Consider the following 57,671-nt stretch of genomic DNA (forward strand, 5'->3'; position numbering starts at 1 on the left):
GATCCCTTACATCAAACCGGGTGTCAGCACCAAAGAGATTGATAAGATCGGAGAAGAAATGATCCGGTCTATGGGCTGTATTCCGAACTTTCTGAACTACGGAGGTTTTCCGGCTTCTTTCTGCATCAGCCTGAATGATGAGGTTGTGCATGGAATTCCATCCGAGGAGAAGATCATCCAGGACGGGGATCTGGTTAAGATCGACGCCGGCCTGATTTATAAGGGCTACCATTCTGACGCAGCACGTACCTATGCGGTAGGTGAAGTATCCAAAGAAGCACAGCAGCTCATTAAGGTTACAAGAGAGTGCTTTTTTGAAGGACTGAAAATGGCAAAAGCCGGAAATCATTTAAATGATATTTCCAAAGCCATCGGAGCCCACGCAGCGAAATACCGTTATGGTATTGTACGTGACCTTGTAGGACATGGAATCGGAACTCATCTTCATGAGGATCCGCAGATTCCAAACTTCCCGCAGAAGCGCAGGGGCATCAAGCTCCTTCCGGGAATGACCCTGGCCGTCGAGCCCATGATCAACCTTGGTCGTGCGGACGTGGCATGGCTGGACGATGAGTGGACAGTGGTAACCATGGATGGTTCACTTTCCGCCCATTATGAAAATACGATCCTCATCACCGATGGGGAACCAGAGATTCTGACGCTTACGAATCTGTAAGCAGCAATTGTTGTCATGACATAGGAGGTAAAAAATGTCAAAAGCAGATGTGATCGAAGTAGAAGGCACTGTTCTGGAGAAACTGCCTAATGCGATGTTTAAAGTGGAACTGGAAAACAAACATGTGGTACTTGCACATATCAGTGGCAAGCTCCGTATGAATTTTATCCGTATTCTCCCGGGAGATAAAGTAACGATCGAACTTTCTCCGTATGATCTTTCCAAAGGAAGAATCATCTGGAGAGATAAATAAGAAATATTGTAAAAGACGACCTGGTGGCGTTAAGCTGCCGGGTCTTTTTTTGCCTTTTCTGCAGAAAAAGAATCTGAAGTGGAATTTATCACTCACATTTTTTTACGTTTCTCAGGCAGCGATACAATTGCTTCCTGGTCTGATTACGAAGTGGAGAAACCGGATACACTCTAAGAATGTAGAATAATTGGAAATCAGTGTAAAACTTAAACTTGTTGACAAACTGTGAAGTGAGTGTATTCAGGATATGCAGCAAATCGAAAATCCTGGCTTTACGAATATTATAAGATAAAACATAAAAATCCCTCGGAAATGATTAAAAAATCATTTTTCGGGGGATTTGTTTATGCAGATAATTTTTTATTTTACTTATGTTATCACCTTATCATCCGATCCCGCCCAGCACAACACCAAGGATCAGCACCAGAAAGCACACCGGAATATAAAGATATTTACACACCGGGTAAAAATATTTCGTGAATGGTTTCTCACGGCCTTTGCTGATCTGGCTTTCCACATAGCTCCGGCCGAAAATCCAGAAGAACATGATCCCTGCAAGTCCTGCGCCGAGAGGACAGATATAGATGGAAAGCACATCCATCCAGTCAGAAACAATGCCCTGGATAAGAAGCGAAACCACAACGCCGATCACTGAGATCACCATGCAGGAAGGAATCCGGCCAAGACCTGTTTTTTCCTGAACTGTGGCAATAGGAGCTTCATAAAGGTTCATAAGCGAGGTCATGCCTGCAAGGAACACAGCTACGAAAAAGATGATGGCAATGATCCGTCCGCCAGGCATGGTTTTGATCAGGTGCGGCAGGTAGATGAACAGAAGTCCGGGACCGCCCTGGTCAAGCTTGGCACCTGTGGTAGCCATGGCCGGAATGATAACAAGTGCTGCCAGCATAGCAGCCAGAGTATCAAAAAGTGCTACCCTTGCAGCAGATGCAGGGATATCTTCGCTGTCCGGAAGATAAGATCCGTAGATCAGTGTACCGTTGCCTGCAACAGACAGGGAGAAAAATGCCTGTCCAAGTGCGAAGATCCAGGTGGAAGGCTTTGCCAGAACTTCCGGCTCCACGCGGAAGATATAGCGGTATCCGGCAGCAGCTCCCGGCTGAAAGGCAACATAGATGCCAAGGATCACAAACAGTATAAAGAAGATAGGCATCATCACTTTATTGGCCTTTTCGATGCCGCTTCCAACGCCGTACATCAGGATAAACATGCAGATCACAAGAGCAGCCAGCTGCCAGAGATTATTTCCCCAGGCAGAGGCCATGCCTCCGAATTTGGCGCCAAAGGACTCAATATCTGCCGGTGCCAGGGTGGAGCCTGTAAAGGCTCCGAGCATATATCGGAAGATCCATCCCATAACAACGGTATAACCGATAGCCATGGCCAGTGCACCGATCACCGGTATCCAGCCTAGTGTTTCACCCAGCCTTCGTCTGCATTTGGTTTCACAGGCCATGCCGAAGGCGTCAATGGGCCCGGAACGTGTCCCGCGGCCAAAGCTCATCTCGCCGATCACCCCGGTAAAGCCGATCAGTGCCACAAAAATAAAATACGGGATCAGGAACGATCCCCCGCCATACAGGGAAACTCTGGTGGGAAACATCCAGATATTTCCCATTCCAACCGCAGACCCGATGCAGGCCAGAATGAACCCCCAGCGGCTGTTAAAAGATTCTCGTTTTTTCATAAAAATAAAATTTCCTCTCTCCGTTGATCGTTTCAGTATAACATAATTTTGGAAAATAGGAAACTGCAGCATCTATACAGATCCAGGTATCTATACAGATCTAGGCGGATATTTGTGAGCCACATTTGTCACCTGCTCATAACCGTATAGCTGCGAAGCAGTTATGAGCCGGGCTCATCGGCGCAGGGCATTATCATAAAATCGAAAATGATCCGGTCTGTGCCGTGACTGGGTATACTCAAACATCACACCGTCACTGTTATAAGTCTGGCTGGACACCACAGCCACGCAGTTATAATCCTTTACATTCAGATGAAGATATTTTTCATCAATTTCTGTAACCTTTTCCACAGTCATGATACGTTTGCTGTTGACAATGGTCATATGAAGCACCTGTTCCAGATATTCATAGATAGAATGACTGGCAATCTCGGCAGTAAGGCCAGGAACGGATTCCTTCAGAAAATAATTATGGTTGATGATCAGCGGGATATCTTCAAGATAATGGATACGCTGAATATAATATACTTCTGCACCAGCGGGAAATCCTGTGTAAGCTGACTGATTTTTGCTGATACAAAGCTCTGTAAAAAGAGCCACCTCCGTATGGGCATTCTGACCGTTCCTTGCAGCAGATTCCTTGAAGGTTTCGATCTCTCCGATGGTGAAAGCAGTCTTCTCGTTTGGACGGTAGATATTGCGGACACCTTTTCCCTGCATGGTCTGTACATAGCCGTCACTGACAAGAAAACTGACCGCACGTCGCAGGGTATTGCGGGAGCAGCCGTAAGTCTGGATCAGAGTGTTTTCGGAAGGCAGAAGCTCCTGATAGGCAAAGGTGTTGTCCTCTATTTTCATTTTCAGATCTTTATAGATATCTTCGTAAATACTTTTGGGCATTTCAATTCTCCATTCATGTTCGGTCAAAAATATATAGCAGGATTTATGATTTCTGGAATAATTATAAAAGATTTTCCCGGTAAGCGCAATGTAAATACCGTGGAATGTTTAAACAAGTTACAGAGCATATTGATATGTTATGAGGATAGTATGAGAAATATAGATGAAATCGATTTGTGGCCATTCAAAATCATGATACTGGATTTCAAACGCATATAAGCTGTAAGCGTCAGAGGGGCTTACGCGTAAACAAAAAAGGAAATGTGACAGTGTAAAAACAGATCACATTTCCTCTTATTTTATCAAAGCTAAAATAAAGTCAGGCCTCTTTTTTCTTATAGGAAAGATTTCTGAAGCTGCTGCCGTCAGAAGCTGTGCTTCGGGTAACTGCCGGTGTATCGGCTGCGGTATTCCGGTCTGCACTGATCAGCCATACAGCATAGAAGGCAGGAACCAGACAGAGCCATACGCCTGAGAGACCGCAGGTCATATACAGGATCAGAGACAAAGCTGCACCTGTATGAAAAGAAAGCAGCGTCATTCCGTAGAATTTTGCTTTATCGCACTGTGCGCTGTCCTTTTTCATAAGGAACTGAGTGGTAGCTGTGGTGAACTGGCGAAGGTTGTTGGTGGAAAAGATCGTGGAGCTGTTATATCCGCCGGGAGCCTTGAAGGTACACCACTGGAAAGGCATTGCAAAGAACACGGGGTAAAGAGCCACAACCGGAGACATTCCGGAAGGAAAGAATCCCAGGAGCAGGATCGCAAAGATATCGATCCCGATACTGATAAAACGAAGATCTGCGGAAAAATGCTCTGGGATCCAGACCGTAAGGATAACAGCAGCCATATATATGAGAAGCGCACCCACACGCAGAAGCATATCCGAAAAATTCCTGCCTATGAGATCCCGCACAACACCAAGAAGATTGGCTGTCTGGGCATTGCCGAAAAGATCAGCTCTTGACACAATGGCATAAAGCCCCAGGTATCCACCGATAAAAGATAAGGTGTAATGTATCAGAAAACGATATTTCATTTCCGTATGCATATGTAAAAGATTCCTTTCATTAAAATAGGCAGATTCTATATGTCTGCCGGACTTTGCCACCCATTATAATACAGCCTGTAAAAAAAATCAAAAATTTTTTAAATTTTTTCTTGCATTTCAGGAAAACAGGTGTTAGTATATATTTCAAGCGCGCAAATACTGTGTATGAGTGCGCCTGTGAAACTGCAGATATGAGACTAATTTACGGAAGGAGGATTTCCAGTGAAAGTAAGATCATCTGTAAAGCCGATCTGCGAGAAGTGCAAGGTCATTAAGAGAAAGGGATCCATCAGAATCATCTGTGAGAACCCGAAGCACAAACAGCGTCAGGGTTGATTTCCATATCGGAACTTCTTTGGAATGTTTGTGAAACGTGCGGCTGCAGTATGAAACACCCGGCAGGGTTGTTCTACTGAACAGATAATAAGCATGTATTGCCTAATACCGAGAGGCAACAGCGGTTAAGATCCGCAATTTCGGAAAGGCTGTGATTCGCCAATTACAGCTGGGTGTTTTACCGAGGCACCCCAATTAGGAAACTAGAAAAGAAAGAGGCAGGTCGATATGTCCCATTTCACCTTGCGAGAGCAAGTGACATACGATATGCGGAACTTTCAGAAACAGAAAATGGAGGAAACAGTACATGGCTCGTATAGCTGGTGTAGACTTACCAAGAGAGAAACGTATTGAAATCGGTCTTACCTACATTTATGGAATTGGTAGACCAAGCGCAGACAAAATTCTTGCTAAAGCAGAGGTTAATCCTGACACACGTGTCAGAGATCTGACTGATGACGAGGTTAAGAGACTGAGTGCTGTTATTGATGAGACAATGACAGTAGAAGGTGATCTGAGAAGGGAAATCGCCCTTAACATCAAGAGACTGCAGGAGATTGGATGCTACAGAGGTATCCGTCATCGTAAAGGACTCCCGGTTCGTGGTCAGAAGACTAAGACAAATGCGAGAACTCGCAAGGGACCGAAGAGAACTGTTGCAAACAAGAAGAAATAATTTATAGATATAACTAATTAATTTCAATAAAAGGAAAGTGTAGGTTAGTTTTAAAATGGCAAAAGTTACAAAGAAAACGACAAAACGTCGTGTCAAGAAAAACGTTGAACACGGACAGGCACACATTCAGTCTTCCTTCAACAATACAATCGTCACACTGACAGATAACGAAGGAAACGCTCTTTCATGGGCAAGTGCCGGTGGTCTTGGATTTAAAGGTTCAAGGAAATCTACCCCTTATGCAGCACAGATGGCAGCAGAGACTGCAACAAAGGCTGCTTTAATTCATGGATTAAAAACAGTAGACGTTATGGTAAAAGGCCCGGGCTCAGGCCGTGAAGCTGCAATCCGTGCGCTTCAGGCATGCGGACTTGAAGTAACCAGCATTCGTGACGTAACTCCGGTTCCTCACAACGGATGCCGTCCACCAAAACGCAGAAGAGTCTAATTAGGAGGTAGTTGAAATGGCAGTAAATAGAGTACCTGTTCTGAAAAGATGCAGATCCCTTGGCCTGGATCCGATTTACTTAGGAATTGATAAGAAGTCCACAAGACAGTTAAAACGTGCAAACCGCAAGGTGTCTGAGTATGGTCTTCAGTTAAAAGAGAAACAGAAAGCAAAATTTATCTACGGAGTTCTTGAGAAACCTTTCCGTAACTACTACAAGAAAGCCGACAGAATGCAGGGCCAGACAGGTGAGAACCTTATGGTTATGCTTGAGAGCAGACTTGACAACATCGTTTTCCGTATGGGATTTGCCAGAACAAGAAGAGAGGCTCGTCAGATCGTAGATCACAAGCACGTACTTGTTAACGGAAAATGTGTAAACATTCCGTCCTACCTGTGCAAAGCAGGAGACACAATTGAGATCAGAGAGAAGAGCAAAGGCTCTGAGAGATATAAAGGAATCCTTGAGATCACTGGCGGAAGACTTGTTCCGGAGTGGATCGACGTTGATCAGGAGAACCTGAAGGGTGTAGTTAAAGAGCTTCCTACAAGAGAGCAGATCGATGTTCCTGTAAACGAGATGCTTATCGTCGAGCTGTATTCTAAATAATTAGTAACTGTTTACTGTGTCTACAGTTATAAAAATTGGTAATACCCTCGAATGTTGATTAACCCAGAAGGAGGGAACCTTATAGTGTTTGATTTCAATAAACCAAAAATCGAAATTACCGAAATATCCGAAGATAAGAAGTTTGGAAGATTCGTTGTAGAGCCTCTGGAAAGAGGTTATGGTACTACCCTTGGCAATTCTTTAAGAAGAATTATGCTGTCCTCCCTTCCGGGAGCTGCAGTAAGCCAGGTGAAGATCGATGGTGTACTTCATGAATTCAGCTCCATTCCGGGCGTGAAGGAAGATGTGACCGAAATCATCATGAATCTGAAATCTCTTGCCATTAAGAATCACAGCAGTGACAATGAGCCGAAGACCGCATACATTGAGTGTGAGGGCAAAGGTGTTGTTACAGCAGCTGATATCCAGGCAGATCAGGATATTGAGATCATGAACCCGGATCAGGTGATTGCAACCCTGAACGGTGGAAAAGACTGCAGACTGGCCATGGAGCTTACCATTACCAAGGGACGTGGCTATATCAGTGCAGACAAAGGCAAAACCGATGACATGCCGATCGGTATGATCGCAGTGGATGCGATCTACACACCGGTAGACAGAGTCAACATGATCGTAGAGAATACACGAGTTGGTCAGGTAACTGACTTCGACAAGCTTACACTGGATGTATATACCAATGGAACACTTGATCCGGATGAGGCAGTCAGCCTTGCAGCGAAGGTTCTCAGCGAGCATTTAAACCTGTTCATTGATCTTTCCGAGAATGCTAAGACCGCAGAGGTTATGATCGAGAAAGAAGACAATGAGAAGGAAAAGGTTCTGGAGATGAGCATTGATGAGCTTGAGCTCTCTGTTCGTTCCTACAACTGCCTTAAGAGAGCCGGTATCAATACGGTTGAAGAATTATGCAACAAGACTTCTGACGATATGATGAAGGTTCGTAATCTGGGCCGCAAATCCTTAGAGGAAGTACTTGCAAAACTCAAAGAGCTGGGACTTCAGCTCCAGCCTACAGAGGAATAATCCGGAAACAGAGTAATGAGTGGGGTGTCAGCAGCAGGGCAGTAAGACCGAACAAGCATGTCCTGGTGTCCCACAGATGGAGGATAATAAAATGGCAAAATATAGAAAATTAAGCAGAACATCTAACCAGAGAAAAGCACTTCTCAGAAATCAGGTTACAAACCTTCTTCATCACGGAAAGATCGTGACAACAGAAGCTAAGGCTAAAGAGATCCGTAAGATCGCTGAGGGACTTATTGCTATGGCTGTACGTGAGAAAGACAATTTCGAGACAGTTACAGTAACAGCTAAGGTTGCTCGTAAAGATGCTGACGGAAAACGTGTAAAAGAAGTCGTAGACGGCAAAAAGAAAACAGTTTACGATGAAGTTCAGAAAGAGATCAAGAAAGATGCTCCTTCCAGACTTCATGCACGTCGTGAGATGATGAAAGTTTTCTATCCTGTAACAGAGGTTCCTGCTAAGGGCGCTGGCAGAAAGAAAAATACAAAAGAAGTTGACATGGTTGACAAGATGTTCAGCGAGATCGCTCCGAAATACGCAGATCGTAACGGTGGTTACACAAGAATCGTTAAGATCGGACAGCGTAAAGGCGATGCAGCAATGGAAGTTCTTATCGAGCTTGTATAATTTACTTCTGACCGATTTAAAGGACATTTGCAGAAATGCAGATGTCCTTTTTTTATATTCTAAAAAACTCGAAAAAATGCATAAATGGTGGGTTTTCGACCATAAATTACATTAAGATATCATAATTTGAATAACAAATCATGGTATAATATATAGAACAAAAAGTAACAATGATGGAGTAAAAGGGGATACATAAATATGACGATGATGACCATTGCCATTTGTGATGATATGCAGGCGGATGCGAGAAGACTTCACAAACAGCTTGAGCGGATCGTTCCAGGGTCAGAAATTCGGATATTTAAAAGCGGCGAGCTTTTATTGGAAGAATTGGAAAAGAAAAGGAAACCTTATGATGCAATCTTTGTGAACATTGATTCAAAGAAAGTAGACGGACTGGAAACAATACGGAAGATACGTGAAAAAGAAATGTCAGTGGCAGTGCTTTTTATGAGTAGAAGCGATGAATATTACAGAAATGCTTTTGACCTGTTTGCATATAACTATTTACTGAAACCTGTAACCGAAGAAACTTTGGAATATGTAATGGAACCACTGAAGAAGCGACTTAGCGACGGGAATGATGAGCGGGTGATCCATTTTCAGTATCGTGCCCGTGTGTATACTTTACGCTACAGTCAGGTTAGCTATATTACCAGCAGTCTCCATATCGTGAATTTCCATAGGACAGACGGAAGTATACTCCAGTGCAGAGGTAAGCTGAAAGACTTCGAAAAACAGCTTGACGACGGTACATTTTTGCGGTGTCATCAGAGCTTTATAGTAAATATGGAACGGGTCACAGGAGCTGAAAATGACAGCTTCCATATCGGAGAGCATGTAATACCGATCTCCCGATCCTATAATCGGAATGCACACGAGAAATATGATGAATATCTGAGGCTTCAGCAGGAATATGACGAGGAAGAAGAGGATTAACTTGATTATTATCCTTTTTTAGCGTACAATCGGTAATGTATGAAATACGACTACACGTATGCGAAAGGATGATAAACATGGTCGGTGGGACTTTTGGTATTCCCGGACAGAAACAATATAGGAATGGTTTGGGACAGGTTCCCGGATATGATAAATTTGCAGAAGATAAAAAGGAAAGCAGCGAGGAAATGTTTTCCTTTACGTCTTGTGCATTTTTTTGTTGCCTGAGATGATGCGACGTTTTATACTGACATTGGAAATACTGTTTGTATCGCTTTTTCTTCTGGGAGGTAGTTTCCCGGAAACAGAAACTGCCCGGAATACATCAGGAGGATTTAGCTGGAAGGACTACAGGACCATTGCACATGCTCTGGGAGGTATGGACGGAAAGGATTACCTGAATTCCAGAGAGGGATTTCTGTTTATGTATGAACAGGGAGTTCGTCTTTTTGAATTGGATCTTTCCAGGACATCCGATGGAGTATGGGTCTGCAGGCATAACTGGAACGATTCCATGGGACAGTGGGATGGCAACGGAAAAAAAGTCCTTACAGAAAAGGAATTCAGACAAAGTAAAATATATGGGAAATACACCCCCATGACACTGGAGGATTTTTTCCTTCTTCTGAAAGATTATCCGGATGCATATGTGCTGATCGATTCCAAACAGTATTCTCTTCGCAATTATCAGAGAACACTGGAGGATTACAGTGATTATGTGGAAATCGCCAGGAATGCAGGTGCCGGTGAGACGCTGGATCGGATCATTCCGGAAATCTACAATGAAGCAATGTTTCCCGGAACGTCCATGCTCTATTCTTTTCCTTCCTACGTATATTCACTGTGGCAGGAGTATTCTGTGGAAGAGCTGGAGTATATTGCATCCTTCTGTAAAGAAAAGGGAATTCCGGCAGCAACAGTATACTGGGAGTATTGGTCAGAAGAAACGGAGAAGATCTTTGAAAAAAACGGGATCAGTCTGTATGTTTATACGGTTAATGACCGTGACCAGGCCAGAAGATACATTTCGCAGGGAGCAGAAGGAATCTGTACCGATTTCCTGACAGCGGAAGATCTGTGGTAAGAGAAATAAAAATAAAGGAATCAGAAGATTATGAAAATAAGAACAACCATTGCTGTGATGGCAGCAAAGATCACAGGACATGTCTGTAAGCTTATGGGCCGGCAGGGTGTGACCTGGGCCGGTAAGGTCGCGATGAAGATCTGTCCGGATATTCTGGAAGAGCTTTCTTCTCAGGTAAGAGAAAAAATATTTGTAGTATGCGGAACCAACGGAAAGACCACAACCAATAACATGCTGTGCGCAGGCCTTGAGGCAGAGGGAAAAAAGGTCATCTGCAATCATACCGGTTCCAACATGCTCAACGGAGTTGTGGCAGCCTTTGTATTGGGGGCAAAATTCAGCGGAAAACTGGATGCGGATTATGCCTGTATCGAGGTGGATGAGGCATCCACAAGACATGTGTTCACAAGGATCAGACCGGATTATATGGTTATGACCAATCTGTTCCGTGATCAGCTGGACCGTTATGGCGAGATCGATATCACTATGAACATCCTGGAAGAAATGATGAAAAAGGTTCCGGATATGAAGGTCATTGTCAATGGTGATGATGCACTGTCTGCATATCTTGCCATGGACTGCGGAAATCCTTTTGTAACCTACGGGATCAGCAAACCGGTGATCGAGAACAAAACAAACGAGATCCGTGAGGGCCGGTTCTGTAAGTGCTGTGGAGAAAGGCTGATCTACAGCTTCTATCATTACAGTCAGCTGGGAGACTACAGATGTCCGAAATGCGGCTTTAAACGTCCGGAGATCGACTTTGATGCCACAGATGTGAAGGTGGATGATCAGATTGCCTTTACAGTGGAGGATAAACGGATCGTGGCCAATTATAAGGGATTCTATAATGTATATAATATTCTGGCTGCCTATGCGGGAATTCGTACCGCAGGCTTTAAGGCGGAGCATTTTAATGAGATGCTCCGGAAGTTTAATCCGGAGAACGGACGCAATGAACAGTTTCGGATCAAGGGCACCAGTGTTGTTCTGAATCTTGCCAAGAATCCGGCCGGTTTTAACCAGAACATTTCAGCTGTGATGCAGGACGGATCACCAAAGGATATCATCATTGTGATCAATGATAATGCACAGGATGGAAAAGATATCTCCTGGCTCTGGGATGTGGATTTTGATCTTTTCGGAGGGGACAATATCAATTCCATCACAGTCAGTGGTATCCGGTGTCAGGATATGCGCCTCCGTCTGAAATATGTGGATATCCCGTCCATGCTGGAAAATGATGTGGAGACAGCCATCCGCAAACGAATCGGGGATGGATGCGGCAATCTTTATGTACTTGTAAATTATACGGCGCTGTTTGGCACCAGAAATATCCTGAAGAAACTGGAGGGTGAGAAATGAAGATAACGATAGGGCATTTATATCCGGATCTTCTGAACCTTTACGGTGACAGAGGAAATATCCAGTGTCTGATGAAGCGCTGTCTCTGGAGAGGAATCGAGGCAGAAACCATAGCTTATGAACTGGATGACCGAATCGATTTTTCCAAACTGGATATCGTACTTCTTGGCGGTGGCTCCGACAGAGAACAGATGCTGGTATGTGAAAAGCTGAAGGAAATCCAGAAGGATTTCAAGGCGTATGTGGAAGACAATGGAGTTGTGATCGCAATCTGTGGAGGGTATCAGCTCCTTGGAAATTATTATAAGACGGATCAGGGAATGATCGAGGGTTTGAAGCTTGTAGATATGAGCACTGAGCAGGGAAAAGGCCGCCTTATTGGAAACATTGTGATGCAGAGCGATCTTTTTGATATGCCCATCGTAGGTTTTGAAAATCATGGAGGGCGTACCACCATCGGAAACAACAGATCCCTGGGAAAGGTTCTGTCAGGATACGGAAATGACGGACAATCCGGTGAGGAAGGGGTTGTATACAAAAATGTGATCGGTACGTATCTTCACGGACCGCTTCTTCCCAAGAACCCGCAGCTTGCAGATCTTCTGATCAGCCGTGCACTGGAAAAGAAATACGGTAAAAAGATCGAACTTGAGAAACTGGACGACAGCGAGGAACAGGAGGCAAACTCCTATATTTTCCATCGCTTTGTAAAAAACGAAGGATAAGAGGGCAGTATGGCAAAATCAAACAATCAGAAGGCGAAGATCCTGTACCTTGAAAAAATGCTGCGGGAAACAGGGGAGCATCGGGTAATATCTATGCAGAAGATCCTGGAGAATCTTGAGAAACAGGGAATCCGTGCAGAGCGAAAGAGCATTTATGATGATGTGGAGGTATTACGTTCTTTTGGAATGGATATCCGTTATACAAGAGAACGGCCGGGTGGGTATTATCTTGCCGGTGAGAGTGCCGGAGAGGAACAGCCGTCTGAAGAACCCGGGCTGACTGCGGAAGCTAAGGAGATTCATGAAACTAAAGATATTCATGAGACCTCTGTGACAGGGTACCGGAAGCTTCTTGAGGCTTCAGCCGGAACCATAAAAAAAGAAATAAAACTTCTCTGTACCGGAGCTGTACAGGCGGAGGTGCGTGACTTTTTCGGTACAGATGCAGAATATAAGATGAAAGATAGCGGAGATCTGACGGTAACTGCAGAGCTTCCGGAAAATGGAAAATTCTACGGCTGGCTGACCGGGATGGGCGGCAGTGTACGTATCCTGAAACCCAAGAAATCTGCAGCCGCCTACAGAGACTATCTGAAATCACTGGCAAAGGACTATAAAGGCTTATAGGAGAGATTTGATCATGAAGAAAAAAACAGCAATCCTGCTTGTGGGAGCTTTTGTCTTTACAGCAGCCTTTTCCGGCTGTGGAAAAAACAAAGAGGCGACAGAGGCAGCCAATGAAAGTGTGGAGTCTGAAGACCCGGAAGGAAAAGCCAAAAACAGCAATGATGCAGAGGAAGAAGCAAAAGAAACTGCAAAAGAAACTGCGGCAGCAGATAAGAAAGTAGGTGTGTTTCTGCCTTCATCAGCAGATGATCCCCGTTGGTCTGCTGATGGAGAAACTCTTCAGAATACACTGGAAGATGATGGATATGATGCAGAGATATTTTGGGCAGATGAAGACAGTGATACGCAGGTATCACAGATCCAGTCCATTCTGGACGATGAAGAGCTTTCTGCACTTGTCATCGCACCTTCAGATGCTTACAGCCTGAACGATGTGCTGGAGCAGGTGTATGAGAAATCTATCCCTGTGATTTCTTACGATCAGCTGATCATGGATACAGATAAGGTCAACTATTATGTTACCTTTAATACAAGAAAAGCCGGAAAAATGGTGGGAGATTCCATCATAAAAAAAATGGATTTGGAGAAAGCCCGGGAAGAAAAGAAAACTCTGACCATTGAGTTCCTTATGGGCTCTCCGGATGATCGTGACGCACTGTTCTTTTATAATGGCGTGCTGGAGAAGCTTCAGGAATATTTCGACGATGGAACACTGGTATGTACTTCAGGAAAGCTGACCTTTGATGATACTGCAGTGATGCGTTCCGGAAGAAATACCGCAAAGAATGATATGGCGGAGATCCTTTCTCAGAATTATACAGAGGGTGCGCCGGATATTATCTGCACAGGTGCTGATGACCTTGCACTTGGGGCTGTGGATGCCCTGGAGGATGCAGGACATGTGTCTGGAGAGGATGGCTGGCCTATGATCACAGGAGGCGGCTGTGAGGCAGAAGCAGTGACCGCTGTGATCCAGGGAAAGATTGAGGATGATCTGCTGTTTGATAACCGTGTACTGGCAAATGACTGTGTGACGATGGTGGATGCTCTTCTGAAAGGGGAGAAGCCGGAGATCTCCGATTATGAGCAGTATGACAACGGGACCAAGATCGTGGGAACTGTGACCAGTGATATCCAGCTGATCGATGCAGAGAATTATCAGATGCTAGTGGATGACGGATATTATGAAGAAAAAGAGATCATGCCGGAGGCAACTGCCACACCAACGCCGACAGTGACATCGGAAGCTACGGTGACGGAAGAACCGGATATAGATGAAAATACACCGGAAGCTGCATCGGCTTCATCGGAAAAGGAAGAAACGGAAATTTCCGGAACACCGACACCGGAGGAAACAGTAACTCCGACACCTTCAGAGAAAGCGGAAAAGGGTGCAGATGCATAGATCAGAAATGATATCATGATCTGGCTGTGATAAAAATAAAAATACTCCCGGAAACAATGTATATAAGTTTCCAGGAGTATTTTTTATGATAAATCTTATTCACGGAAAGTAAGTTTGCCATCAGCAATGGAATCAATGATAGCAAGGGATTCCAGATGGATACCCATGTCACGGATGGTCTGTCCGCCGGACTGGAAGCCTTTTTCGATAACGATTCCGGCTCCTTCAAGAGTTGCGCCGGATTTCTTAACGATGTCGATTAGACCGAGAAGTGCACAGCCATTGGCAAGAAAATCATCGATCAGGAGTACGTGATCTTCCGGTCCGAGAAATTTCTTGGAAAGGATCACATCGTAAACTTTCTTGTGGGTGAAAGACTCTACCTTGGTGGTGTACATCTCGCCGTCAAGGTTCACACTCTGTGCTTTCTTGGCAAATACAACCGGTACATGGAAATACTGTGCCGCAATACAGGCAATACCGATACCGGAAGCCTCGATGGTAAGGATCTTGGTGATTGGACAGTGGTCAAAACGTTTCTTGAATTCTTTGCCGACCTCGTTGATCAGGTCAATATCCATCTGATGATTCAGGAAGCTGTCCACTTTTAAAATATTTCCTTCTTTTACTACGCCGTCTGTCAGAATTCTGTCTTTTAAAAGCTGCATGAAATTTATCTCCTTTGATTTATCACATTAATATATGTTTACTGCCCACGGACAGAGCAGTAATATTTTTAATATGTATCATACGACAATATTTGCGTGAGTGCAATTATTTTTGACAAAAAAACATAAAATTATTATAATGGATAGGATGACTAAGAAAGGAACAGGCACAGATGAAAGAGTACGAAGTAATCTGGGAAATTTTTAACAAATGTCCGAGAAATCAGATGCGTGATGTATTTGTGGAAGAAGTGGAGATTGCAGATCCGGAAGCGTATGTGAAACAGAAATTTCAGGGGAAGGATGTCTCCTACGAGAAGACAGTACTGGAAGACGGAACCATCATTTTTGACATTCAGACATCTATGATCCGGCAGCGCTGTTCTTTCACGGAGATCTGAAGGAGGAAATACACATGAAAGAAACACATGTGCACGTTCTCGAGGATGGAACCGTTCTTGAACATACCCATGGGGAACAGGAACATGTGCATACTCACGATGGCACACATCCTCATCATCACAGCCACGCACAGACCAAGGCCGTACTCAATAGACTTTCCAGGGCCATCGGGCATATGGAATCCATTAAACGTATGGTGGAGGAAGGACGTGACTGCAGCGAAGTGCTGATCCAGCTGTCAGCCGTAAAATCTGCGATCAATAATACAGGCAAGATCATCCTGCAGGATCATATAGAACACTGCATCGTGGATGCAGTGGAGCATGGAGACAGGGATGCTATCAAGGAACTGGAAAAAGCGATCGACAGATTTATGAAGTAAGGTAAGGAGTTCATGAGAGCTCATGAATGAGAAAAATGCACGGACAGAGAGCCAGTTCTGTCTGTGTAAATACAAAGAATGAGAGGAATCTATTATGGCAAAAGAGTGTAGCAATACATCCTGCAACAAATCAAGCTGTGAAGGCTGCGGACAGAAACAGCCCCAGAGCCTCATGGCAGAACCAAACGTTTTTTCTGACGTAAAACATGTGATCGGAGTTGTCAGCGGAAAGGGAGGCGTGGGTAAATCCTTCGTAACAGGCTCCCTGGCAAACCTGATGGCTTCCAAGGGATATAAAGTGGGCATTATGGATGCTGATATCACCGGTCCGTCCATCCCGAAGATGTATGGCATCAAGGGCAATGCACAGGGCAGTGACAATGGAATCTATCCGATGCCAACTGCAAACGGAATCGAGGTTATGTCTGTAAACCTTCTTCTCCCGGATGAGGAGACACCGGTGATTTGGAGAGGTCCGGTCCTTGCAAATATGGTAAAACAGTTCTGGAGTGATGTGATCTGGGGTGAATTGGATTATCTCTTTGTAGATATGCCGCCAGGAACCGGAGATGTTCCGCTGACAGTATTCCAGTCCCTGCCGATCGAGGGTGTCGTGATCGTTACTTCTCCGCAGGATCTGGTCCGCATGATCGTCAAGAAGGCCTATAACATGGCTGATATGATGAAGGTTCCGGTCCTTGGGATCGTGGAGAACTATAGCTATGTGAAATGTCCGGACTGCGGAAAAGAGATCAAGGTCTTTGGCGAGAGCCATATCGATGAGATCGCTGCAGAACTGAAGGTTCCGGTCCTGGGCAAGATGCCGATTGACGTGAAGCTTGCAGAGCTTGCAGACAGCGGTCTGTTCAGTAAGATCGAGAATGAGTATATCACTGCGGCAGCAGACGTGATGCCGAAGGCTGAAGCGTAAGTAATAAGAATAATATCTGACCGATATCAATAACAGAAAAGACCACCGGAATTGAGTACATAAGGATCGTAATAACCTTATGGCAGATTCCGGTGGCTTTTTTACTGAATCAGGGAAGTATCCTGCTTCGATCGCGAAAAGCAGTAAGCGGCAGGAACTTGATCGTATCAGATCTGGGAAAAATATTTAAGAAAGCACTGAGCAGCCTGGGAAAGCTGCAGTGCTTCATGATGAGCGATCACGGCACTTCTTGCGGGCAGAGGTGTTTTCAGATGGACAGGTTCCAGACCCGGACGGTTGCGGAGCATATAATCCGGGATACAGGCAATACCAAGTCCGATCTCTGCAAGATCGATCAGCAGATCGTTGCTGTTCAGTTCAACCTCAGGCAGCAGCTTCAGTCCCTGGGCTGCAAACACCTGATGAAGATATTCGCTGGTGGTACTCTTTGGAGCGAGCATCAGGATGGGATAATCCAGAAGATTTTCCATGGAAAGAGGCGATTTGCCCATGGTGAAATAGTCCGGATTTGCCACGAAGATATCCCGGAATTCCAGCACAGTCTGAAGCTTGGTGTGGGCTGAAAGCCGGGAATTCGGGTAGTTGGTGACGATCAGCTCAGCCTGGCCGTTTTCCAGAAGCTCCGCACATCCGATGGAGGTACTGTTGATGATCTTGATCCGTACCTCCGGATGATCCTTGTGGAAACGGCGGAGATAGGGGATGAGAAAATAGCGGCACAGAGTATCGCTGGCACCAATCCGCAGCTGACCGGTAAGATTTCCTTCTCCGGAAAGGACAGCCTCTCCTTCGTTGAGCATGGAAAGGGCCGGCTTTACATGCTGGAGGAGAAGCTCTCCCTCCGGAGTCAGGATGACCCGTTTGGTACTGCGCACAAACAAAGTATGGCCCAGCTTTTTTTCAAGGTTTTTGACGGCCTGGCTTACTGCAGACTGTGAGATAAAAAGCTGTCTGGAAGCCTCCGAAAAGCTCAGCGTTGTGGCCACGTAATAAAACACTTTGTAAAGTTCAAGATTGATATCCATATGTGAAAAATCCTCCGCTTATAAATGATATAAGATATATTAATTTTACTAATGATATTTCCTATGATACTATATTTTCAGCAGAAAAGAAAGACTGAAATGCTTTCTGCACGTTTACCATCCTTATTATCGGATATAGAGAAAGGAGCCTTCTATGAGCAACGTAAGACGTGTGTATGTAGAAAAGAAACCTGCCTTTGCAGTAAAAGCAAAGGAACTGAAACATGAGATCAAACATTATCTTGGTATCAGCACTGTGACAGCAGTCCGTGAGCTGATCCGTTATGACGTGGAGAATATCTCCGATGAAGTATTTGAGAAAGCCTGCAAGACCGTATTTGCAGAGCCGCCGGTAGATGATCTGTATCTTGAAAAATTTGATGTGGCAGAGGGCGCACGTGTATTTTCCGTAGAATTCCTTCCCGGACAGTTTGACCAGAGAGCCGATTCTGCAGTGCAGTGTGTACAGTTCCTGGATGAGAATGCAGCACCGATCATCCGTTCAGCAACTACTTATGTAATCGAAGGAAACGTTACAGATGCAGAGTTTGAGGCGATCAAACATCACTGCATCAACCCTGTGGATTCCCGTGAGACAGGTCTTGAGAAGCCGGAAACACTGGTAACAGTATTCCCGGATCCTGAGGATGTGAAGATTTTTGACGGATTCAAGGATATGGCTGAGGCTGATCTGAAGGAGCTGTACTCTTCTCTGAACCTCGCCATGACATTTAAGGACTTCCAGCATATCCAGAATTATTTCAGAAATGAAGAGAAACGCGATCCTTCCATGACAGAGATTCGTGTTCTGGATACCTATTGGTCTGATCATTGCCGTCATACTACTTTCTCCACAGAGCTTACCAGCGTGAAGTTTGACGAAGGTGATTATAAGACTCCTATTGAAAAAACATACAAAGAATATCTGGATGCCCATAAGGATATGTACAAGGGCCGTGATGATAAGTTTGTCTGCCTGATGGATCTTGCACTTATGGCAATGAAGAAACTGAAAGCAGAAGGCAAGCTTGCAGACCAGGAAGAGTCTGATGAGATCAATGCCTGCAGTATCGTGGTACCGGTGGACGTGGACGGGAAAGAAGAAGAGTGGCTGATCAACTTCAAGAACGAGACACACAACCATCCGACGGAGATCGAGCCTTTTGGTGGTGCGGCAACCTGCCTTGGCGGAGCCATCCGTGATCCGCTTTCCGGACGTACCTATGTATACCAGGCAATGCGTGTGACAGGTGCAGCAGATCCTACCGTATCCGTAAAGGAAACTCTGAAGGGTAAACTTCCGCAGAAGAAGCTTGTCCGCAGCGCAGCCCACGGCTACAGCTCCTACGGAAACCAGATCGGTCTTGCAACCGGTGCTGTAAAAGAAATCTATCATCCGGACTACGTTGCAAAACGTATGGAGATCGGTGCGGTTATGGGTGCGGCTCCGAGACGTGCGGTCATCCGTGAAAATTCCGATCCTGGAGATATCATCATCCTTCTTGGCGGACGTACCGGTCGTGACGGTATCGGCGGTGCAACCGGTTCCTCCAAGGTCCACACAGAGGCTTCCATCGAGGTCTGCGGCGCTGAGGTGCAGAAAGGTAACGCGCCTACCGAGCGTAAGATCCAGAGGATGTTCCGCAGAGAGGAAGTCAGCCATATCATCAAGAAATGTAACGACTTTGGTGCAGGCGGTGTTTCCGTTGCCATCGGCGAGCTGGCACCGGGACTTCAGATCGACCTCGACAAGGTTCCGAAAAAATACGCAGGTCTTGACGGCACTGAGATCGCCATCTCTGAGTCTCAGGAGCGTATGGCTGTTGTAGTTGACCCGAAAGATGTGGATACTTTCCTGAAATTTGCAAATGAAGAGAATCTCGAGGCAATTCCGGTTGCAGTTGTAACGGAGGAGCCACGCCTTGTCCTTAACTGGAGAGGAAAAGAAATCGTAAATATCTCCCGTGCATTCCTGGATACCAACGGTGCACATCAGGAGACCTCCGTTGAGGTTGAGATCCCGTCAAAGGACGGAAATCTTTTCGAGGAACGTCCGGATGTAACAGATGTAAAGAAAAAATGGATGGATACTCTTGCTGACCTGAATGTATGCTCACAGAAGGGTCTTGTGGAGATGTTTGACGGCTCCATCGGCGCAGGCAGTGTATTTATGCCTCACGGTGGCAAATATCAGCTGACAGAGACACAGTCCATGGTTGCAAAGGTTCCGGTACAGAACGGAAAAACAGAGACTGTTACCATGATGAGCTACGGCTTTGATCCATACCTTTCCTCATGGAGTCCGTATCATGGAGCTACCTACGCAGTAACCGAGTCTGTTGCCAAGATCGTTGCAACCGGTGGTGACTATAAGAAGATCCGTTTCACCTTCCAGGAATACTTCCGTCGTATGACAGAAGATCCTAAGAGATGGAGCCAGCCGTTCTCCGCACTGCTTGGTGCTTATGCGGCACAGATCGGATTCGGCCTTCCTTCCATCGGCGGTAAGGACAGTATGTCCGGAACCTTCAATGACATTGATGTTCCTCCGACACTGGTGTCCTTCGCAGTGGATGTTGCAAAGGTAAAAGATGTGATCACACCGGAGCTCAAAAAAGCAGGAAGCAAGCTGGTATGGCTCCGTGCACCGAAGGATTCCTATGATCTTCCGGATTACCCGGCTCTTATGGAGCAGTATGATAAATTACACCAGGATATCCAGGCAGGCCGTGTGATCTCCGCATATGCACTTGACCGTCATGGAATCGCTGCTGCAGTCAGCAAGATGGCCTTTGGTAACGGCATGGGTGTAAAGATCGAGCATAACCTTGATCCAAGAGATTTCTTTGCTCCGGCATTCGGCGATATCATCTGTGAGGTTCCGGATGGAAAAGTCGGTGAGCTTGCCATTACCTATACTGTGATCGGTGAGGTTACGGATAATGCGAAGTTCACCTACGGTGATACAGAGATCACTCTGAAAGAGGCGCTTTCCACATGGGAAGGAACTCTGGAGAATGTATTTAAAACAGCAGCAGGAACTGAGGACGTCAAGGCAGATGACGGTTCCCTTTACAAAGCAGACAGCATCTATGTATGCAAACATAAGGTTGCAAAACCGCGTGTATTTATTCCGGTATTCCCTGGAACAAACTGCGAGTATGACAGCACCCGTGCATTTGAGAGAGCAGGCGCTGAGGTAGACGTAAAGGTATTCAAGAACCTTACAGCAGAAGATATCCATGATTCTGTAGAGCTCTTTGAGAAAGCCATCGATCAGGCACAGATGATCATGTTCCCGGGCGGCTTCTCAGCCGGAGATGAGCCGGATGGATCCGCAAAATTCTTTGCTACCGCGTTCCAGAACGAGAAGATCAAGGAGGCAGTTATGAAGCTCCTCAATGAGCGTGACGGTCTTGCTCTTGGTATCTGCAACGGATTCCAGGCACTGATCAAACTGGGACTGGTACCGTACGGTGAGATCTGCGGACAGAAAGAGGATTCTCCGACACTGACCTACAACACCATCGGACGCCACGTATCCAAGATGGTTTACACCAAGGTTGTCAGCAACAAGTCTCCATGGCTTCAGAAAGCACAGCTTGGCGGTGTATACTGTAATCCGGCTTCTCATGGTGAGGGACGTTTTGTCGCAAACGATGAGTGGCTGAAGAAACTCAAGGAAAATGGACAGATCGCAACAGAGTATGTACCGGTAGATGAGACCGGATATGAGGGTGAGTTTAACGTAAACGGCTCTTATATGAACATCGAGGGAATTACAAGCCCGGATGGACGTGTTCTCGGAAAGATGGCACACAGTGAGCGTCGTGACGCAGGCGTGGCTGTCAATATTTACGGAGAGCAGGATATCAAGATTTTCGAATCTGGTGTTGAGTACTTCAGATAATACCAGGGGGAAAAGGTCAAAAAGTCGTTCGTGCTTGCACGATAAGACTTTTGAACTTGGACCCCGCCAAACATGAGGAAGTAGCAATTTACGTAGTAAATTAGCGGATTCCGAATGTTTGAGGATTGCGTGAGCTGCGTGCAGCGGAGCAATCCGGGAGTATCAAGTTATGGGCAATACTTTGCCCATAACATCCTTACAGTGGCAGGGGATTTCAGACCTCCCTGCCACTGTAAAAATACAAAAAAGCATATATTTTTTAAAAAATTAAAAAAAGTGAAAAAAACTGTTGACACAAGTCACAAACCATTATATAATAGCAAAGCGAGTTGCGGAACGGAAGAGTTCCTAAGACGAACAACTGTTATGGGATCTTAGCTCAGCTGGGAGAGCATCTGCCTTACAAGCAGAGGGTCATAGGTTCGAGCCCTATAGGTCCCATGTTACAAAAGAATATGGCGAGATAGCTCAGTTGGCTAGAGCACACGGTTCATACCCGTGGTGTCGAGGGTTCGAATCCCCCTCTCGCTATTTATATGGGATCTTAGCTCAGCTGGGAGAGCATCTGCCTTACAAGCAGAGGGTCATAGGTTCGAGCCCTATAGGTCCCATGTTACAAAAGAATATGGCGAGATAGCTCAGTTGGCTAGAGCACACGGTTCATACCCGTGGTGTCGAGGGTTCGAATCCCCCTCTCGCTATTTAACAAAAGGTCTGAAGATTCAATTTTATTGGGTTTTCGGACTTTTTTTGTTATAAAATTCCGGCTGCCTGTGGTAAGACCATATGTGAAAAGTTAAGATTGACATTTTACATCGTTTTTTTTATCATAGTAAAAGAATAGACATAACGAATCATTTCGGGAAATGAGGATTGTATAATGAAAAAAAGAATGCTTTTTGTTTTCAACCCCAAAGCAGGAAAAGGAAGAATCAAGATGCATCTGCTGGACATTGTGGATATCTTTAATAAAGGTGGGTACGAAGTGATCATCCGTGCCACGCAGGGACCGAAGGATGCTTATGAACAGGTGAAGGAATATGCAGATCAGGTAGATCTGATCGCCTGCAGTGGAGGTGACGGTACACTGGATGAGGTGGTTACCGGAATCGTGGAAGTGGGCAGCCAGACACCGATCGGGTATATCCCTGCAGGAAGCACCAATGATTTTGCCAACAGTCTGTTTATGCCGAAGAGTATGACTGCAGCTGCCTCCATGATCATGGAGGAGCAGATCTATCACTGTGACATCGGTAAATTTAATAACCAGACATTTGCCTATGTGGCTGCGTTTGGACTGTTTACTAATGTTTCCTATGAGACAGACCAGGATCTGAAAAATATCTTGGGACATGTTGCCTATGTGCTGGAAGGGATGAAGCAGCTTTTTGAGGTGAAATCCTATCATCTGAAGGTAACCTCCGATGAGCTGACTGTGGAGAATGATTTTATCTACGGTATGATCAGCAATTCCAGATCTGTAGGCGGATTTAAGAATCTTACCGGAAAAAACGTGGATATGAATGACGGACTGTTTGAGGTGACACTGATCACCAATCCGAAGAATCCGCTGGAGCTTCAGGAGATCATGACTGCGCTTCTTACTGCAGAGGATAATACAGATCTGATCTATTCTTTTAAGTCTGCGCATGTTGTGATAGAGTCAGAGGAGGCTGTTCCGTGGACGCTGGATGGAGAGTTCGGTGGAGATCAGACCCATGTGGAGATCGATAATCTTCATGAGGCCATGAACCTTTATCTTACCAGCAGTAAGAAACAGAAAAAAAGCCGGCTGAACCAGAAAATGCAGGAGATCAAGGAGATTACCCAGAAGAGCGAAGAATGATCCGAGTATCCGAAGACAAGGTGATCATACAGAGGTGAAAATGTCTTTCCTCATAAGAAAGACTGGATATACAGGAACGAAAAGGAGGAAGAAATGGGAGATTATATCAACGTAAAGGAAATCTTTGGCTGCGATGTATTTAACGATTCTGTTATGCAGGACCGTTTGCCGAAGAAGGTATACCGCGAACTGAAAAAGACAATAGAAGAGGGTAAGGAGCTGTCCATGGAGATCGCTGATGTGGTTGCACATGAGATGAAGGAATGGGCTATTGAGAAAGGTGCTACTCATTATTGTCACTGGTTTCAGCCGCTGACAGGTGTTACTGCCGAGAAACATGACGCATTTGTCACAGCGCCAAGAGAGGACGGAAAGGTACTCTTAAGCTTTTCTGGCAAGGAGCTGATCAAGGGTGAGCCGGATGCATCCTCATTTCCATCCGGAGGACTTCGTGCAACATTCGAGGCAAGAGGCTATACAACATGGGATTGTACATCACCTGCCTTTGTACGTCATGACGCAGCCGGCGGGATCTTATGTATCCCCACAGCATTCTGCTCCTACACAGGAGAGGCGCTTGACCAGAAAACACCGCTTCTTCGTTCCATGGAAGCGGTCAATACACAGGCGCTTCGACTTCTTCGCCTTTTCGGAAATACAACATCAAAAAAAGTAACTCCTTCCGTTGGAGCTGAGCAGGAGTATTTCCTGGTTGATAAGGAGAAATGGCTCCAGAGAAAAGACCTGATCTATACAGGAAGAACTCTTTTCGGTGCTATGCCGCCGAAGGGACAGGAGATGGATGACCATTATTTCGGAACCATCCGTCAGAGAATCTCCGCATACATGAAGGAAGTCAACGAGGAGTGCTGGAAGCTGGGCGTAACAGCAAAGACACAGCACAATGAGGTTGCACCTGCACAGCATGAGCTGGCACCGATCTACGCACCGGTAAATATTGCAGCAGATCACAACCAGATCATGATGCGTATCCTCAAAAAAGTTGCAAGCCGCCATGGTATGCGCTGCCTGCTTCATGAGAAACCGTTTGCAGGAGTTAACGGTTCCGGTAAGCACAACAACTGGTCCCTGACAACGGATGACGGGATCAACCTTCTTGAGCCGGGAAAAACTCCTCATGAGAATATCCAGTTCCTTCTTGTTCTCACTTGTATCCTGAAAGCCGTTGATGAGCATGCAGATCTTCTGAGAGAGTCTGCAGCAGACGTTGGAAACGATGAACGTCTCGGAGGAAACGAGGCACCGCCGGCAGTTATCTCCGTATTCCTTGGTGAGCAGCTTCAGGATGTTCTGGAGCAGCTGATCAGCACAGGTACCGCCACACACAGTAAGACCGGCGAGATCCTGGATACCGGTGTTAAGACACTTCCGGATTTCATGAAGGATGCTACAGACCGAAACAGAACATCACCGTTTGCGTTCACAGGAAACAAATTTGAGTTCCGTATGGTTGGTTCCCGTGATTCCATTTCCGAGTGCAACGTAGTTCTGAACACGATTGCAGCAGAAGTATTCCGCGATGCATGCGACCGTCTGGAAGCAGCAGACGATTTTGATACTGCAGTACATGACCTGATCAAGGAGTATGCGATCCAGCATCAGCGTATTGTATTCAACGGAAACGGATATGCACCGGAGTGGGAGGCAGAGGCAAAGAGACGTGGACTTCCGATCCTTCCGTCCATGGTAGATGCTATTCCTGCGCTGACTACAGATAAGGCTGTGAAGCTTTTTGAATCCTTTAATGTATTTACAAGAGCAGAGCTTGAGTCCAGAGCAGAGATCCAGTATGAAGGCTATGCAAAGGCTATCAACATTGAGGCCAAGACCATGGTGGATGTAGCTACCAAGCAGATCATCCCGGCAGTGATCCGTTATACAACGGTTCTTGCAGAGTCCATCAATTCTGTGAAGGCAGTGAGCGCAGCGCTTGATGTCAGTGTACAGACAAGTCTTCTGGAAAAAACCTCCGCACTTCTTGCTGAGACCAAGACAGCTATGGATAAGCTTTCCGGACTGATCGCTGAGTCGGAATCCCATGAAGAGGGACGTGACCGTGCTGTATTCTTCAGAGAGAGCGTGGTACCGGCAATGCAGGCTTTAAGAAAACCTGTAGACGAGCTTGAGATGATCGTAGATAAAGATATGTGGCCGATGCCATCCTACGGTGATCTGATCTTTGAGGTATGATCGGTTAAATAAAATACAGGAAATAAGAGATGTTCCCTGGGTGCAGCGGCATCTTTGAGATCAAATGACGGGACAGATGTAAGATCTGTCCCGTTTTTTACCTGGCGGAGAAAAAATCTGTAAGCGGTTATCCGTCAGAGGATCATATAATAACTGCGGATGAGGATATCTGCGGCATTCAATCAGATTCAGGAGTAAGTATATATGATAGAATTAGAATTTTTAAAAGAACAGAACGTTTCCGAAAGCCTGATCCACGGTATCGAGGAGTTTCGAAGAAATTATAACGTTGATGAGGGGGCTGCAGCCAGAGTTACCAGACCGTCCATACCGTTCTACGGAAAAGAAATCCTGGAAATGGCCATTGCAGGACTTCTGGAAGGAGAAAATCTTCTTCTTGCAGGCCCAAAGGCCACGGGAAAAAATATCCTGGCAGAAAATCTGGCATATGCTTTTGGCCGTCCGGTTTATAATGTATCTTTCCATGTCAATACAAACAGCGGAGACCTGATCGGAACGGATACCTTTGTAAACAATGAAGTCTGCCTCCGAAAGGGCAGCATCTATCAGTGTGCCGAGTATGGCGGCTTCGGTATTCTGGATGAGATCAATATGGCAAAGAACGATGCGGTCTCTGTCCTTCATGCGACTCTGGACTATCGCCGCTCCATTGATGTTCCGGGCTATGACCGGATCGACCTTCATCCTGCGGCACGTTTTATCGGAACCATGAACTACGGATATGCAGGAACAAAGGAGCTGAACGAAGCTCTGGTTTCCCGTTTCCTGGTGATCGATATGCCAGCACAGACAGAAGAAACCCTGGGATTTATTTTTCGCAAAATGTTCCCGGAGGCAAAGGAAAAGGCAGTGGAACAGTTTATCGGTGTATTTATGGATCTTCAGAAGAAATCCGTAAACAGTGAGATCTCCACAAAAGCGCTGGATCTTCGAGGACTTCTGGCTGCCATGAAGATTGTTCGTGCAGGACTTTCTCCTCTGGCAGCAGTGCAGATGGGAGTGGTGAACAAAACCTTCGATATTTTTGAAAGGGAGATCGTGGACGATGTAGTCCGTACAAGGATCCCGGAAGAGTGGACAAAGGATGATGTCTATGCATAAAGATCTGACAGAAGAACTTTCTATAGAAGATTACAAGATGGAGCTGGAAAACCGGATCCGTAATCTCCTCTGGACGGTAAGCGGCGACTATACACTGGATGTGAAGCCGGATGTATCGCTGTTTCTCCGCTCAAAAGAGATCGCTCTTTACGATGGAATCAAACAGGGGGCTTTTGCCAGATATTTTGACAAAAATCTGCTTGGCCTTTATCTTGTAAAAAAAATCTATCTGGATGCCTCTGAGACGGAGCTGACCGGGCTGACACAGCTCTGTATCGAAGCGGCAGTGGGAGAGCGGATCTGTGAAGAGCGCCCCGGGGTTCGCCGCATGAGAAAAAAAGCTCTGGAAGATATCCTGGATCAGGAATATGAAACCCTGCCTTTCTACGATAAGCTGTTAGACAGGCTGAAAATTGCAGTATTTCGTGATGTACTTACAGGAAGCGTACAGCCTCTGGAGAAAAAACTGTCTGCATTCCGGAATCAGATCTATGCCTGCGCAGAAAGCGGAGACACCATGGAACTGATTCGGATCATTGACAGCCTCTATAATGCGGTCATCGATCCGGACTTTGAGAAGAAAAACGGTTCCCTTGAACGGGTAATGGCGGTGACGCTGGAAGAATTGACGGAATTTGGCTGGGAAGACTACCTTAATGAAGAGATGTATGAGGAAGCTCTGGAAAATTACGTGGAAAAGCTCACAGACCGGATGACAGATATTGAAGATTCCTCGCTGACACAGGATATGGAAGAAAAACGTAAGGTGAAAAACAAGATCACGGTGATTTCAGAGGAAGCTCTTCAGAAAGCTCATACCTATGTGGAACTGAATTTTGGAAAAACCTATCTTACACCTGCGGAAGAAAAAAGAATGAACCATCTTATGTGCCGGGGAATACACGGAGACTGCAGCCTGTATTTTACAGAAGGAATCCTGAAAAATCCGGTTCGTGATAATTATCAGTACCAGTATGCAAAGCGTCTGCGTAATAAGAACATATGGATCTATCATGACAAGCACAGAATTGCAAAACGAAATATTGCCATATTGACTGAACTCCTGAAAAAAGCACTGGTGATCCGAAGTGAAAACCAGGAAGTCCTATCAGACCGGGGAACTATCGTTCCTTCCAGGCTGTGGCGTATAGGCAGAAGCGGTGAGGCAAATCTTTTTAAGAGGATTCTTCGTGGAGACAATACGGATTTTGTGGTGGATATACTGATCGATGCCAGTGGTTCACAGATGAGCCGACAGGGAGATGTGGCACTGCAGGCTTATATGATCAGCTCTGCCCTGAGCAATGTGGAAATCCCTCATCGGGTTATGAGCTACTGCACATTTTGGGATCATACGATCCTGCACAGGTTCCGGGAATATGATGATCCGGTTTCGGCGGATGAGGATATTTTCAATTATGTGACTTCCTCCAATAATCGGGACGGGCTTGCCATAAAAGCAGCGGGATACAGTCTTTTGCAGAGGGAAGAGGAAAAAAAGATCCTGATCATCTTAAGTGACGGACGCCCCTACGATGTGATCATAAACCGCCCCAATGCAAAAAATCCGGCCCCTTATCAGGGAAAATATGCCATTTCAGATACTGCAACAGAGGTGCGGCGTCTTCGGAGCCAGGGCGTCAGTGTTCTGGGGGTATTTGCAGGTGAAGAGAAGGATCTTCCGGCGGAAAAGAAGATTTTTGGAAAGGATTTTGCTTATATCCGGGATATCGGAAATTTCTCAAAGATCGTAGGGCGATATCTGACAAAACAGCTGGAAACGGACAACTGAAAAAAAAAAGTATTTTATTTTAGATGTATAATATTCAATTGTAAGGAATAAGGTCACTATGTTAGCATAAAAGCTGCATAGTGACCAATTATTTGCTTATAATTATACAGAAAATTGTAAATAATATATAATATCTCAGATATAATTTCTTGCAAAATACTGCGAAATTTGCTATACTATATAACGTTACTAATTTACTAGATAAAGGGAGAGGAAATATGAACAAAAACACAGAGTTCAAACCTTACATTCCTGCGGAGAAAATCACTCCGGAGCTCACAGTTACATCTGTGATCATGGGATGTATTCTTGCTGTCATCTTCGGCGCAGCCAATGCTTACCTTGGTCTTCGTGTTGGTATGACAGTATCTGCTTCCATTCCGGCGGCAGTTATCTCCATGGGTGTTATCCGCGTGATTCTTCGCAGAAACTCCATTCTGGAGAGCAATATGGTCCAGACTATCGGTTCAGCCGGTGAGTCTCTTGCAGCAGGTGCTATCTTCACCATGCCTGCACTGTTCCTCTGGGCAGAGGAAGGACTTACAAGCAAACCAGGCATCGTTGAGATCACTCTGATCGCACTTTGCGGTGGTATCCTTGGTGTACTTTTCATGGTACCCCTTCGTAATGCCCTCATTGTTAAAGAGCATGCAACTCTTCTCTATCCGGAAGGAACTGCCTGCGCAGACGTTCTTCTTGCCGGTGAGGAAGGCGGAGCAAATGCTTCCACAGTATTCTCCGGTATGGGACTTGCAGCTGTCTTCAAATTTGTTGTTGATGGACTGAAGCTTCTTCCGGCAGATGTTTCTGCAGCATTTAAATCCTTCAAGGGTGAGATCGGTATGGAGGTTTATCCGGCACTTCTCGGTGTTGGTTATATCGTAGGACCGAAGATCGCATCCTACATGTTTACCGGTTCTCTTATCGGCTGGATGGTCATCATTCCGCTGATCTGCCTGTTCGGACCTGATACATGGATGTATCCGGCAGCAGAGGGAACGACCATTGCCCAGCTTTACGCAAACGGCGGAGCAGCAGCAATCTGGTCTACTTATGTTAAATATATCGGCGCAGGTGCTATCGCAACAGGTGGTATCATTTCCCTGATCAAATCCCTGCCGCTGATCGTTACAACCTTCCGTGACTCCATGAAGAGCATGAAGGGAAGCAAGAACACAAGCACAGAGAGAACCGCACAGGATCTTCCGATGCAGTTCATCCTTCTCGGTGTTATAGCAATGGTATTTATCATCTGGATCGTTCCGGCAATCCCGGTAACTCTTCTTGGTGCATGTATCATCGTAGTTTTTGGATTCTTCTTTGCAACAGTATCTTCCCGTATGGTAGGTCTTGTAGGAAGCTCCAACAACCCGGTTTCCGGTATGGCTATCGCTACTCTTCTGATTGCTACATTTGCGATCAAGAGCTCCGGTAAAACAGGTATCGACGGAATGACAGCAGCGATCGCTGTTGGTTCTGTTATCTGTATCATCGCAGCGATCGCCGGTGATACCTCTCAGGACCTTAAGACAGGATACCTTCTCGGTGCTACACCTAAGAAGCAGCAGATGGGTGAGATGCTCGGTGTTGTTGTTTCCGGTCTTGCTATCGGCGGTGTTCTGTATCTTCTGGATGCAGCATGGGGCTACGGTACAGCAGAGATTCCTGCGCCACAGGCTCAGCTTATGAAGATGATCGTTGAGGGAATCATGGGCGGAAACCTTCCATGGGGACTTGTATTTGTAGGTGTATTCCTTGCAATCTGCCTTGAGATCCTCCGTATCCCGGTAATGCCTTTCGCAATCGGTCTTTACCTTCCAATCTACCTGAACGCAACCATCATGATCGGTGGTATTGTTCGTGGATTACTTGACCGCAGAAAAGGTGTTGACGAAAAAACCAAGACAGCTCAGGCCACAGATGGTACTCTCTACTGTGCTGGTATGATCGCCGGCGAGGGTCTTGTTGGAATTCTTCTTGCGATCTTTGCAGTTGTCGGTATCAGCCTTGATATGTCCGGCGTTGTAAACCTTGGAAATATCGGCGGTGTTGTGCTGATGATCATCATGATCCTGTCACTGCTTAAATTCTCTATCTGGAGAAAGAAGAAAGCCTGATGAGAAAAAACAAAAAGGATAAGAAACAGGATATCAACTATCTTGATCTGATCCCGGAAACAAACCAGTCGATCCGGTGGCACCGGGACCTGAAGCAGCGGATCATTCTTGAGATAGAGAATAAGGGTATGTTCAATACCATCGCGCAGAAGGTTTTTGGCAAGCCAAGGTTTTCCAAGGTTCATCTTGATGAAATGGGAACTTTTATCTGGCCTGAGATCGATGGAGCCAAAACCGTGCAGGAGCTTGCCCTGCTGGTGAAAGAGCATTTCGGAGATAAGGCAGAACCGCTTTATCCGAGAATCGTAAAATACTTTCAGATAATGGAAAGCTATGAATTTGTTCATTTTATAAATAAAAAGACAGAAAAATAGCATGGAGAACGGGAACGGACGCAGAATAGTGTACGGTCCCGTTCTTTTTATGACACGTCAGTGCGGGAAACTGATGCAGTTGTCATATGATACTATAGCATTTTCGGAATTTTCACAGCGGAATAGAAATATTGAGGACATTTCAAGACAGAAATTCCGGGAATTGCTGTAAAAAATGAAAGGAGCACTTTATGAGTCTTGTGAAAAAAAAGGACTGGTATCTGGATTATCTTCTGATCATAGTAGGAACCGGGCTGATGGCACTTGCCATCAATTCCGTTTTTGATGCAACCGGGCTGGTAACAGGCGGCTTTTCCGGTATAGCGATCCTGGTGAAGCACTGGACCGGTGAGATCATAGATGGCGGGGTTCCGCTGTGGCTTACCAATATCACGCTGAACATTCCGCTGTTTTTTCTGGGATGGCGGATCAAAGGCTTTTCCTTTGTAAAAAAAGCTCTGGTCGGTGAGATCTCCCTCTCAACCTGGCTTGCCATTCAGCCGGTGTGGAATATTGCGGGAGATGATCTCCTTCTGGCTGCTGTATACGGTGGTGTGATCCTAGGAATCGGCATTGGAATGGTTTTCCTTGGACAGGGAACCACAGGCGGAACGGATATGATGGCAGCACTGATCCAGAAGTATATGCGTCATTATTCCATCGCACAGATCATGCAGTTTATTGATGGGCTTATTGTGATCGTAGGAATGTATGTGTTCGGTATCCAGCGGGCCCTGTATGCCATCATTGCGGTTTATCTGGTAACAAAAGTATCCGACAGTCTGATCGAAGGTCTGAAGTTTTCCAAACAGACATTTATCGTCACGGAGAAGCCGGATGAGGTTGCCAGAGTCATTATGGAAGACCTGGATCGCGGAGCGACAGGGATCTGTGGCAAGGGGATGTATTCCGGTCAGGAGAAGACGATCATCTTCTGTGTGGTAAACAAAAAGGAAATTGTGAAGCTGAAAGAGCTGGTAGATGATATTGATCCCAACGCTTTTGTGATCGTTTCCGATGCAAGAGAAGTTCATGGAGAAGGTTTTATAGAGAAAAATTAGGCGGATTTCAACAAAAATTTGTAAATTTTTTCAGTTTTACTCTTTCATTTTTGGTGATTTTGTATTAAAATAGCCATAGATAGAGAGGGAAAGACAGAAGATAAGCATACACATAAGTGAGAAGGGATTGAACGGAATGATATCGAATCAGGTGTTACAGAATACGCTCGAGGGACTTAAAGAAATATCAAGGACGGAATTTTGTGTCATTGACACAGACGGCAAGGTACTTGCGTCTACCTTTTCTGATTTTGAAATCCAGCCGGCAGATATCCAGGCTTTTGTAGAATCCCAGGCGGACAGCCAGCTTGTCAAGGGATTTCAGTACTTTAAGGTCTGTGATGATTATCAGTTGGAATATGTCCTGGTAGCCCACGGAGATGATGAGGATACTTATATGGTAGGCAAGCTTGCAGCCTTCCAGATCCAGAATCTGATCGTTGCGTACAAGGAGCGTTTTGACAAAGACAGCTTTATCAAGAATCTTCTTCTTGATAATCTTCTTCTGGTGGATATTTACAACAGAGCGAAGAAGCTTCATATTGAAGCAGATGTCCGTCGTGTAGTTATGATCCTGGAACTGAACCAGGAGAAAGATCACAGCTCTGTAGAGAGCGTGAAAAGCCTTTTTGGCGGAAAGAGCAGAGATTTTATCACTGCTGTTGATGAGAAGAGCATCATTATAGTCAAGGAACTGGAAGAGGGAGAGGGCTATCCGGAGATGGATAAGCTGGCTCATACGATTATGGATACTCTGGATCTGAATAAAGATGGTGAGGATGTCCACATGGCATACGGTACCATTGTCAATGAGTTGAAAGAAGTTTCACGTTCCTACAAGGAAGCGCGTATGGCCCTTGATGTAGGCAAGATCTTCTTCGGAGACAGGGAAGTTATCGCATACAGCTCACTTGGAATCGGACGCCTGATCTATCAGCTGCCTATTCCTCTGTGTAAGATGTTTATCCGCGAGATCTTTGACAACAAATCTCCGGACGATTTCGATGAGGAGACACTTGTCACCATCGATAAATTCTTTGAGAACAGTCTGAACGTATCGGAAACTTCACGTCAGCTGTATATCCACAGAAATACGCTGGTATATCGTCTGGATAAACTCCAGAAGAGTACAGGCCTTGATTTGAGAGTGTTTGAGGATGCCATTACATTTAAGATCGCGCTGATGGTTGTTCGATATATGAAATATATGGAGACATTAGAGTATTAATAGCATTCGGAATGCAGGATGATAGTTTGATATATTAAGGCAACATATTAGAAATTTTAAACTGCCACTTATTCCTTCCCGGAATAGGCGGCAGTTTTTGTGTGAGCGTTTTTCATCATGGAATACTGTTGTAAATGTCCCACCTGTTTGGAAGCATTCACGAAGTGTGTTACTGAGAACAGAGTGAGCAGTAACGAATTCACATGAACTTCACAGATAACATCCATGACTCTATTGTAATTTTGGTATTTTTACGTTAAAATAAATAATTTGAAGAGGGCTGTTGATTACTGTTCACTGGTAATATTCCGCGGAGCGCATTACTGAGAATGGAGTGGCCAGTAACAGTTGTAGGGCCCGGGAAATTTATTCTTGCATTTAAACAGAAAATATATTACAATAATGTTACGAAAAAATTAAGAAAATTATGCTTTTATAATATAGAGGAGGATATATATGATCGATCTTGTAGATGTGAGCAAATCTTACGGCCCGGGTCTTCCGGCTGTGAATCATGCGAACTTACATGTTGATAAAGGGGAATTCGTATTTGTAGTAGGAAGCAGTGGCTCCGGTAAATCCACACTGATCAAGCTTCTGATGAAAGAACTGGATTCTACCAGCGGAACGATCACAGTCAGCGGGGAACGTCTGGAGAAGATGAAACACAGACGTGTTGCCAAGTATCGCAGAAAGCTTGGGGTAGTATTTCAGGATTTCCGTCTTTTAAAAGACCGTAATGTGTATGAGAATGTAGCATTTGCGCAGCGTGTCATAGGAAGACCTACCCGTGTGATACGCAAACGTGTGCCGGAGGTTCTCCAGGAGGTAGGACTTGCAGGAAAGTATAAGGCATACCCGGATGAGCTTTCCGGTGGTGAGCAGCAGAGAGTTGCTCTTGCCAGAGCACTGGTAAACCGCCCGGACATCCTTCTGGCAGATGAGCCGACCGGAAACCTGGATCCGAAAACCTCTGAAGAGATCATGGCTCTGATGGAGCAGATCAATGACAGAGGAACCACAGTTCTGGTAGTTACCCACAATAAGGATATCGTCAATGCCATGCGCAAGCGAGTAGTCACCATGCACAACGGCAAGATCATCAGCGATGAGAAAGAGGGAGGATATCATGAGGCCTAGTACGATCTGGTATACCCTGAAGCAGGGCTTTAAGAATATAAAAAGAAACTGGATGTTTTCCCTGGCATGTATCATCACGATGGCAGCCTGCATTTTTCTGGTAGGTATTTTCTATTCCATCGTGAACAACGTCGGTAATATTGCCCATAAGGTGGAAGAAGAAGTACCGATCACAGTATTCTTTGATGAGGGCACTTCAGAGGAAGAAATCCAGGCGATCGGCGATGCTATTCAGTCCAGGCCGGAAGTGGCCAGGATGGACTATCAGTCCGCAGATCAGGCATGGGAAGAATACAAACAGAAATATTTTGGAGATGAAGATGCGGCAGATGGATTTAAAGATGATAACCCTCTTGCCAATTCATCCAATTATCAGGTATATCTTAATGATATTACCAAGCAGACAGAACTGGTGAATTATATCCAGGGACTGGAACATGTCCGGAAGGTAAATCAGTCTGAACAGGCCTCCAGGACACTGGGTTCCATCAACAAGCTGGTTTCTTATGTGTCGATTGCCGTGATCGCAATCCTTTTGATCATTTCCATATTCCTGATCAGCAATACAGTATCTATGGGTATTTCTGTCCGCAAGGAAGAAATCGGAATTATGAAATACATAGGAGCTACAGATGCTTTTGTACGACTGCCATTCCTTCTGGAAGGTATGATCCTCGGTGTGATCGGTGCGGCGATACCGCTGATCTGCCTGTTTTTCCTGTATAATTCCGCTGTAGAGTTTATTCTGACAAAATTCAATGTATTGACAGGAATCGTGGATTTCATTCCAATCTGGCAGATTTATGAGGGTCTGGTTCCCATGGGACTTGGACTTGGTGTGGGAATCGGTCTTTTGGGAAGCTTTTTCACAACAAGAAAACATCTCAGAGTATAACTAAATAGCAGAGAATCTTATGTATCCGCATGATGTGTGATCATAAGATATACAGCGGCTGTCGGAATATCGGCAGCCGTTTTCGGTATATAAAAACCGAACGGCGCACAGAGGAGTACAGAAAATCTGTGATCTTATCGGCTTTACCGGCTGTGCAGAAGAAAGGAAAAATATGAAAAATAAAGAATTCAAAAAAGGTATAGCCATTGGAGTGGCAGCAACGCTGGTTGTGACAGGCGCGGTTTTTACCAGCTATCAGAAAGTACTGTTTCCGAAAGGCAATGCGCTTTCCGATGTGAAAACGGTTCAGAAGCTGAATTACCTGGAAGAACTGATCGATGAAGAATATCTGGATGAAAAAGACGAAAGCAGCCTGCGTGAGGGGCTTTATGCTGGCATGCTTGCCGGCCTGAGGGATCCGTACTCCACCTATTACACAGCAGAACAGTATAAAGAGCTGAATACTTCCAATGAAGGCTCCTACGTAGGGATTGGTGCCGTTCTTCAGAAGGATGACACCGGAGGGGCAAAGATCATACAGCTTTATGAGGGTGGCCCTGGAGAACAGGCGGGACTGAAAAAGGGAGATGTGATCAAGGCAGTAGATGGAGCTGATGTTACAGACAAAGAAACTTCCGATATTGCTTCCATGGTCCGTGACAGTGAGAAAGATTCCGTAATGCTGACCATACAGCGGGAAAACGAAGAGAAAACCCGGGATGTCAAAGTGGAGATCCGGGATGTGGAGATTCAGACCGTTTCCCATGAGATGCTTTCCGGAGACACCGGCTATATCCGGATCTCCGAATTTTCTGAGGTGACCAGCGATCAGTATAAAAAAGCATTTGCAGATCTGAAGGATCAGGGAATGAAGAAGCTGGTTGTGGATCTCCGTGATAATCCGGGAGGCCTTCTTACTGCAGTCTGCGGCGTACTCCGCCAAATACTTCCGGAAGGACTGATCGTCTATACAGAGGACAAAAACGGAAAAAGGGAAGAGGAAACCTGCGACGGAAAAAATGAACTGGACATGCCGCTGGCTGTTCTGGTAAACGGAAACAGTGCCAGTGCATCGGAGATCTTTGCGGGGGCGGTAAAGGACTACGGGATTGGAACGATTGTAGGAACAACTACCTATGGGAAGGGCGTGGTGCAGACCATCCAGCCTCTTACCGATGGCAGTGCGGTAAAGATCACCATCGCAAAATATTTTACGCCAAAGGGCAATGATATCAACAAAAAAGGAATCACTCCGGATGTGGAAGCAGAGCTTTCCGGAGACATCACAGACTGGACAGAACTTACACATAAAGAAGACACGCAGCTTCAGACAGCCCTGAAAGAGATCGGACAGAGCTGACGCGTTCGGAGGGGAGAAAAAATGATAACTTTACAATTATTGCAGCAGATCATCGTATTTTTTCTGATGATGTCCTGTGGATTTACAGTGGTAAAATGCGGACTTATCGATGCAAAAAGCAGCAGGACACTTTCAGTCATCTGTATCTACATCATCATGCCCTGCGTAATGATCAATGCTTTTCAGATCGAATATTCCAGAAGCATCCGGAATGGCTTCCTTCTGGCAGTGGCAGCGGCCATCCTGATCCATATTTTTCTTCTGGTATTTGTACAGATCATCGGCAAGCCACTGAAATTAAGTGTGGTAGAAAAAGAATCCATCATCTATTCCAATTCCGGAAATCTGGTGATCCCTCTTGTAACGGTAGTCCTTGGTGAAAAATGGGTGATCTATGCCAGTGCTTTCCTGAGTGTGCAGATGATCCTGATGTGGACCCACGGACAGTCACTGATGGAGGCGAAGGCCGGCATCAACTGGAAAAAAATCCTCTGCAACATCAATTTGATCGCTATTATCCTTGGAATCGTTCTGTTCTTCACGCAGATCAGATTGCCGGTGATTCTTGGAAACACCATGAGCCAGATTTCAGCCACCCTGGGACCTGTATGTATGATCATGCTTGGAATGACCATGACGGAGGTAAAATGGAAAGATATTTTCAGCCATTCCAGGATCTATCTGATCACGATCTTGAAAATGGTGGTGACTCCGCTGCTCATACTGTTGTTTTTGAAGTATCTGCCCTTGGCTTCAATGGTAAAGGATGGAAAAACCATTCTGCTTATCAGTCTGATGGCAGTGATCACACCGTCGGCAACAACGATTGTACAGCTGGCACAGCTCTACGATCAGGACCCGGTCTATGCCAGCACCATCAATGTAATGACAACGCTGGTAAGTATCATAACCATGCCACTGATGGTCATGTTGTATCTTGCCTGAGCATCTCAGGGAATCGTTACGGATAACTTTGTGTCAGGCAACATGCTTTGCGGATATTACCTGTGAACAGTGATCGGAAATCCTACCCTCATAATTGTAAAAACAAAATAAAAGTGATAGAATCAAATCATATGAGAGCAGAAGAACTATATCTGCTCATAGTGGAAAACATAGCACAGGATCATCAAAACAGGAGGATAGCATAAATGGAACGACATGCTTTTGCAATGAAAGTAAAAGAAGGAAAAATGAATGATTACCGTAAGACCTTAGGCGAGATCTGGCCGGAGCTTACTGCATATCTTGACCGTAACGGCATTCATAATTTCAGCATCTGGAATGCGGCAGACCTGATCTTCGGATATTACGAAAATGCAGACGGAGAGGTGATCTCTCCGGAAGAGGAGAAAGTAAAGGCAGCATTGACTGAAAAGATCGGAGATACCTTTACCTGGATCTCTACTCCTGGAAAAGACATGCGCTTGATGTATCATAATTTTGGTGTTGTGAGAGAAAACAAAGAGCTGATCCGCCACAGAATGTTCATGACAAAATTAAAAGACGGCTGTGAGGAAGAATATAAAGCCCGTCATGACGGACTTGTGGCGCAGAGAGGCGAAACAATAGATCCGGGCCCGGACAGCAACTTCAGCATCTGGAGTGCGGGCGGATATATTTTTGGATATGATGAGATCGACACAACCATGGAAGTGGAAGAAACACCGGAAGCAAGAGAGGCAACCATCGCATGGGAGACACGCCAGCTCGGAATCATGGACTGGATCACCAACGATGTGGACTGGATGACAAAAGAAGTACATCCGTCCAGTGTACGTCTTGCATGGCATAATTAAAAAATGGGAAAATAAAAAGGAAGGAGGCCGGGGCTTTGTTTGGAGGTAGCCCCGGCAGTATGAAAAAGAAAAAAGTGTTATCAAAGGTAGTACCCTTTGCACATCTAATAATATACTCATATTTTGTGGTCATTCTGTGACGTCATTCTGAAAAAAGTATGAACAAAAAAGAAAAAATAACTGAACTCAAATCTTAACAATTCTTAAACTTTCCATATTTAGTTGAAACCATACGCCCCGACTGTTATACTGTGACTAGCAGATGTTAGCAGGAGAAGAATATGTTTTATTCCTGATATCAATAAAATAATGAGGCGTGAATTTATGAAATGTTTTTGGAAATATGTAACAGGGATCGTACCTGCGTACGGGCTTTTTCCCCTTGTTTTTTCATTTGTATTTAACTGTCTTGTATATTCCGGTTCAAGGGCGATCGCAGGCGGTTGGTATCATCACAATATAGAAAGTAATCTTGATCTGCGGCTCCCATTTGTGCCGCAGTTTTTGATTATCTATTTTGGATGTTATGTATTTTGGGCAGTGAATTATATCCTTGTGGCAAGGCAGGAGCGGGAACAGGTTTACCGTTTTTTTACTGCGGATATTATATCCCGTTGTGTGTGTCTGATCATATTTCTGGCATATCCCACTACCAATACAAGACCGGTGATCGAAGGAAACGGAATCTGGGATCTGCTGGCCGGCTGGCTGTATTCCATTGATGCGGCAGATAACCTGTTTCCATCTATCCATTGTCTGGTAAGCTGGTTCTGTTTTCTGGGGATCAAGGATCAGAAAAGAATTCCGACATGGTATAAGGGGGTATCGTTTACACTGGCTGTGCTGGTTTTTCTGTCTACCATTTTTACCAAGCAGCATGTACTTGTGGATGTGGCAGGTGGTGTGATCCTGGCTCAGGTATGCTTTATTCTGGGACAGAAAACAAAACTCTGGCATATTTATGAACGGTTTGGAACTAAAATTGAAAAGAAGATCAACAGCTATACAGAAGGTGTCAAGTGATGAAGAGCAGAAAAAAGATCATATTTAACGGAGTGTTCCTGGCAGTAGTTTTTGCCCTGACTATCTACGGCGTTTTTCACGGAGAAGACCTGTCTTCCATGATGGATGCCATACATAGGGCAGATAAACGGTGGCTGCTTCCGGGAATTGCACTGGTAGCATTTTTTATCTGGGGGGAATCCATCATTATCTGGTATATGATGCGTTCCAGCGGGATCCATCTGAAAAAAAGAACCTGCTTTCTGTTTTCGTCTGTAGGATTTTTTTTCAGCTGTATCACACCATCCGCCAGCGGCGGACAGCCCATGCAGATCTACTATATGAAAAAAGAGAAGATTTCCATTCCGGTGTCAACGGTAATCCTGATGATCGTGACGATTACCTATAAGCTGGTGCTTGTGGTGATCGGTATTGGGATCGCGATTTTCGGAAGAGGATTTCTTCACAAATATCTGGAAGGAATCCTGCCGGTGTTTTATCTGGGGCTGATGCTGAATATCTTCTGTGTCACTTTTATGACCATTCTGGTATTTCATCCACTTTTGGCAAAAGCGATCCTGATGAAGGGCATGAAGCTTCTGGAACGGTTTCATCTGATGAGGAAAAAAGAGGGACGGCTGAAAAAACTGGAAGCTTCCATGGATACTTACCGAAATACTGCGGCATATCTGAAGAATAATCCGCTGGTGATCGTTAAAGTAATAGAGATCACTTTTATCCAGCGTATGGCACTGTTTGCAGTAACCTGGTTCGTATATCAGGCTTTTGGACTCCATGGAACCGGTTTCTGGGATATCCTTTTTCTCCAGGCAGTGATATCGGTATCTGTGGATATGCTGCCGCTTCCGGGAGGAATGGGAATCAGTGAGACTTTGTTTCTTACCATTTTCAGTCCGGTATTCGGTGGCCTGCTGCTTCCGGGAATGGTGCTTAGCAGAGGTCTGGGATATTACGGAGAGCTGCTGATCAGTGCGGTGTTTACTGCGGTGGCTCAGCTCACTATCGGAAAAAAGGAATCCTGAAAAGATTTGATCGAATGCAGATCGCGGAGATCTGCTTGACCCAGATCAGGTAAGTCCCCTGTGGGACTGTGAATATAGCCTGACATGAAAAAGAAAAAAGAGGTGTGCAAATGATAGGATTTTATGATTACACGGTAATAATGACTTACATAAGCGTAGTTTCTTCCATGATCGGAATCTTCTGCGCTGTGACGGACCATATTTCAGCAGCGGTGTGCTGTCTTGCATTTTCCGGACTGTGCGATATGTTTGACGGAAAGATCGCAAGAACTAAGAAGAACAGAACGGAGGAAGAGAAATGCTTCGGGATCCAGATTGATTCCCTTGCAGATATCGTCTGTTTCGGGATCCTTCCCATTGTGCTGGGATTTAAGCTTGGAATGTGTCATATTTACGGAATAGCTATTCTTTTATTTTACGGTCTGGCAGGCCTGATCCGTCTGGCATACTTCAATGTTATGGAGGAAAAACGTCAGAATGAAACCTCCGAAAACCGAAAATATTATCAGGGACTTCCCATCACATCCATGTCTGTGGTCCTGCCGCTTCTGTTTGTGGTATCCCTGCTTTTTCCGGAGTATAAATGGTTTGTGGTGCTCCTTCATATCGCAATGCTGACGGTAGGACTTCTGTTTATCCTGGATTTTAAATTCCGTAAGCCCACTAACAGGGAGCTGGTGATCATTGTTGCGGTAGTTGCTGTGGCAGTTCTTCTTGTACTTTTCTACAACGAAGGATGGTGGAAGTTCAATTATCTCTATAAGCTTTCCATGGAGAGAGGTGGTAACCTATGATCCGGACAGCGGACAGAATGGGGCATATTACAGAGGAGGATTCCTTTCAGAACAACTTTCTGGAAAAAATCTACGGTTCTGTAGCCGGACGCATGCTGATCCGGCCACTGGTCACTCCTGTTGTTTCCATTGCCATGGGAAAGCTTCTGGATTCCAGGCTTTCGGCAGCAGCGGTGAAACCCTTTATACGGTTCAATCATCTGGATATGAGTGATTATGAAAAGCGTAAATACATCTCTTACAATGATTTTTTCAAGCGGAAGATCCGGGAGGGTGCCCGCCATATTGATATGGAACCGGGACATTTTATCAGTCCCTGTGACTGCAGGGTGAGTGTGTATCCGGTAGATGAAAAAGCCCGTCTTCATATCAAACAGACCGAATATACCATAGATGAGCTTCTCAGGAATCCTTCTCTTGGAAAAAGATATCAGGGTGGCTATGTGTGGGTGCTTCGTCTCTGTGTTCAGGATTATCACAGATATATTTATCCGGACAATGCGGCGGAGTCCGGACGCATCAGGATCCCGGGGATCCTGCATACAGTCAACCCCGTGGCCAACGATGTCTATCCGATCTACAAGGAAAACAGCAGAGAGTATTCTCTTTTGAAAACAGAGAATTTCCGTACCGTGCTGATGATGGAGGTAGGTGCTCTTCTTGTCGGAAGAATCGAAAACCGGCCAGGGAAAGCATTTGTGAAACGGGGAGACGAAAAAGGGAATTTTGCTTTCGGCGGCTCCACCATTGTGCTGATCACCGAAAAAAATGCGGTAAAGCCGGATGAAGATATTTTAAACAATTCCCGTGAAGGAATTGAAACAAGAGTGTTCATGGGAGAAAAGATCGGAGAATCCTTTTAGAGGGTTCTCCTTTTTTGCGGATAAAATTAAAAAAATGAAATTACGTTCACACACACAACACAAACCTGTGATATATTATGAGCAGTAGCAAAGCGGAATGGAAATATCCGCTTTAGAATGAACCGGAAGTAAAAGCTCAGCTTTTTGTAAAGAGGGATGATACAGAGCATTTCGGGCTGTCAGCAGCTGTCCGGAACAGCGACTGAGAAACGGAGGAAGATAGAATGGATGCATTAAAAATTCTTGTAGTAGATGACGAGAGCAGAATGAGAAAACTGGTAAAGGATTTTCTCACCAAAAAGAATTTCCAGGTATTGGAAGCCGGTGACGGTGAGGAGGCCATGGATATTTTTTATAAAGAAAAGGACATTGCGCTTCTGATCCTGGATGTGATGATGCCGAAGATGGATGGCTGGGAAGTATGTCGTGAGATCCGCAAAAATTCCAAGGTTCCCATCATTATGCTGACAGCAAGAGGAGATGAGCGTGATGAGCTTCTGGGATTTGAACTCGGGGTGGACGAATATATCTCCAAACCCTTCAGCCCCAAGATCCTTGTAGCACGTGTAGAAGCCATTCTTCGAAGAACGGGACAGAGCAACCCGGATGAGATACTTTCAGCAGGTGGGATTGTCATTGACAAGGCAGCGCATCAGGCAACGGTAGATGATAAACCGATGGATCTGAGCTTCAAGGAATTTGAGCTTCTGACTTATTTCCTGGAGAATGAGGGAATCGCTCTTTCCAGAGAAAAGATCCTGAATTCTGTGTGGAATTATGATTATTTCGGAGATGCCAGAACCATTGATACTCATGTCAAAAAACTGAGAAGTAAAATGGGCGATAAGGGCGAGTATATCAAGACAGTCTGGGGGATGGGCTATAAGTTTGAGGTAGGAGAATGAAAAAACCGAAGGAAAAAATAAAAAAGATCCACAGTCTCCGTCATCAGATCACAGCATACTTTATCGGTCTGCTGTTTTTATCCATTCTGACTATTACCGTGATCAACGGAGCCTTTCTTGAAAAATATTATGTGACAAAAAAGATCGATGTACTTCTGAATCTCCGAACAACTCTGGAAAATACAGATATTGACAAGATGATGAACAGCAATAGCTCGAAAGGTATGGAGAGTATTCCCGATGAGATCCAGAGAGCCTGCTCCAGAAACAATCTTTCCTGGGTTATCATTGACAGCAGCAATACCAGCTGGCTTTCCTGGGGCGAAAATGAAAAAATGCTTCAGAGCAAGCTGTTCGGATATGTCTATGATCTGGATGAGGACGGAGATAAGAGCCGGACCTTGAAGCAGGGTGACAATTATACCATCCAGCAGTCGCATGACCGGTTTGCGGGAATGGATTATGTGGAATGCTGGGGACAGCTGGATGAGGAACATTATTTTATCATAAGGACACCCCTTGAGAGCATCCGGGAGAGCGCTGATATTTCCAATAAGTTTTACTTTGCGGTAGGTCTGATGATCATAATCTTAAGTGGTCTGGTCATTATGGTCGTGACCAGGAGGATCACCCGTCCCATCAGTGAGCTTACGGAACTTTCCAGAAAAATGTCAGATCTGGATTTTGAGGCAAAATACGAGAGCAAGGTCGGCAATGAGATCGATGTTCTGGGAGATAATTTCAACCGAATGTCCTCACAGCTGGAGACTACCATCAGTGAACTGAAATCTGCAAATAATGAACTGCAGCGTGACATTGAGGACAAGATCAAGATCGACAAGATGCGAAAGGAATTTCTGGATAACGTGTCCCATGAACTGAAAACTCCCATTGCTCTGATCCAGGGCTATGCAGAAGGCTTAAAAGAAAATATTTCTGATGATCCTGAGAGCAGAGAGTTCTATTGCGATGTCATTATGGATGAAGCCTCCAAGATGAATAAACTGGTAAAAAATCTTCTAACACTGAATCAGCTGGAATCCGGCAAAGATGCAGTTGTAATGGAGCGGTTTGATATCGTATCCCTGATCCGCGGTGTGCTTCAGACCATGAATATCATGATCGGGCAGAAGAATGCAAAAGTGATCTTTGAGGCGGAGAAGCCGGTTTATGTATGGGCCGATGAGTTTAAGATCGAAGAGGTTGTGACAAACTATGTAAGCAATGCCCTGAACCATCTGGAGGGAGAGAAAGAAATCGAGATCAAGCTGCAGGATGAGGGTAACCGTGTGAAGATCAGTGTGTTTAACACAGGGACTCCGATCCCTGAGGCAGATGTACCGAATCTCTGGAATAAATTTTATAAAGTTGATAAAGCGAGAACCAGGGAATACGGCGGAAGCGGTATCGGTTTATCCATTGTAAAGGCCATCATGGAAAGCATGAACCAGGAATATGGCGTGCAGAACTTTGATAATGGCGTGGAATTCTGGTTTACACTGGACCGGAAATAATAAAACTTTACCGTGATAATGTGAAAAAATGGGCGGCAGCAGAGAAAAGTCTTTGCAACCGCCTGTTTTTGCGTTATACTAAAGCAATGTAAATCGAAGGTGAGAGAGGAATATCGAGATACAAAAGAGCAGGAGGAAGCATTATTATGATAGGAATCATTGACTATGATGCAGGAAACATCAAAAGTGTGGAAAAAGCACTTCAGTATCTGGGACAGGAGACTGTCGTCTCAAGAGATCCCCAGGTGCTTCTGAAAGCAGATAAAGTAATCCTTCCGGGGGTTGGAAGCTTTGGTGATGCTATGGAAAATCTCAAAAAATACGGACTTGTTCCGGTAATACATGAGATCGTGGAAAAGGGAACGCCCTTTCTTGGGATATGCCTGGGACTGCAGCTGCTTTTTGAGAGCAGTGATGAGACACCGGGAGTGGAAGGTCTTGGAATCCTGAAGGGGAAAATCCTGCGCATCCCGCCAAGTCCGGGACTGAAGATCCCGCATATGGGCTGGAATTCCCTGCATATTCAGAACAGCGGAAGATTATTTAAAGGTATTCCGGAAAACACATACGTTTACTTTGTACATTCCTATTATCTTCAGGCAGAGGAGGAAGAGATCGTGAAAGCGACCACTCAGTACAGCACATGCATCCATGCGTCTGTGGAGAAGGGAAATGTATTTGCGTGTCAGTTCCATCCGGAAAAAAGCAGCCGGTGGGGCTTGAAGATCCTTGAGAATTTTGCGGCACTTGAGTCAGGCACCGGAAAGGAGGCATAATCATGTTTACAAAAAGAATCATTCCATGTCTGGATGTAAATAAAGGACGTGTAGTAAAAGGCGTGAATTTTGTTGATCTTAAGGATGCCGGAGATCCGGTGGAAATTGCCAAAGCTTACGATGCAGCCGGTGCGGACGAGCTTGTTTTTCTTGATATCACTGCCTCCTGCGAGGAGCGTGATACCGTGGTGGATATGGTAAGAGCTGTTGCAGCCAACGTATTTATCCCGTTTACCGTAGGCGGAGGAATCCGTACCGTAGATGATTTTCGGAAGCTTCTCCGTGAAGGTGCAGATAAGATTTCTGTAAATTCCGCAGCTATCGACCGTCCGGAGCTGATCCATGAGGCCGCACAGAAATTCGGAAGCCAGTGTGTAGTAGTTGCCATTGATGCCAAGAGAAGACAGGATGGCGGCTGGAATATCTACAAACATGGCGGAAGACTGGATACCGGTATTGATGCTCTTGAATGGGCAAAGAAGGTGGAAGAACTTGGCGCAGGTGAGATCCTTCTTACCAGCATGGACTGTGACGGAACCAAGACCGGGTATGATATTGAACTTACAAGAGCCGTTGCAGATGCGGTTTCCATCCCGGTGATCGCCTCCGGTGGTGCCGGAACCCTGGAGCATTTTTATGATGCACTGACAGAAGGCGGAGCAGATGCGGCACTGGCAGCATCTCTGTTCCACTACAAAGAGCTGGAGATCCGGGAAGTGAAGGATTACCTTGCGGAAAAAGGAATTTCCGTGAGAAGATAAGTTGGATGAGAGGTGATAGATATGGCTCCTATAGCAGGAGACTGGCAGGAGGCACTGAAAGGTGAGTTTCATCAGCCCTACTATGCCAAACTTTATAAAACCGTGATGACAGAATACAGAACAAGAAAGATTTTTCCGCCGCCGGAAGATATGTTCAATGCGTTTCATTTTACGCCTCTGCATCAGGTAAAGGTTGTGATCCTGGGACAGGATCCCTATCACAATGACGGACAGGCTCATGGGCTTTGCTTTTCCGTAAAAAAAGGTGTGGAAACACCGCCATCTCTGGTGAATATTTATAAGGAACTTGAGGATGATATGGGATGTTATATCCCAAACAACGGTAATCTGGAAAAATGGGCAAAGCAGGGCGTGCTTCTTTTGAACACAGTGCTGACTGTACGTGCACATCAGGCCAATTCCCACAGAGGGATCGGCTGGGAACAGTTTACCGATGCGGCCATCCGGATCCTGGACCAGGAGGATCGCCCGATCGTGTTTCTTCTCTGGGGGCGGCCTGCTCAGATGAAGGCATCCATGCTTCATAATCCGAAGCATCTGATCCTGGAAGCACCACATCCAAGTCCCCTTTCTGCCTACCGGGGATTTTTCGGATGCAAGCATTTCAGCAAGGCTAATGAATTTTTGAAAGCCAATGGGGTAGAACCTGTTGACTGGCAGATTGAGAATATTTAAGTTAAGGAAAGTAAAATGGGTAAAAAAAATGATAACACACTTGTGAAAAACGCATCTTTTCTTATGGTTGCGGCGCTGATCTCCAAGATCATCGGAATGCTGTACAAGAGTCCGCTTTCAACTACACTGGGAAGTCAGAGCTTTGCACTTTTCCAGTTTGCACAGAATGTATATTTTATTCTGCTGATGATCGCGTCCTTCAGTATTCCTCAGGCTGTATCCAAGATCATGGCGGAGAAGATCGCTTTTCACAGATATAAGGATGCACAGAAGGTATTTTACGGTGCATTGATCTATGCGGCAGTTGCCGGCGGTATCGTGGCGCTGATCTGTGTATTTGGTGCAGGAATCCTGGTTCCGGACAGTATGGCTAACGCCCGTCTGGCACTGCAGATGCTTGCGCCCACAATTTTCATGTCCGGTCTCTGCGGTGTATTCCGTGGATATTTCCAGGCATACCGCAATATGATGCCTACATCGATCTCGCAGATCATTGAGCAGATCTTTGTGGCAACCTTTGCGCTTCTGATGTCACATGTATTTATCCAGCATTTTTCCGCAACAGGAGATATGGATCTGGTCCATCGCTGGGGTGCGGCAGGTGCTACCATGGGTACCGGAGCAGGTGTGGCTTCTGCGCTGATCTTTATGCTGATCGTTTATGGGGTAAACCGTAAGATCATCCGGAAAAGGATCGTCAATGACCGCCATTCTATAAATGAGAGTATGGGTCATGTAATGAGTAATATCGTGCTCATCATCATGCCGATCATTCTCAGTGCTTTTATTTATAATGTAAACGGATATATCAACAGTTATATGTATTCCGGTATCATGGATATCAAGGGTGCTGCCAAGGACGTGATCCAGACCTTGTATTCCGAGTACGGATATTATATGACGCTGATCAATATCCCGCTTACCCTGGCAAGTACAGCACCGACATCTATGATCCCTGAGGTTTCCGCACATTATGCAATGCACGATATTGAAGGTGCAAATATGAAGACAGACCGTGCCACATGGATCAGTATGCTGATATCCATTCCGGCGGCAGTAGGTCTTGCAGTTCTTTCCGGACCGATCACGAGACTGATCTTCCCGGGAACCAATGGCGTAGGCGGACAGCTTCTGATCCTGGGAGGAATCACCATTATCCTGAATGGCAACTCCAATATCACCAACGGTGTACTTCAGGGAATCGGCAAGCCGAAGCTCCCGATGATCCATGCAGCCATTGCACTGGTGGCAGATGTGATAGCCATGGCCCTGCTTCTGGTATTTACCAATCTTGGTGTTTATACCATTGTCATCGCCCAGATCGTTTATGCAGTTGTGATGTGTCTTCTCAATGACCGTTCCATCAAGAAATATATGGGCTATAAGAATCCGTGGAGAAGTGCTTATTTAAGCCCGTTCCTGGCATCTATCCCGATGGGAGTTGTTGCGGGAGTGGTGTATTACGGATTGTATGCACTGATCCATTCCAATGTGATCTGTCTTGGTATTTCCGTGATGCTGGCAGCAGGTGTATACTTTATTGTATATCTGTTTGTAAGCAAGCCCGGTGAAGATGAGCTGGGTATGATGCCTGGTGGAAGATATATGAAGAAGCTGGCGAGAATGATGAAGATCATCTGATCTGTAAGTCCGATCAGTAAACGGCAATACAGTTATTCGGTGCAGAACTCAAAGTGAACATAGCTAGCACAGGAAAAAATACTCACAGATTTGTTCCGGCAGATTTCCAGCCGGAGGATCTGTGAGTATTTTTTCATTATATCAGATTTCAGGGAATGCAGACTTTCGAAGAAAAGTTTCTTTTCAGTCTTTTCTCTGTGAAAATAGTCTTATGATCTCCAGAGTAACGTTCACAGCGGCATCCATTCCTTCTGCTGTAATGTGCTCATAAGGCCCGTGATAGGCATGTCCGCCGGTTCCGAGATTCGGGCAGGGCAGTCCCATAAAGCTTAACTGTGCACCGTCTGTGCCGCCGCGGATAGGCAGGATCAGCGGTGTGACACCGCAACTGTGGCAGGCTTCTTCTGCCAGAGATATCAGCCATGGGCAGGTATCGATGATCTCTTTCATATTGCGATACTGCTGGGTGATGGTAAGAGTTACGGTACCTTCCCCCCATTTTTCATTGAGGATCTCCGTGATATGTGTGAGCGTTTTCTGACGGATCTCAAAAGAAGCGGCATCGTGATCCCGGACAATATACTGAAGCTCAGCCTGGGAAACATCTCCTTTCATGGAGCACAGATGGAAAAATCCTTCGTAATCATCTGTATTCCTGGGAGTATCTGCCGCCGGAAGCATGGAGTTAAATTCCATGGCAACGAGGGCTGCGTTGATCATGGTATTTTTGGAAGAACCGGGATGTACATTAACGCCCTGGAAGGTTACTTTTGCACTGCAGGCGTTAAAGTTTTCGTACTGGATCTCGCCTTCCGTATCACCGTCTAGGGTATATGCATAATCCGCACCGAATTTTTTTACATCAAAGTGTGCCGGTCCCATGCCGATCTCTTCATCCGGAGTAAAAGCAACGCAGAGAGGTCCGTGAGGTATTTTTTCCGTAAGGATATGCTCCAGCGCAGTGAGGATCTCTGCAATGCCGGCCTTGTCGTCTGCGCCTAGGATCGTGGTTCCGTCTGAGGTGATCAGGGTACGCCCGGCAAGTGAAGCAAGATGGGGGAACATTTCCGGGGAAAGAGTTCTGCCGCTTGTGCCGAGAGGAAGCTCTTTTCCATCGTAATCTTCTGTGACCACCGGTGTGACTGCATGGTCGCAGAAATCGGAAACCGTATCCATATGAGCGATAAAGCCCAGTGCTTTGCAGTGCTCCAGACCTTCTGTAGCAGGAAGATGTGCATAAACGTAACAGTGTTCATCCAGAGACACATCAGAGATCCCAAGGCCTTTCAGTTCCTCCACAAGAAGCCGGGCCAGGTCAAACTGGCACTGGGAAGAGGGGGAAGAAGAGCTTTCTTCATTGCTGGGTGTGGATATTTTTACATAGGATAGAAGTCGTTGGTATGCTTTCATAGAAGAATATTCCTTTCTGAAAAATTCCTTCCGGAACAGACGGCAGCTGTATTTATGGAATCCGCCTGTTTTTACGGAGATAATAACAGTATAACACACAATACCTGCATATTTATGTAAAAAATCTCCCACGATGTGAAAACCTGTGCTATAATCTGTGAGATAATAAAAAACAGGAGGATTTGAGAGTGGAAAAAAGAATCATACAGGTCGAAGAAAAAGTACCTGCAAAGATGCTGATACCGTTAAGTATCCAGCATATGTTCGCCATGTTCGGAGCATCCGTACTGGTGCCATTCCTTTTTGGTATCAGTCCGGCTATTGTGCTTCTGATGAATGGTGTGGGAACACTCCTTTTTATTTTCATCACAAAAGGAAAGGCACCGGCTTATTTGGGCTCCAGTTTTGCCTTCCTTTCACCGGCTCTTCTGGTGATCAGCAAGTATGGATATGAGTATGCCCTTGGTGGTTTCGTTGTTCTGGGTATTGCTGGTATGTGCGTGGCATTGATCGTCCGCCAGTGCGGAACAGACTGGATCGATATCGTGCTTCCTACAGCGGCAATGGGACCGGTAGTGGCACTGATCGGTCTGGAACTTGCGGGAAATGCAGCAAGTACGGCAGGACTTCTGGACGAGAAGGTAGATCCGAAGAATGTGATCGTATTTCTGGTCACACTTGGAGTTGCGGTATTCGGGCAGATCCTGTTCCGGGGCTTCCTTTCTGTTATTCCGATCCTGATCGCGATCATTGTGGGATATGTGGCAGCAGGTGCATGCGGGCTTCTGGATTTTACACAGGTAAGGGAAGCGGCATTTTTGGCTCTTCCCAACTTTACATCTCCGAAATTTAATTTTGAGGCCATTATGACGATCTTTCCGGCATTGCTTCTGGTAACCTCCGAGCATATCGGCCATCAGATCGTAACTGGAAAGATCGTTGGAAGAAATCTTCTGAAAGATCCGGGTCTCCACAGATCCCTGTTTGCAGATTTCTTCTCTACCACAGTTTCCGGATGCCTTGGTTCTGTGCCGACAACTACTTACGGTGAGAACATCGGTGTCATGGCAGTGACAAAGGTTTACAGTGTACAGGTGATCGGTGGTGCGGCAGTGCTTTCTATCTGCTGTTCCTTCCTTGGTAAACTGGCAGCCCTGATCAGTACCATTCCAGGTCCGGTGATCGGTGGGATTTCCTTCCTTCTTTACGGAATGATCGGAACCTCCGGCCTTCGTATGCTGGTTGACAATCACGTGGATTACAGCAAGTCCAGAAATCTGACGCTGACAAGCGTTGTCTTTGTTGTAGGTCTTTCCGGAATTGCCCTGAAGCTTGGAAATGTTGAGCTTACCGGTATGGTGCTGGCATGTGTGGTTGCCATGGCATTAAGCCTTGTATTCTATATTCTGGACAAACTGAAGCTGACCAACGATCAGTGACAGGAAATATATTGCATAAAAAGCAGATGAAGAGGGAAATCTTTTTATCTGCTTTTTTGCATTCAGAGAGGAAAAAGAAATCATGTATGGGAAGTTTTTTGTCGGATTTTCAGAGATCCTGTCAACAAAAAAACAGAAGGATTTTCAAGTATCTTATTGACAATCATTCCGTTTTATAATACTATGTAATACAGAAAACACGAACAAAGGTTCGGATTAAAGGAAACCTGATTAGAAAGAGAATAAAGAATAGGAGATTACATAATGATCAGTGAAGAGAAGCAGAAGGCGCTGGAAGCGGCTCTTGGAAATATTGAGAAACAGTTCGGTAAAGGCTCTGTCATGAAGCTTGGAGATTCCAGTTCCCATATGCAGGTGGAGGCAGTTCCCACAGGATGCTTAAGCCTGGATATCGCCCTTGGTGTAGGGGGTGTTCCCAAGGGACGTATCGTGGAGATCTACGGACCGGAGTCCAGTGGTAAGACAACGGTAGCCTTACATATGGTCGCTGAAGTGCAGAAGAGAGGCGGAATCGCAGGATTTATCGATGCGGAGCATGCTCTTGATCCTGTTTATGCCAAGAGTATAGGTGTTGATATCGACAACCTTTATATTTCACAGCCGGATAACGGAGAGCAGGCGCTGGAGATCACAGAGACTATGGTACGTTCCGGTGCTGTGGATATCGTGATCGTGGACTCTGTTGCAGCCCTGGTCCCCAAGGCTGAGATTGAAGGAGATATGGGAGACAGCCATGTAGGTCTGCAGGCCCGTCTGATGTCACAGGCACTCCGTAAACTGACAGCTGTTATCAGCAAGTCCAACTGCGTGGTGATCTTTATCAACCAGCTTCGTGAGAAGGTTGGAGTGATGTTTGGCAATCCGGAAACTACAACCGGTGGACGTGCGCTGAAATTCTATGCATCTGTCCGTATGGATGTACGCCGTGTGGAAACATTGAAGCAGGGTGGTGAGATGGTTGGAAACCACACCCGTGTGAAAGTAGTTAAGAACAAGGTGGCTCCGCCATTTAAGCAGGCAGAATTTGATATCATGTTCGGAACCGGTATTTCCAGAGAGGGAGATATCCTGGATCTGGCTGCAGAATGCTCCATCGTAAACAAGAGCGGAGCCTGGTATGCATATGAGGGGGATAAGATCGGACAGGGACGTGAGAATGCCAAATTATTCCTGCGAGAGCATCCGGAGATCCGCGATGAGATCGAGAAGAAGGTTCGTGTACATTATCATCTGGATCCGGCAGATGAGACAGCAGAAGCAGCAGTACAGGCAGAAGATACAGAGAAGGAAGAGTAATCCATGCTGGATCTGGAAGAACGAAATCGTGCAAGAAAGAAAGCCATGCGGCTTCTGGAACATATGGACCGCACAGAGAAAGGCCTGACGGATAAACTCCGTCAGGCTGAATTTTCACCGGAGGCAGTAGAAGATGCCATTGCTTATGTGAAGTCCTATGGGTATATCAACGATGCCCGTTATGCCAGAACCTATATCTCCTTCCGCATGGAAACCAGGAGCCGTCAGAAGATCCTCTCGGAACTTCAGTTAAAGGGTGTGGACCGTCAGACTGCCCTGGATGCCTGGAATGAGATGGAAGAGCTTATGGAACCGGACGAGCGGGAGGTATTACGCAGGACGATCGAAAAGAAATATGCGCCGGACACAGAGCTTGATGAAGGACAGATGCGAAGGTTGTATGGATATCTGGCCAGACGAGCGTTCCGGTATGAGGATATTTCCCATACTCTGGAAGAAATGAACATCCGGGTGAACCGTGATATGGAATAACTCGTTACTGTTCACCGGTAATGTCCCGCGAGGTGTTTTTTGTGAGCGAAGGTCACAGAAAACCCGAGACATACCGCGCGAATTTATGCGATCAGCATAAATTCTGTGCATCGCGAAGCGTGTTACTGAGAACGGAGTGAACAGTAACAATAACTCTGCGGAGAAAAAGAGCCAGTTTATATATGCTAACCAAAATCTGCTTTTTCATGAGAAAAACTTGACATAAATGTGAAAAACAGCTAAACTTGTATTGTTGTATTTGTACAATGAAAACTAAATAAGGAGGTGCTCCTGTGGCAGGCACAATTATCGGTGTTATTGTCGCTGTGGTAGTCACGCTACTTATTGCAGTTCCTGTTACTTGCAAGGTTGCTGTTGACAAGAAAGTACGCAAGGATGCGGAAATCATAGGTACAGCAGAGGATAAGGCAAGGAATATTCTTGATGAAGCATTGAAAGCAGCAGAGACCAAGAAACGCGAAACTTTACTTGAAGTAAAGGAAGAATCTCTGCGAACTAAAAATGAACTGGAAAGGGAAACCAAGGAACGGAGAAACGAGCTGCAGAGATACGAAAAGCGAGTTTTGTCAAAAGAGGAATCTGTTGACAAAAAAGCCAATGCAGTGGAGAAGCGTGAGCTGGAATGTACAGCGAAATTTAACGAGTTACAAGAAAAAGAAAAACGAGTAAATGAACTTGAGGAAAAAGGAGTACAGGAACTGGAACGAGTTTCAGGTCTTACCTCCGAACAGGCAAAAGAAGAATTACTGAAATCTGTAGAAGATGACGTAAAGGTGGATGTTGCAAGACTCTATAAAGAGCTTGAGAACAGAGCCAAGGAAGATGCCAATAAGAAAGCCAGGGAATATGTAGTCAATGCCATTCAGAAATGTGCAGTGGATCATGTTTCCGAGACAACGATTTCTGTGGTACAGCTTCCAAGTGATGAAATGAAGGGAAGGATCATCGGTCGTGAAGGCCGTAACATCCGTACACTTGAGACACTTACCGGTGTGGATCTGATCATTGATGATACACCGGAGGCAGTGGTACTCTCCGCATTTGATCCGATCAGGAGAGAGATCGCCAGAGTGGCTCTTGAGAAACTGATCGTGGATGGACGTATCCATCCGGCAAGAATTGAAGAGATGGTAGAGAAAGCCCAGAAAGAAGTGGAAGCACAGATCCGGGAAGACGGTGAGAATGCTGCCATGGATGTAGGGGTACATGGAATCCATCCGGAACTTCTGAAGCTTCTTGGACGTATGAAATTCCGTTCAAGCTATGGACAGAATGCTCTGAGACATTCAATTGAGGTTGCACAGCTTTCCGGACTTCTTGCAGGAGAAGTTGGTGTGGATGTGCGTATGGCCAAGCGTGCCGGACTTCTTCATGACATTGGTAAATCCATTGACCATGAGGTAGAAGGTTCTCATATTCAGATCGGTGTAGATCTCTGCAAGAAATACAAGGAGTCCCCGATCGTTATCAACACGGTTGCGTCTCATCATGGTGATGTGGAGCCGGAATCTCTGATCGCGTGTATTGTACAGGCTGCTGATGCAATTTCCGCAGCAAGACCTGGAGCAAGACGTGAGACCCTGGAAACCTATACCAATCGTCTGAAACAGCTTGAGGATATCACCAATGAATTCAAGGGTGTAGAGAAATCTTTTGCTATTCAGGCAGGAAGAGAAATTCGTGTTATGGTCGTGCCGGATCATGTAAGTGATGCAGATATGGTTCTCCTTGCAAGAGATATTGCAAAGCAGATCGAGGCAGAGCTTGAGTATCCTGGACAGATCAAAGTTAATGTGATCCGTGAAAGCAGAGCGGTTGACTACGCAAAATAAGCTTTCAATGGAAGAAAGTTCTGGAAATATCAAAGGCCGGACAGCTTTTTAGCTGGCCGGCCTTTTTTTGTCATGTGGAAAAACGGTCATATTACTGGAAAAACAGGCGTAAACTGGTACAGGGTGAGTAAATGGAGAGTAAGACAGAGAACCGGAAGTGGAAAAATGCCGGACGTTTTCCGGCGGAGCTTCTTTTTATGACCGGATTTTTTGCGGGAAATGTGTTGCCGAATCTGATCTGGAAAATGGAGTGGAAACAGAAAACCCTGGCTTCTTTTTATCTGATCCGCAGCTTTGCAGGAAAAGATATTTCCGGCGGAGCTTATTTCCTGGAAGTGCTGCGACGAAGAGGAGGTTTTTTTCTTCTGTTGTTTTTATGCGGATTTACAATATTCGGAGTGCCTTTGACGGTCGCATATATGCTGTTTTTGGGAATGGAGACAGGAATGATTCTGGCATTATCGGTTCTGGAATTTGGTATTTATGGCGGTGTGGCCGGCGCCGGACTTCTGATGCCGCAGTATCTGGTCTATATTCCGGCGTATTTTTATCTTGCAGGTATCGTATACAGACAATCGTATGGGATCTGGAAAAATTATGGACTTGTGCCGCAGAAAACAGGGGCTTATTTTCGGCAGGGGATCACAGTTTTTCTGCTGTATACAGGAGGAATCCTCGCAGAAAGTTTTCTGAATCCTTGGATCGTAGAAAAAGTTATAAAGGGCCTGAAATTTTTTTGAGGAAAATTTCCACAATATCTAGTGATGGTTTCCATAAAATCTGCGATATTTGGTGGTTTGTGCCGGAAAGTGTTGAAATTGTGCGGTTTTACGATGAAAAACTGTTTGATTTTATGTAAAATTCACAGTATAATTCAGTCATAAACGAGTATGATTTTAGAGAAACGGGATGCAGAGAAATGGACATAGAGATACGGGAATTTATTACATATTTACATAATAGAAAAAGGACGTCACATAATACAGAAGTATCTTACCAGAGAGACCTGAAGAAGATGGCAGTGTATTTTGCAGATCGTGGGATCTATGATATCCGAGATGTAGGAGAACTGGAGCTGGAAGGCTATCTCAGCTATATGGAGAGAGGACAGTTCGCTTCCTCAACGATCTCCAGAAATGTAGCATCTATCCGTGCCTTGTTTCAGTATCTTTATCAGGAGAACAGGATCGAGAGGGATCCGTCTCTGGAACTGAAGCCGCCCAAGGTTGAGAAGCGGATGCCGGAGATCCTTACTGTGGATGAGGTAGACCGCCTTTTGAAACAGCCGGATCTGAATACACCGAAGGGAATCCGGGACAGTGCCATGCTGGAGCTTTTGTATGCTACAGGAATGCGTGTCAGTGAACTTTTGCGGCTGAATCTGGAGGATCTCAATCTGCGGCTTGGTTATGTAGTCTGTCACGATGAGGATAAGGAACGGGTGATCCCGATAGGAAATGTATGCAAAACAGCCATGGAGAAATATCTGAAGGAAGCCCGTGGAAAATTTGTGAAAGAAAATGAGACGGAGAGTCTTTTTACCAACTGTTCAGGAAAATCCATGAGCAGACAGGGATTCTGGAAGGTTCTGAAGGGATATGCAGAGGAAGCCGGGATCCAGCATGATATCACGCCGCATACACTGAGACATTCTTTTGCCGCACATATGCTGCAGAATGGAGCGGACGTGAAGAGTGTGCAGGAAATGCTTGGACATTCGGATATTTCCACCACACAGGTCTATCTGAATTTTGGCGTTGCGAAAATGCGAGACGTATATATGAAAGCACATCCGAGGCATTGATCTGTAAGAAATAATATAAAAAACGCGTTCAAAAAAGAACCGGCAGCTTCCAAAATGGAAGAATGCCGGTTCTTTTTTTGAACATAAAGTGTAAAAGGATCACAAATGTCTGTTCCCTGAAGTGCAGATCAGACAGATATTAGCAATTTTCAGCGATCGTGTAAAGCAGCTTCTCAGACTCATCCCAACCAAGGCAGGCATCTGTGATGGATTTTCCGTAGATGTGATCTCCACCGATCTTCTGGTTGCCTGGCTCGATATAGCTCTCGATCATGAGACCCTTTACCATGGAGTGAAGCTCAGGATCTACCTGACGGCTGTGAAGAACCTCACTTGCGATACGAACCTGCTGCTCGTAATGCTTGTTGGAGTTGGAGTGGTTGGTATCCACGATCACTGCCGGGTTGGCAAGGTTCTTTGCATGGTATTTGTCATAGAGAAGACGAAGATCCTCGTAATGGTAGTTCGGGATCGCTTCCCCATGCTTGTTTACCGCACCGCGAAGGATTGCGTGAGAGAGTGGGTTGCCGGTGGTCTCAACCTCCCAGCTTCTGTAAATAAAACGATGAGCGCCCTGTGCTGCAACAATGGAGTTCAGCATA

At 45.5% G+C, this 57,671-nt stretch carries 54 protein-coding genes and 4 tRNA genes (2 of these 58 running past the window's edge); 51 read left to right on the forward strand and 7 right to left on the reverse strand.

The window, feature by feature from the left end; translation table 11 throughout:
* On the forward strand, positions 1 to 676 hold the 3' portion of the coding sequence (gene map / locus BLP57_RS03730) for a type I methionyl aminopeptidase (RefSeq protein ID WP_015526936.1). The gene continues 83 nt to the left of window position 1, outside the view; the window shows 676 of its 759 coding nt (coding positions 84-759); its start codon lies off the left edge, out of view; it ends in the stop codon at positions 674 to 676.
* A 34-nt stretch (positions 677 to 710) separates the two neighbouring features.
* Complete coding sequence (gene infA, locus BLP57_RS03735) at positions 711 to 929, forward strand: translation initiation factor IF-1 (RefSeq protein WP_005428560.1); 219 nt, start codon at positions 711 to 713, stop codon at positions 927 to 929.
* A 385-nt stretch (positions 930 to 1,314) separates the two neighbouring features.
* On the opposite strand, the gene BLP57_RS03740 is transcribed toward infA, so the two are convergent.
* The 3 genes from BLP57_RS03740 to BLP57_RS03750 form a co-directional block, all read right to left on the reverse strand.
* On the reverse strand, positions 1,315 to 2,637 hold the full coding sequence (locus BLP57_RS03740; RefSeq protein ID WP_092069549.1) for a sodium-dependent transporter: 1,323 nt from the start codon (positions 2,635 to 2,637) through the stop codon (positions 1,315 to 1,317).
* A 174-nt stretch (positions 2,638 to 2,811) separates the two neighbouring features.
* Positions 2,812 to 3,537, reverse strand: a complete 726-nt coding sequence (locus BLP57_RS03745) for a UTRA domain-containing protein (protein ID WP_092069552.1) — start codon at positions 3,535 to 3,537, stop codon at positions 2,812 to 2,814.
* A gap of 319 nt (positions 3,538 to 3,856) precedes the next feature.
* Positions 3,857 to 4,588, reverse strand: a complete 732-nt coding sequence (locus BLP57_RS03750; RefSeq protein ID WP_092069555.1) for a YoaK family protein — start codon at positions 4,586 to 4,588, stop codon at positions 3,857 to 3,859.
* Positions 4,589 to 4,810: 222 nt separating this feature from the next.
* Between BLP57_RS03750 and rpmJ the strand changes: the two genes are divergently transcribed.
* The 12 genes from rpmJ (at position 4,811) to BLP57_RS03810 (ending at position 14,475) form a co-directional block, all read left to right on the forward strand.
* The gene (rpmJ, locus tag BLP57_RS03755; protein WP_003022746.1) at positions 4,811 to 4,924 is read left to right on the forward strand and encodes a 50S ribosomal protein L36; all 114 of its coding nucleotides are present in this window, start codon (positions 4,811 to 4,813) and stop codon (positions 4,922 to 4,924) included.
* Positions 4,925 to 5,231: 307 nt separating this feature from the next.
* Positions 5,232 to 5,600: a 30S ribosomal protein S13 gene (gene rpsM, locus BLP57_RS03760; protein ID WP_008707282.1), complete on the forward strand. Its 369-nt coding sequence runs from the start codon at positions 5,232 to 5,234 to the stop codon at positions 5,598 to 5,600.
* A gap of 55 nt (positions 5,601 to 5,655) precedes the next feature.
* On the forward strand, positions 5,656 to 6,048 hold the full coding sequence (gene rpsK, locus BLP57_RS03765; RefSeq protein WP_015526942.1) for a 30S ribosomal protein S11: 393 nt from the start codon (positions 5,656 to 5,658) through the stop codon (positions 6,046 to 6,048).
* A 16-nt stretch (positions 6,049 to 6,064) separates the two neighbouring features.
* Positions 6,065 to 6,658 carry a 30S ribosomal protein S4 gene (gene rpsD, locus BLP57_RS03770; protein ID WP_015526943.1) on the forward strand — a complete coding sequence of 198 codons (594 nt, stop codon included), beginning with the start codon at positions 6,065 to 6,067 and terminating at the stop codon, positions 6,656 to 6,658.
* An 84-nt stretch (positions 6,659 to 6,742) separates the two neighbouring features.
* On the forward strand, positions 6,743 to 7,702 hold the full coding sequence (locus BLP57_RS03775; RefSeq protein WP_059085345.1) for a DNA-directed RNA polymerase subunit alpha: 960 nt from the start codon (positions 6,743 to 6,745) through the stop codon (positions 7,700 to 7,702).
* Between the two features lie 91 nt (positions 7,703 to 7,793).
* Positions 7,794 to 8,330, forward strand: a complete 537-nt coding sequence (locus tag BLP57_RS03780; protein WP_021976084.1) for a bL17 family ribosomal protein — start codon at positions 7,794 to 7,796, stop codon at positions 8,328 to 8,330.
* A gap of 198 nt (positions 8,331 to 8,528) precedes the next feature.
* Positions 8,529 to 9,269, forward strand: coding sequence for a LytR/AlgR family response regulator transcription factor (locus tag BLP57_RS03785; protein WP_092069558.1), 741 nt, complete (start codon positions 8,529 to 8,531; stop codon positions 9,267 to 9,269).
* Between the two features lie 379 nt (positions 9,270 to 9,648).
* On the forward strand, positions 9,649 to 10,353 hold the full coding sequence (locus BLP57_RS03790) for a phosphatidylinositol-specific phospholipase C/glycerophosphodiester phosphodiesterase family protein (protein WP_242872549.1): 705 nt from the start codon (positions 9,649 to 9,651) through the stop codon (positions 10,351 to 10,353).
* 30 nt (positions 10,354 to 10,383) lie between these two features.
* On the forward strand, positions 10,384 to 11,718 hold the full coding sequence (locus tag BLP57_RS03795) for a MurT ligase domain-containing protein (RefSeq protein WP_015526950.1): 1,335 nt from the start codon (positions 10,384 to 10,386) through the stop codon (positions 11,716 to 11,718).
* Positions 11,715 to 12,443, forward strand: a complete 729-nt coding sequence (locus BLP57_RS03800) for a type 1 glutamine amidotransferase (protein ID WP_015526951.1) — start codon at positions 11,715 to 11,717, stop codon at positions 12,441 to 12,443. The genes BLP57_RS03795 and BLP57_RS03800 overlap by 4 nt, the downstream gene beginning before the upstream one ends.
* Positions 12,444 to 12,452: 9 nt before the next feature.
* A complete protein-coding gene (locus BLP57_RS03805; protein ID WP_015526952.1) occupies positions 12,453 to 13,070 on the forward strand; it encodes a WYL domain-containing protein in 618 nt (205 codons plus the stop codon).
* 13 nt (positions 13,071 to 13,083) lie between these two features.
* Positions 13,084 to 14,475, forward strand: a complete 1,392-nt coding sequence (locus BLP57_RS03810) for a substrate-binding domain-containing protein (protein ID WP_092069561.1) — start codon at positions 13,084 to 13,086, stop codon at positions 14,473 to 14,475.
* A gap of 95 nt (positions 14,476 to 14,570) precedes the next feature.
* On the opposite strand, the gene BLP57_RS03815 is transcribed toward BLP57_RS03810, so the two are convergent.
* A complete protein-coding gene (locus tag BLP57_RS03815) occupies positions 14,571 to 15,143 on the reverse strand; it encodes a xanthine phosphoribosyltransferase (RefSeq protein ID WP_015526955.1) in 573 nt (190 codons plus the stop codon).
* Between the two features lie 173 nt (positions 15,144 to 15,316).
* Between BLP57_RS03815 and BLP57_RS03820 the strand changes: the two genes are divergently transcribed.
* The 3 genes from BLP57_RS03820 (at position 15,317) to BLP57_RS03830 (ending at position 16,858) form a co-directional block, all read left to right on the forward strand.
* On the forward strand, positions 15,317 to 15,544 hold the full coding sequence (locus BLP57_RS03820; RefSeq protein WP_015526956.1) for a hypothetical protein: 228 nt from the start codon (positions 15,317 to 15,319) through the stop codon (positions 15,542 to 15,544).
* Between the two features lie 14 nt (positions 15,545 to 15,558).
* Positions 15,559 to 15,927 carry a metal-sensing transcriptional repressor gene (locus BLP57_RS03825; RefSeq protein WP_015526957.1) on the forward strand — a complete coding sequence of 123 codons (369 nt, stop codon included), beginning with the start codon at positions 15,559 to 15,561 and terminating at the stop codon, positions 15,925 to 15,927.
* A gap of 94 nt (positions 15,928 to 16,021) precedes the next feature.
* Positions 16,022 to 16,858: an Mrp/NBP35 family ATP-binding protein gene (locus BLP57_RS03830; protein ID WP_015526958.1), complete on the forward strand. Its 837-nt coding sequence runs from the start codon at positions 16,022 to 16,024 to the stop codon at positions 16,856 to 16,858.
* Positions 16,859 to 17,025: 167 nt separating this feature from the next.
* Here the strand turns inward: BLP57_RS03830 and BLP57_RS03835 are convergent, their stop codons facing one another.
* On the reverse strand, positions 17,026 to 17,904 hold the full coding sequence (locus BLP57_RS03835) for a LysR family transcriptional regulator (RefSeq protein ID WP_021650784.1): 879 nt from the start codon (positions 17,902 to 17,904) through the stop codon (positions 17,026 to 17,028).
* A gap of 154 nt (positions 17,905 to 18,058) precedes the next feature.
* Here BLP57_RS03835 and BLP57_RS03840 point away from each other — a divergent pair, with 154 nt between their 5' ends.
* The 28 genes from BLP57_RS03840 to BLP57_RS03975 all read left to right on the forward strand — a co-directional run bounded on the left by BLP57_RS03840 (position 18,059) and on the right by BLP57_RS03975 (position 48,754).
* On the forward strand, positions 18,059 to 21,814 hold the full coding sequence (locus BLP57_RS03840) for a phosphoribosylformylglycinamidine synthase (RefSeq protein ID WP_092069564.1): 3,756 nt from the start codon (positions 18,059 to 18,061) through the stop codon (positions 21,812 to 21,814).
* 368 nt (positions 21,815 to 22,182) lie between these two features.
* A tRNA-Val gene (locus tag BLP57_RS03845) sits at positions 22,183 to 22,255 on the forward strand.
* Positions 22,256 to 22,271: 16 nt separating this feature from the next.
* Positions 22,272 to 22,345 (forward strand) — tRNA-Met (locus BLP57_RS03850).
* Between the two features lie 7 nt (positions 22,346 to 22,352).
* Positions 22,353 to 22,425: transfer RNA gene (locus BLP57_RS03855), tRNA-Val, on the forward strand.
* Between the two features lie 16 nt (positions 22,426 to 22,441).
* Positions 22,442 to 22,515 (forward strand) — tRNA-Met (locus BLP57_RS03860).
* 179 nt (positions 22,516 to 22,694) lie between these two features.
* Positions 22,695 to 23,660 carry a diacylglycerol/lipid kinase family protein gene (locus BLP57_RS03865; RefSeq protein WP_015526961.1) on the forward strand — a complete coding sequence of 322 codons (966 nt, stop codon included), beginning with the start codon at positions 22,695 to 22,697 and terminating at the stop codon, positions 23,658 to 23,660.
* A 93-nt stretch (positions 23,661 to 23,753) separates the two neighbouring features.
* Positions 23,754 to 25,871, forward strand: coding sequence for a glutamine synthetase III family protein (locus BLP57_RS03870; RefSeq protein WP_021650786.1), 2,118 nt, complete (start codon positions 23,754 to 23,756; stop codon positions 25,869 to 25,871).
* Positions 25,872 to 26,075: 204 nt separating this feature from the next.
* On the forward strand, positions 26,076 to 26,993 hold the full coding sequence (locus tag BLP57_RS03875) for an AAA family ATPase (protein WP_092069567.1): 918 nt from the start codon (positions 26,076 to 26,078) through the stop codon (positions 26,991 to 26,993).
* Positions 26,986 to 28,785 (forward strand): nitric oxide reductase activation protein, encoded by a 1,800-nt coding sequence (locus BLP57_RS03880; protein ID WP_175442948.1) that lies wholly within the window; start codon positions 26,986 to 26,988, stop codon positions 28,783 to 28,785. Before BLP57_RS03875 ends, BLP57_RS03880 begins: the two co-directional genes overlap by 8 nt.
* A gap of 218 nt (positions 28,786 to 29,003) precedes the next feature.
* Positions 29,004 to 30,902, forward strand: a complete 1,899-nt coding sequence (locus BLP57_RS03885; protein ID WP_092069570.1) for an OPT family oligopeptide transporter — start codon at positions 29,004 to 29,006, stop codon at positions 30,900 to 30,902.
* A complete protein-coding gene (locus BLP57_RS03890; RefSeq protein WP_021650789.1) occupies positions 30,902 to 31,276 on the forward strand; it encodes a PqqD family protein in 375 nt (124 codons plus the stop codon). The genes BLP57_RS03885 and BLP57_RS03890 overlap by 1 nt, the downstream gene beginning before the upstream one ends.
* Before the next feature lie 191 nt (positions 31,277 to 31,467).
* On the forward strand, positions 31,468 to 32,337 hold the full coding sequence (locus BLP57_RS03895; protein WP_022426731.1) for a YitT family protein: 870 nt from the start codon (positions 31,468 to 31,470) through the stop codon (positions 32,335 to 32,337).
* 136 nt (positions 32,338 to 32,473) lie between these two features.
* A complete protein-coding gene (locus BLP57_RS03900) occupies positions 32,474 to 33,565 on the forward strand; it encodes a PucR family transcriptional regulator (RefSeq protein WP_015526970.1) in 1,092 nt (363 codons plus the stop codon).
* 456 nt (positions 33,566 to 34,021) lie between these two features.
* Complete coding sequence (gene ftsE / locus BLP57_RS03905; RefSeq protein WP_015526972.1) at positions 34,022 to 34,705, forward strand: cell division ATP-binding protein FtsE; 684 nt, start codon at positions 34,022 to 34,024, stop codon at positions 34,703 to 34,705.
* A complete protein-coding gene (ftsX, locus tag BLP57_RS03910) occupies positions 34,695 to 35,600 on the forward strand; it encodes a permease-like cell division protein FtsX (RefSeq protein WP_015526973.1) in 906 nt (301 codons plus the stop codon). Before ftsE ends, ftsX begins: the two co-directional genes overlap by 11 nt.
* A 172-nt stretch (positions 35,601 to 35,772) precedes the next feature.
* Positions 35,773 to 36,960, forward strand: coding sequence for a S41 family peptidase (locus tag BLP57_RS03915; protein ID WP_059085352.1), 1,188 nt, complete (start codon positions 35,773 to 35,775; stop codon positions 36,958 to 36,960).
* A gap of 21 nt (positions 36,961 to 36,981) precedes the next feature.
* Positions 36,982 to 37,905, forward strand: a complete 924-nt coding sequence (locus tag BLP57_RS03920; RefSeq protein WP_015526976.1) for an AEC family transporter — start codon at positions 36,982 to 36,984, stop codon at positions 37,903 to 37,905.
* A 206-nt stretch (positions 37,906 to 38,111) separates the two neighbouring features.
* Positions 38,112 to 38,759: an L-rhamnose mutarotase gene (locus BLP57_RS03925; RefSeq protein WP_015526977.1), complete on the forward strand. Its 648-nt coding sequence runs from the start codon at positions 38,112 to 38,114 to the stop codon at positions 38,757 to 38,759.
* 324 nt (positions 38,760 to 39,083) lie between these two features.
* Entirely contained in the window at positions 39,084 to 39,782 is a 699-nt protein-coding gene (locus tag BLP57_RS03930; RefSeq protein WP_092069659.1) for a phosphatase PAP2 family protein, read from the forward strand.
* Positions 39,782 to 40,804 carry a lysylphosphatidylglycerol synthase transmembrane domain-containing protein gene (locus BLP57_RS03935; protein WP_022426551.1) on the forward strand — a complete coding sequence of 341 codons (1,023 nt, stop codon included), beginning with the start codon at positions 39,782 to 39,784 and terminating at the stop codon, positions 40,802 to 40,804. The genes BLP57_RS03930 and BLP57_RS03935 overlap by 1 nt, the downstream gene beginning before the upstream one ends.
* 110 nt (positions 40,805 to 40,914) lie before the next feature.
* Entirely contained in the window at positions 40,915 to 41,598 is a 684-nt protein-coding gene (locus tag BLP57_RS03940) for a CDP-alcohol phosphatidyltransferase family protein (RefSeq protein WP_021650799.1), read from the forward strand.
* Positions 41,595 to 42,461, forward strand: coding sequence for a phosphatidylserine decarboxylase (locus tag BLP57_RS03945; RefSeq protein WP_022426552.1), 867 nt, complete (start codon positions 41,595 to 41,597; stop codon positions 42,459 to 42,461). Before BLP57_RS03940 ends, BLP57_RS03945 begins: the two co-directional genes overlap by 4 nt.
* A gap of 224 nt (positions 42,462 to 42,685) precedes the next feature.
* Positions 42,686 to 43,366, forward strand: a complete 681-nt coding sequence (locus BLP57_RS03950) for a response regulator transcription factor (protein ID WP_015526981.1) — start codon at positions 42,686 to 42,688, stop codon at positions 43,364 to 43,366.
* A complete protein-coding gene (locus BLP57_RS03955; protein WP_022426553.1) occupies positions 43,363 to 44,880 on the forward strand; it encodes a sensor histidine kinase in 1,518 nt (505 codons plus the stop codon). The genes BLP57_RS03950 and BLP57_RS03955 overlap by 4 nt, the downstream gene beginning before the upstream one ends.
* A gap of 146 nt (positions 44,881 to 45,026) precedes the next feature.
* Positions 45,027 to 45,656 (forward strand): imidazole glycerol phosphate synthase subunit HisH, encoded by a 630-nt coding sequence (hisH, locus tag BLP57_RS03960; protein ID WP_021650803.1) that lies wholly within the window; start codon positions 45,027 to 45,029, stop codon positions 45,654 to 45,656.
* 2 nt (positions 45,657 to 45,658) lie between these two features.
* Positions 45,659 to 46,417, forward strand: a complete 759-nt coding sequence (gene hisF / locus BLP57_RS03965) for an imidazole glycerol phosphate synthase subunit HisF (RefSeq protein ID WP_092069573.1) — start codon at positions 45,659 to 45,661, stop codon at positions 46,415 to 46,417.
* A 21-nt stretch (positions 46,418 to 46,438) separates the two neighbouring features.
* Positions 46,439 to 47,113: a uracil-DNA glycosylase gene (gene ung, locus BLP57_RS03970; RefSeq protein WP_021650805.1), complete on the forward strand. Its 675-nt coding sequence runs from the start codon at positions 46,439 to 46,441 to the stop codon at positions 47,111 to 47,113.
* 15 nt (positions 47,114 to 47,128) lie between these two features.
* Positions 47,129 to 48,754 (forward strand): putative polysaccharide biosynthesis protein, encoded by a 1,626-nt coding sequence (locus tag BLP57_RS03975; protein WP_092069576.1) that lies wholly within the window; start codon positions 47,129 to 47,131, stop codon positions 48,752 to 48,754.
* 183 nt (positions 48,755 to 48,937) lie between these two features.
* Here BLP57_RS03975 and pepT read toward each other — a convergent pair whose 3' ends face one another.
* Positions 48,938 to 50,164: a peptidase T gene (pepT, locus tag BLP57_RS03980; protein ID WP_092069665.1), complete on the reverse strand. Its 1,227-nt coding sequence runs from the start codon at positions 50,162 to 50,164 to the stop codon at positions 48,938 to 48,940.
* Positions 50,165 to 50,352: 188 nt separating this feature from the next.
* Here pepT and uraA point away from each other — a divergent pair, with 188 nt between their 5' ends.
* From uraA to xerD, 6 genes are all read left to right on the forward strand, one after another.
* Entirely contained in the window at positions 50,353 to 51,603 is a 1,251-nt protein-coding gene (gene uraA, locus BLP57_RS03985; RefSeq protein ID WP_022426696.1) for a uracil permease, read from the forward strand.
* A 264-nt stretch (positions 51,604 to 51,867) separates the two neighbouring features.
* Complete coding sequence (gene recA / locus BLP57_RS03990; RefSeq protein ID WP_015526986.1) at positions 51,868 to 52,920, forward strand: recombinase RecA; 1,053 nt, start codon at positions 51,868 to 51,870, stop codon at positions 52,918 to 52,920.
* Between the two features lie 3 nt (positions 52,921 to 52,923).
* On the forward strand, positions 52,924 to 53,412 hold the full coding sequence (locus BLP57_RS03995) for a regulatory protein RecX (protein ID WP_022426695.1): 489 nt from the start codon (positions 52,924 to 52,926) through the stop codon (positions 53,410 to 53,412).
* 293 nt (positions 53,413 to 53,705) lie between these two features.
* Complete coding sequence (gene rny / locus BLP57_RS04000) at positions 53,706 to 55,265, forward strand: ribonuclease Y (RefSeq protein WP_021650814.1); 1,560 nt, start codon at positions 53,706 to 53,708, stop codon at positions 55,263 to 55,265.
* A gap of 131 nt (positions 55,266 to 55,396) precedes the next feature.
* Positions 55,397 to 56,005 carry a stage II sporulation protein M gene (locus tag BLP57_RS04005; RefSeq protein WP_092069579.1) on the forward strand — a complete coding sequence of 203 codons (609 nt, stop codon included), beginning with the start codon at positions 55,397 to 55,399 and terminating at the stop codon, positions 56,003 to 56,005.
* 179 nt (positions 56,006 to 56,184) lie between these two features.
* A complete protein-coding gene (xerD, locus tag BLP57_RS04010; RefSeq protein ID WP_015526990.1) occupies positions 56,185 to 57,069 on the forward strand; it encodes a site-specific tyrosine recombinase XerD in 885 nt (294 codons plus the stop codon).
* 139 nt (positions 57,070 to 57,208) lie between these two features.
* Here xerD and BLP57_RS04015 read toward each other — a convergent pair whose 3' ends face one another.
* Positions 57,209 to 57,671, reverse strand: the 3' end of a protein-coding gene (locus tag BLP57_RS04015; protein WP_015526991.1) for a 3-deoxy-7-phosphoheptulonate synthase. It continues 569 nt past the right edge of the window; the window shows 463 of its 1,032 coding nt (coding positions 570-1,032); its start codon lies beyond the right edge, outside the window — the gene reads right to left on this strand; it ends in the stop codon at positions 57,209 to 57,211.

Source organism: Blautia sp. SF-50 (assembly GCF_900101315.1).
Taxonomy (GTDB): domain Bacteria; phylum Bacillota; class Clostridia; order Lachnospirales; family Lachnospiraceae; genus Blautia_A; species Blautia_A fusiformis.

Excerpts from the sequence above, each read along its gene's own strand:
- BLP57_RS03780 (WP_021976084.1), top strand. The coding sequence starts at position 7,794 with ATGGCAAAATATAGAAAATTAAGCAGAACATCTAACCAGAGAAAAGCA.
- BLP57_RS03975 (WP_092069576.1), top strand. The coding sequence starts at position 47,129 with ATGGGTAAAAAAAATGATAACACACTTGTGAAAAACGCATCTTTTCTT.
- BLP57_RS03750 (WP_092069555.1), bottom strand. The coding sequence starts at position 4,588 with ATGCATACGGAAATGAAATATCGTTTTCTGATACATTACACCTTATCT.
- BLP57_RS03835 (WP_021650784.1), bottom strand. The coding sequence starts at position 17,904 with ATGGATATCAATCTTGAACTTTACAAAGTGTTTTATTACGTGGCCACA.
- BLP57_RS04005 (WP_092069579.1), top strand. The coding sequence starts at position 55,397 with ATGGAGAGTAAGACAGAGAACCGGAAGTGGAAAAATGCCGGACGTTTT.
- recA (WP_015526986.1), top strand. The coding sequence starts at position 51,868 with ATGATCAGTGAAGAGAAGCAGAAGGCGCTGGAAGCGGCTCTTGGAAAT.
- BLP57_RS03800 (WP_015526951.1), top strand. The coding sequence starts at position 11,715 with ATGAAGATAACGATAGGGCATTTATATCCGGATCTTCTGAACCTTTAC.
- ftsE (WP_015526972.1), top strand. The coding sequence starts at position 34,022 with ATGATCGATCTTGTAGATGTGAGCAAATCTTACGGCCCGGGTCTTCCG.
- ung (WP_021650805.1), top strand. The coding sequence starts at position 46,439 with ATGGCTCCTATAGCAGGAGACTGGCAGGAGGCACTGAAAGGTGAGTTT.
- infA (WP_005428560.1), top strand. The coding sequence starts at position 711 with ATGTCAAAAGCAGATGTGATCGAAGTAGAAGGCACTGTTCTGGAGAAA.
- BLP57_RS03740 (WP_092069549.1), bottom strand. The coding sequence starts at position 2,637 with ATGAAAAAACGAGAATCTTTTAACAGCCGCTGGGGGTTCATTCTGGCC.
- BLP57_RS03925 (WP_015526977.1), top strand. The coding sequence starts at position 38,112 with ATGGAACGACATGCTTTTGCAATGAAAGTAAAAGAAGGAAAAATGAAT.
- rpsM (WP_008707282.1), top strand. The coding sequence starts at position 5,232 with ATGGCTCGTATAGCTGGTGTAGACTTACCAAGAGAGAAACGTATTGAA.
- BLP57_RS03915 (WP_059085352.1), top strand. The coding sequence starts at position 35,773 with ATGAAAAATAAAGAATTCAAAAAAGGTATAGCCATTGGAGTGGCAGCA.
- hisH (WP_021650803.1), top strand. The coding sequence starts at position 45,027 with ATGATAGGAATCATTGACTATGATGCAGGAAACATCAAAAGTGTGGAA.
- BLP57_RS03785 (WP_092069558.1), top strand. The coding sequence starts at position 8,529 with ATGACGATGATGACCATTGCCATTTGTGATGATATGCAGGCGGATGCG.
- pepT (WP_092069665.1), bottom strand. The coding sequence starts at position 50,164 with ATGAAAGCATACCAACGACTTCTATCCTATGTAAAAATATCCACACCC.
- BLP57_RS03840 (WP_092069564.1), top strand. The coding sequence starts at position 18,059 with ATGAGCAACGTAAGACGTGTGTATGTAGAAAAGAAACCTGCCTTTGCA.
- BLP57_RS03830 (WP_015526958.1), top strand. The coding sequence starts at position 16,022 with ATGGCAAAAGAGTGTAGCAATACATCCTGCAACAAATCAAGCTGTGAA.
- BLP57_RS03880 (WP_175442948.1), top strand. The coding sequence starts at position 26,986 with ATGCATAAAGATCTGACAGAAGAACTTTCTATAGAAGATTACAAGATG.
- BLP57_RS03945 (WP_022426552.1), top strand. The coding sequence starts at position 41,595 with ATGATCCGGACAGCGGACAGAATGGGGCATATTACAGAGGAGGATTCC.
- BLP57_RS03920 (WP_015526976.1), top strand. The coding sequence starts at position 36,982 with ATGATAACTTTACAATTATTGCAGCAGATCATCGTATTTTTTCTGATG.
- BLP57_RS03745 (WP_092069552.1), bottom strand. The coding sequence starts at position 3,537 with ATGCCCAAAAGTATTTACGAAGATATCTATAAAGATCTGAAAATGAAA.
- BLP57_RS03890 (WP_021650789.1), top strand. The coding sequence starts at position 30,902 with ATGAGAAAAAACAAAAAGGATAAGAAACAGGATATCAACTATCTTGAT.
- BLP57_RS03805 (WP_015526952.1), top strand. The coding sequence starts at position 12,453 with ATGGCAAAATCAAACAATCAGAAGGCGAAGATCCTGTACCTTGAAAAA.
- BLP57_RS03950 (WP_015526981.1), top strand. The coding sequence starts at position 42,686 with ATGGATGCATTAAAAATTCTTGTAGTAGATGACGAGAGCAGAATGAGA.
- BLP57_RS03995 (WP_022426695.1), top strand. The coding sequence starts at position 52,924 with ATGCTGGATCTGGAAGAACGAAATCGTGCAAGAAAGAAAGCCATGCGG.
- BLP57_RS03870 (WP_021650786.1), top strand. The coding sequence starts at position 23,754 with ATGGGAGATTATATCAACGTAAAGGAAATCTTTGGCTGCGATGTATTT.
- BLP57_RS03955 (WP_022426553.1), top strand. The coding sequence starts at position 43,363 with ATGAAAAAACCGAAGGAAAAAATAAAAAAGATCCACAGTCTCCGTCAT.
- BLP57_RS03790 (WP_242872549.1), top strand. The coding sequence starts at position 9,649 with ATGGACGGAAAGGATTACCTGAATTCCAGAGAGGGATTTCTGTTTATG.
- ftsX (WP_015526973.1), top strand. The coding sequence starts at position 34,695 with ATGAGGCCTAGTACGATCTGGTATACCCTGAAGCAGGGCTTTAAGAAT.
- BLP57_RS03935 (WP_022426551.1), top strand. The coding sequence starts at position 39,782 with ATGAAGAGCAGAAAAAAGATCATATTTAACGGAGTGTTCCTGGCAGTA.
- BLP57_RS03820 (WP_015526956.1), top strand. The coding sequence starts at position 15,317 with ATGAAAGAGTACGAAGTAATCTGGGAAATTTTTAACAAATGTCCGAGA.
- BLP57_RS03885 (WP_092069570.1), top strand. The coding sequence starts at position 29,004 with ATGAACAAAAACACAGAGTTCAAACCTTACATTCCTGCGGAGAAAATC.
- BLP57_RS03810 (WP_092069561.1), top strand. The coding sequence starts at position 13,084 with ATGAAGAAAAAAACAGCAATCCTGCTTGTGGGAGCTTTTGTCTTTACA.
- BLP57_RS03795 (WP_015526950.1), top strand. The coding sequence starts at position 10,384 with ATGAAAATAAGAACAACCATTGCTGTGATGGCAGCAAAGATCACAGGA.
- xerD (WP_015526990.1), top strand. The coding sequence starts at position 56,185 with ATGGACATAGAGATACGGGAATTTATTACATATTTACATAATAGAAAA.
- BLP57_RS03900 (WP_015526970.1), top strand. The coding sequence starts at position 32,474 with ATGATATCGAATCAGGTGTTACAGAATACGCTCGAGGGACTTAAAGAA.
- BLP57_RS03815 (WP_015526955.1), bottom strand. The coding sequence starts at position 15,143 with ATGCAGCTTTTAAAAGACAGAATTCTGACAGACGGCGTAGTAAAAGAA.
- rpsK (WP_015526942.1), top strand. The coding sequence starts at position 5,656 with ATGGCAAAAGTTACAAAGAAAACGACAAAACGTCGTGTCAAGAAAAAC.
- BLP57_RS03875 (WP_092069567.1), top strand. The coding sequence starts at position 26,076 with ATGATAGAATTAGAATTTTTAAAAGAACAGAACGTTTCCGAAAGCCTG.
- BLP57_RS03825 (WP_015526957.1), top strand. The coding sequence starts at position 15,559 with ATGAAAGAAACACATGTGCACGTTCTCGAGGATGGAACCGTTCTTGAA.
- rpsD (WP_015526943.1), top strand. The coding sequence starts at position 6,065 with ATGGCAGTAAATAGAGTACCTGTTCTGAAAAGATGCAGATCCCTTGGC.
- BLP57_RS03930 (WP_092069659.1), top strand. The coding sequence starts at position 39,084 with ATGAAATGTTTTTGGAAATATGTAACAGGGATCGTACCTGCGTACGGG.
- BLP57_RS03865 (WP_015526961.1), top strand. The coding sequence starts at position 22,695 with ATGAAAAAAAGAATGCTTTTTGTTTTCAACCCCAAAGCAGGAAAAGGA.
- hisF (WP_092069573.1), top strand. The coding sequence starts at position 45,659 with ATGTTTACAAAAAGAATCATTCCATGTCTGGATGTAAATAAAGGACGT.
- BLP57_RS03940 (WP_021650799.1), top strand. The coding sequence starts at position 40,915 with ATGATAGGATTTTATGATTACACGGTAATAATGACTTACATAAGCGTA.
- BLP57_RS03895 (WP_022426731.1), top strand. The coding sequence starts at position 31,468 with ATGAGTCTTGTGAAAAAAAAGGACTGGTATCTGGATTATCTTCTGATC.